The 48,157-nt window shown below is 46.5% G+C and carries 43 protein-coding genes (1 of these 43 running past the window's edge); 16 read left to right on the forward strand and 27 right to left on the reverse strand.

The window, feature by feature from the left end:
- Both GC098_RS14530 and GC098_RS14535 read left to right on the forward strand, forming a co-directional pair.
- Positions 1-596 carry the 3' portion of a carbohydrate ABC transporter permease gene (locus tag GC098_RS14530; RefSeq protein WP_171643859.1) on the forward strand. Its footprint begins 280 nt before the window's first position, so only the last 596 of its 876 coding nucleotides appear in the window; its start codon lies beyond the left edge, outside the window; its stop codon occupies positions 594-596.
- A gap of 157 nt (positions 597-753) precedes the next feature.
- The gene (locus GC098_RS14535; protein WP_171643900.1) at positions 754-1,806 is read left to right on the forward strand and encodes an ATP-binding protein; all 1,053 of its coding nucleotides are present in this window, start codon (positions 754-756) and stop codon (positions 1,804-1,806) included.
- Here the strand turns inward: GC098_RS14535 and aroA are convergent.
- Positions 1,803-3,158: a 3-phosphoshikimate 1-carboxyvinyltransferase gene (gene aroA, locus GC098_RS14540; RefSeq protein WP_246358612.1), complete on the reverse strand. Its 1,356-nt coding sequence runs from the start codon at positions 3,156-3,158 to the stop codon at positions 1,803-1,805. The genes GC098_RS14535 and aroA overlap by 4 nt on opposite strands.
- A 109-nt stretch (positions 3,159-3,267) precedes the next feature.
- On the opposite strand from aroA, the gene GC098_RS14545 reads away from it, so the two are divergent.
- Positions 3,268-4,149, forward strand: coding sequence for a LysR family transcriptional regulator (locus GC098_RS14545; protein WP_171643860.1), 882 nt, complete (start codon positions 3,268-3,270; stop codon positions 4,147-4,149).
- A 47-nt stretch (positions 4,150-4,196) separates the two neighbouring features.
- On the opposite strand, the gene GC098_RS14550 is transcribed toward GC098_RS14545, so the two are convergent.
- The 5 genes from GC098_RS14550 to GC098_RS14570 form a co-directional block, all read right to left on the reverse strand.
- Positions 4,197-4,784, reverse strand: a complete 588-nt coding sequence (locus GC098_RS14550; RefSeq protein ID WP_171643861.1) for a TVP38/TMEM64 family protein — start codon at positions 4,782-4,784, stop codon at positions 4,197-4,199.
- Between the two features lie 542 nt (positions 4,785-5,326).
- Positions 5,327-7,039, reverse strand: a complete 1,713-nt coding sequence (locus GC098_RS14555; protein ID WP_171643862.1) for a glycerol-3-phosphate dehydrogenase/oxidase — start codon at positions 7,037-7,039, stop codon at positions 5,327-5,329.
- 133 nt (positions 7,040-7,172) lie between these two features.
- Positions 7,173-8,681, reverse strand: a complete 1,509-nt coding sequence (glpK, locus tag GC098_RS14560; RefSeq protein WP_171643863.1) for a glycerol kinase GlpK — start codon at positions 8,679-8,681, stop codon at positions 7,173-7,175.
- Between the two features lie 24 nt (positions 8,682-8,705).
- Positions 8,706-9,263, reverse strand: coding sequence for a glycerol-3-phosphate responsive antiterminator (locus GC098_RS14565; protein WP_171643902.1), 558 nt, complete (start codon positions 9,261-9,263; stop codon positions 8,706-8,708).
- A 205-nt stretch (positions 9,264-9,468) separates the two neighbouring features.
- On the reverse strand, positions 9,469-11,472 hold the full coding sequence (locus GC098_RS14570; protein WP_171643903.1) for a GTP-binding protein: 2,004 nt from the start codon (positions 11,470-11,472) through the stop codon (positions 9,469-9,471).
- Between the two features lie 167 nt (positions 11,473-11,639).
- Here GC098_RS14570 and GC098_RS14575 point away from each other — a divergent pair, with 167 nt between their 5' ends.
- Positions 11,640-12,359, forward strand: a complete 720-nt coding sequence (locus GC098_RS14575; RefSeq protein WP_246358613.1) for a DNA-3-methyladenine glycosylase family protein — start codon at positions 11,640-11,642, stop codon at positions 12,357-12,359.
- 335 nt (positions 12,360-12,694) lie between these two features.
- Here the strand turns inward: GC098_RS14575 and GC098_RS14580 are convergent, their stop codons facing one another.
- Both GC098_RS14580 and GC098_RS14585 read right to left on the reverse strand, forming a co-directional pair.
- A complete protein-coding gene (locus GC098_RS14580) occupies positions 12,695-13,264 on the reverse strand; it encodes a TetR/AcrR family transcriptional regulator (RefSeq protein WP_171643864.1) in 570 nt (189 codons plus the stop codon).
- 21 nt (positions 13,265-13,285) lie between these two features.
- Positions 13,286-14,011: an MBL fold metallo-hydrolase gene (locus GC098_RS14585; protein ID WP_171643865.1), complete on the reverse strand. Its 726-nt coding sequence runs from the start codon at positions 14,009-14,011 to the stop codon at positions 13,286-13,288.
- Positions 14,012-14,173: 162 nt separating this feature from the next.
- On the opposite strand from GC098_RS14585, the gene GC098_RS14590 reads away from it, so the two are divergent.
- The 4 genes from GC098_RS14590 to GC098_RS14605 all read left to right on the forward strand — a co-directional run bounded on the left by GC098_RS14590 (position 14,174) and on the right by GC098_RS14605 (position 16,739).
- Positions 14,174-15,250: a M42 family metallopeptidase gene (locus tag GC098_RS14590; RefSeq protein ID WP_171643866.1), complete on the forward strand. Its 1,077-nt coding sequence runs from the start codon at positions 14,174-14,176 to the stop codon at positions 15,248-15,250.
- Positions 15,251-15,472: 222 nt separating this feature from the next.
- The gene (locus GC098_RS14595; protein WP_171643867.1) at positions 15,473-15,910 is read left to right on the forward strand and encodes a GNAT family N-acetyltransferase; all 438 of its coding nucleotides are present in this window, start codon (positions 15,473-15,475) and stop codon (positions 15,908-15,910) included.
- Between the two features lie 37 nt (positions 15,911-15,947).
- Entirely contained in the window at positions 15,948-16,331 is a 384-nt protein-coding gene (locus GC098_RS14600) for a DUF2500 domain-containing protein (protein WP_171643868.1), read from the forward strand.
- 21 nt (positions 16,332-16,352) lie between these two features.
- Complete coding sequence (locus GC098_RS14605; RefSeq protein WP_171643869.1) at positions 16,353-16,739, forward strand: MmcQ/YjbR family DNA-binding protein; 387 nt, start codon at positions 16,353-16,355, stop codon at positions 16,737-16,739.
- Between the two features lie 1,310 nt (positions 16,740-18,049).
- Here the strand turns inward: GC098_RS14605 and GC098_RS14610 are convergent.
- From GC098_RS14610 to GC098_RS14620, 3 genes are all read right to left on the reverse strand, one after another.
- Positions 18,050-19,135, reverse strand: coding sequence for a HAMP domain-containing sensor histidine kinase (locus GC098_RS14610; protein WP_312880126.1), 1,086 nt, complete (start codon positions 19,133-19,135; stop codon positions 18,050-18,052).
- On the reverse strand, positions 19,132-19,809 hold the full coding sequence (locus tag GC098_RS14615) for a response regulator transcription factor (protein ID WP_171643870.1): 678 nt from the start codon (positions 19,807-19,809) through the stop codon (positions 19,132-19,134). The genes GC098_RS14610 and GC098_RS14615 overlap by 4 nt, the downstream gene beginning before the upstream one ends.
- Before the next feature lie 77 nt (positions 19,810-19,886).
- Positions 19,887-21,479 (reverse strand): MDR family MFS transporter, encoded by a 1,593-nt coding sequence (locus tag GC098_RS14620; protein WP_171643871.1) that lies wholly within the window; start codon positions 21,477-21,479, stop codon positions 19,887-19,889.
- 161 nt (positions 21,480-21,640) lie between these two features.
- On the opposite strand from GC098_RS14620, the gene GC098_RS14625 reads away from it, so the two are divergent.
- Genes GC098_RS14625 through GC098_RS14635 form a run of 3 tightly spaced genes read left to right on the forward strand, consistent with a single transcriptional unit; the run spans position 21,641 to position 23,176 of the window.
- Positions 21,641-22,126, forward strand: coding sequence for a hypothetical protein (locus tag GC098_RS14625; RefSeq protein ID WP_171643872.1), 486 nt, complete (start codon positions 21,641-21,643; stop codon positions 22,124-22,126).
- A gap of 21 nt (positions 22,127-22,147) precedes the next feature.
- Complete coding sequence (locus tag GC098_RS14630; protein WP_171643873.1) at positions 22,148-22,672, forward strand: AAA family ATPase; 525 nt, start codon at positions 22,148-22,150, stop codon at positions 22,670-22,672.
- A 27-nt stretch (positions 22,673-22,699) separates the two neighbouring features.
- The gene (locus GC098_RS14635; RefSeq protein WP_312880127.1) at positions 22,700-23,176 is read left to right on the forward strand and encodes a dihydrofolate reductase; all 477 of its coding nucleotides are present in this window, start codon (positions 22,700-22,702) and stop codon (positions 23,174-23,176) included.
- Between the two features lie 2 nt (positions 23,177-23,178).
- Here the strand turns inward: GC098_RS14635 and GC098_RS14640 are convergent, their stop codons facing one another.
- Entirely contained in the window at positions 23,179-23,814 is a 636-nt protein-coding gene (locus GC098_RS14640; protein ID WP_171643875.1) for a DUF2306 domain-containing protein, read from the reverse strand.
- Between the two features lie 138 nt (positions 23,815-23,952).
- Entirely contained in the window at positions 23,953-24,492 is a 540-nt protein-coding gene (locus GC098_RS14645; RefSeq protein ID WP_171643876.1) for a PadR family transcriptional regulator, read from the reverse strand.
- A gap of 118 nt (positions 24,493-24,610) precedes the next feature.
- Between GC098_RS14645 and GC098_RS14650 the strand changes: the two genes are divergently transcribed.
- The gene (locus GC098_RS14650; protein ID WP_246358614.1) at positions 24,611-26,095 is read left to right on the forward strand and encodes a DHA2 family efflux MFS transporter permease subunit; all 1,485 of its coding nucleotides are present in this window, start codon (positions 24,611-24,613) and stop codon (positions 26,093-26,095) included.
- A gap of 185 nt (positions 26,096-26,280) precedes the next feature.
- Entirely contained in the window at positions 26,281-26,724 is a 444-nt protein-coding gene (locus tag GC098_RS14655; RefSeq protein ID WP_171643877.1) for a PepSY-associated TM helix domain-containing protein, read from the forward strand.
- 57 nt (positions 26,725-26,781) lie between these two features.
- Here GC098_RS14655 and GC098_RS14660 read toward each other — a convergent pair whose 3' ends face one another.
- The 6 genes from GC098_RS14660 to GC098_RS14685 form a co-directional block, all read right to left on the reverse strand.
- On the reverse strand, positions 26,782-27,948 hold the full coding sequence (locus tag GC098_RS14660; RefSeq protein ID WP_171643878.1) for an ROK family transcriptional regulator: 1,167 nt from the start codon (positions 27,946-27,948) through the stop codon (positions 26,782-26,784).
- Positions 27,949-28,018: 70 nt separating this feature from the next.
- The gene (locus GC098_RS14665; protein WP_171643879.1) at positions 28,019-28,720 is read right to left on the reverse strand and encodes a copper homeostasis protein CutC; all 702 of its coding nucleotides are present in this window, start codon (positions 28,718-28,720) and stop codon (positions 28,019-28,021) included.
- A gap of 67 nt (positions 28,721-28,787) precedes the next feature.
- A complete protein-coding gene (locus tag GC098_RS14670; RefSeq protein ID WP_171643880.1) occupies positions 28,788-29,627 on the reverse strand; it encodes a carbohydrate ABC transporter permease in 840 nt (279 codons plus the stop codon).
- Complete coding sequence (locus GC098_RS14675) at positions 29,627-30,520, reverse strand: carbohydrate ABC transporter permease (protein ID WP_171643881.1); 894 nt, start codon at positions 30,518-30,520, stop codon at positions 29,627-29,629. Before GC098_RS14675 ends, GC098_RS14670 begins: the two co-directional genes overlap by 1 nt.
- Positions 30,521-30,601: 81 nt before the next feature.
- Positions 30,602-31,951: an ABC transporter substrate-binding protein gene (locus GC098_RS14680; RefSeq protein WP_171643882.1), complete on the reverse strand. Its 1,350-nt coding sequence runs from the start codon at positions 31,949-31,951 to the stop codon at positions 30,602-30,604.
- A gap of 89 nt (positions 31,952-32,040) precedes the next feature.
- Entirely contained in the window at positions 32,041-33,045 is a 1,005-nt protein-coding gene (locus GC098_RS14685; RefSeq protein WP_171643883.1) for an asparaginase, read from the reverse strand.
- 460 nt (positions 33,046-33,505) lie between these two features.
- Between GC098_RS14685 and GC098_RS14690 the strand changes: the two genes are divergently transcribed.
- Positions 33,506-34,489, forward strand: coding sequence for a copper amine oxidase N-terminal domain-containing protein (locus GC098_RS14690; protein ID WP_171643884.1), 984 nt, complete (start codon positions 33,506-33,508; stop codon positions 34,487-34,489).
- Positions 34,490-34,840: 351 nt separating this feature from the next.
- A complete protein-coding gene (locus GC098_RS14695; protein ID WP_171643885.1) occupies positions 34,841-36,241 on the forward strand; it encodes a DUF4832 domain-containing protein in 1,401 nt (466 codons plus the stop codon).
- A gap of 209 nt (positions 36,242-36,450) precedes the next feature.
- On the opposite strand, the gene GC098_RS14700 is transcribed toward GC098_RS14695, so the two are convergent.
- The 8 genes from GC098_RS14700 to GC098_RS14735 form a co-directional block, all read right to left on the reverse strand.
- On the reverse strand, positions 36,451-38,793 hold the full coding sequence (locus tag GC098_RS14700; protein ID WP_171643886.1) for a hypothetical protein: 2,343 nt from the start codon (positions 38,791-38,793) through the stop codon (positions 36,451-36,453).
- A 51-nt stretch (positions 38,794-38,844) separates the two neighbouring features.
- Positions 38,845-40,290 carry a glycosyltransferase family 2 protein gene (locus GC098_RS14705; protein WP_171643887.1) on the reverse strand — a complete coding sequence of 482 codons (1,446 nt, stop codon included), beginning with the start codon at positions 40,288-40,290 and terminating at the stop codon, positions 38,845-38,847.
- Positions 40,283-41,236 (reverse strand): HEAT repeat domain-containing protein, encoded by a 954-nt coding sequence (locus tag GC098_RS14710; RefSeq protein ID WP_171643888.1) that lies wholly within the window; start codon positions 41,234-41,236, stop codon positions 40,283-40,285. Before GC098_RS14710 ends, GC098_RS14705 begins: the two co-directional genes overlap by 8 nt.
- Positions 41,237-41,370: 134 nt before the next feature.
- Positions 41,371-42,723: a response regulator gene (locus tag GC098_RS14715; RefSeq protein WP_171643889.1), complete on the reverse strand. Its 1,353-nt coding sequence runs from the start codon at positions 42,721-42,723 to the stop codon at positions 41,371-41,373.
- Positions 42,724-43,043: 320 nt separating this feature from the next.
- Positions 43,044-43,838, reverse strand: a complete 795-nt coding sequence (locus GC098_RS14720; RefSeq protein WP_047679685.1) for an ABC transporter ATP-binding protein — start codon at positions 43,836-43,838, stop codon at positions 43,044-43,046.
- Complete coding sequence (locus GC098_RS14725; RefSeq protein WP_171643890.1) at positions 43,838-44,752, reverse strand: ABC transporter permease; 915 nt, start codon at positions 44,750-44,752, stop codon at positions 43,838-43,840. The genes GC098_RS14720 and GC098_RS14725 overlap by 1 nt, the downstream gene beginning before the upstream one ends.
- A gap of 70 nt (positions 44,753-44,822) precedes the next feature.
- The gene (locus tag GC098_RS14730) at positions 44,823-45,878 is read right to left on the reverse strand and encodes an ABC transporter substrate-binding protein (RefSeq protein ID WP_171643891.1); all 1,056 of its coding nucleotides are present in this window, start codon (positions 45,876-45,878) and stop codon (positions 44,823-44,825) included.
- Positions 45,879-46,078: 200 nt separating this feature from the next.
- On the reverse strand, positions 46,079-47,065 hold the full coding sequence (locus tag GC098_RS14735) for a Gfo/Idh/MocA family protein (RefSeq protein WP_171643892.1): 987 nt from the start codon (positions 47,063-47,065) through the stop codon (positions 46,079-46,081).
- 203 nt (positions 47,066-47,268) lie between these two features.
- Between GC098_RS14735 and GC098_RS14740 the strand changes: the two genes are divergently transcribed.
- A complete protein-coding gene (locus GC098_RS14740; protein WP_171643893.1) occupies positions 47,269-47,877 on the forward strand; it encodes an FMN-binding negative transcriptional regulator in 609 nt (202 codons plus the stop codon).
- The last annotated feature ends 280 nt before the right edge of the window (positions 47,878-48,157 follow it).

The raw sequence follows: 48,157 nt of genomic DNA on the forward strand, positions 1-48,157 counted from the left end.
TCGGCGCCTACGTATTGTCCAGGCCTAATTTATATTTCAAAAATATCATCATGTTTTTCATCGTCATAACGATGGTATTTCACGGCGGCTTGATTCCGACTTATCTGCTTGTGAACGATCTCGGGATGATGAACACGATGTGGGCGCTTCTCATTCCCGGTGCGATCAATACGTTCAACATGATCATCATGCGTACCTCTTTTCAAGGCATTCCTGTTAGTTTGGAAGAATCCGCGAGAATGGACGGCGCTAGCGATTGGAAGATTCTGTTTCTCATTATCATCCCGCTTTCGATGCCTGTTATTGCTGTCATGATTTTGTGGTACGCGGTAGGACATTGGAATTCCTACTTCAGCGCGCTGGTCTATTTACGGAGCCGTGAAGACTATCCACTCCAGCTCGTACTCCGTGAAATTTTAATTGCAAACAATACCGATTCGATGATGACGGGTGCAGCCAACGATGACAAATATGCAATTGGTGAAACGATTAAATATGCGACGATTATTATCTCGACGTTACCCATTATTTGCCTATATCCTTTCCTGCAAAAGTATTTCGTCAAGGGCGTTATGATTGGGGCGATTAAGGAGTAACAGTAAAACCATTAATATGGAATTTAAAACTATGGGGTTACCATAATTTATGTTATTATTCAGTTACGTAATTACGTAACTAAATAATTTAGATGAGGTGATCCTTTTGACCACAACACGGGATTATGGCACCGAGCTAGATGCGTTGCAGGCACAAATGAATGATCTTCAGCAGCTTGTCAGACAATTGATTCCTAACCAAGATGAGAATAACAAAGTGTTTACTGAGCAAAAGAATTCAGCAGCTGAGCTGGGAAGTGTCTTTTACTCCGGGCAATATCGGGGAGATCAGGCTAGCTTCCGGTGGGAGCCTCAAGAAAAGCATGTCCGTCAGTTAATCCAACTGGACGGCGATAAAGCAGCCAAAATCTTGGGTGCTCTTGCTCATAAGCAGCGACTTGATATTTTAAGATCAGTCTTGCAAGAACCTCTTACCGGACCTGATCTGGTAGAACGACTAAACATGGGGACAACAGGACAACTCTACCATCACATCAAGGCATTAGTAGGAGCAGACCTTCTCGTTCAAGAAGAGAGAGGCGGCAAGTATACCATTCCTGGCCCCCGTGCGCTTCCACTTTTATTGCTGCTTGCGGCGGCTTCTGACCTCATGGATACTAGTGACTATCTAGCTATGACAGAAGCAAGAACGAATGCGCATGCTTATTTGGGCGGAGCACAAGAAGTATATGATCCACACTTACTGCTGTGGGCTGTTGTTGAGAATTGCATTCTGGAGCATCTGCATGGCACCTGCAGCGAGGTTAGCCTCTTTTTGCATGCGGATGGCAGCATCACAGTTGCAGACAATGGACGTGGCATCCCCGTTCAAGCACTTCCTGGTAGTGAACATCCGCGTGTTCAGACTGTTCTTACAGACATGAGCCGACTAAGCTCAAGTGCTACATTCTTAGCACCCGGCAGTGAAAAAGGTATCAGCATGCCCGTCGTCAACGCGCTATCGCTCAAGCTTTCCGTTGAGATCAGACGCGACGGTCGAGTGTTCCAACAGCACTATAAGCATGGGATTCCGCAAAGCGAGCTCCAAACAGTAGGCGTGACCAAGGAAACCGGAACGAGTGTTACCTTCCTGCCAGATCGCGATATTTTCGGCAAATCGTTTGAGCTAAGCATGCTTGAGAAACAAGCCGAGGACTTTGCCGTTTTGTATCCGAAGCTGAATATTCATGTGTGGAGTGATCTTGCTTAAGTAACCTCCACCCCGACACCTAGCTCTCGCCAACGATCAAAAAAGTCTGGGCATGTCTTCGAAACACAGCCCGGATCCGCAATCCTAACGCCATCTACCCTTGCGCCGATCAACGAAAGCGCCATCGCCATTCGATGGTCGTCGTGTGGGTCGAGCAGCGCAGGTTGCGGCTCCCCTGGGTACACCGTTAACCCATCCGCATGTTCCTCCACCTGAATGCCCAGCTTCCCAAGTTCCTCACACATCGCTGCAATGCGGTCGCACTCGTGATGCCTGATATGCGCAGCATCCGTCAATGTAATAGGACCATCCGCGAATGGGGCCAGTGCAGCTAGTGTAAGCGTCTGGTCCGACCAACGCTGCATACTCACCGTGAAGCCGCCTTTAAGACGGTTTGTACCCCTAACTTCAATGTAATTTTCACCATGCGTCACCGAACAGCCCATTTTCTCCAAAACAGACAAAAGCTCAATATCCGGTTGCCGTGTCTGCGCGGAAATCCCCTCAATACGCACACGTCCATTCGTCAGCGCAGCAAGTGCCCAGAAGTAACCGCAAGTTGATACATCGGGTTCCAGCATGAATGTACGTGCTTCGTAAGCGCTCGGCTGAATCGTAATCGCTTGCCCATCCTCATGGACTTCAGGCCTTACACCGAACGCCCACATCATATCCAATGTCATCTCGACGTAGTCTCGCTGCACAATTTGATCGGCGATTCGAATGGTAAGCGTTTCTTTCGCATAAGGAGCTGCGAGCAGCAATCCACTAATAAACTGACTGGAAACCGCACCGGAAACCGTTACTTCTCCTCCGTTAAGACCGTCCGCATGAAGCGTCAGCGGTACACATCCAGGATTGCCCTTATATCGGATATCCGCCCCCAAACTAGATAATGCATTCAATAAAGGCGCAAGTGGTCTTTCTGTCATACGTTTACTGCCATCAAGTGTCCACTCCCCATGACCAACTGCAAGCGCCCCTGGTAAAAACCGTGCAACCGTACCAGCAGCCCCCACGTACAAATCCGCTTTCGCGATAGCCCAATGTCCTTCATTTCCCTTGATAGTAGCCGTATTCCCATCCATATCGATTTCAATTCCAAGCTCTCCAAGCGCTTTCATGCACCAATAGGAATCATCGCTTTGTAAAATACCCTGTAGCCGTGTAGTCCCCTTCGCAAGTGCAGCAATAAGAAGTGCGCGATTGGTGAAGCTTTTGCTGCCCGGTATCGTGATAGTCGCATCTACCGCTCCATGAAGCGGCGACAGCCGTACCTCCTGTCCTTCCAGATGCTGTGACCACGGAGATCTAGCTCTCCGATCTGGTTCGTGCATAGTTGTTTCCTGCATATCATCCACCCTCTCCAATTGTGTGTATCCTGTAAGCCAATTATAATGGGAGGTAAAGGCATAGATGAAATCACCAAATAAGCACCTTCCCATAAAGGAGCTCTATATCATGATCCATTTAGAATGGTACCGAATATTCCTACATGCCGCCAAGGCAGGTAATTTAACCAAAGCTGCCGGGGAGCTTTACATTACCCAACCATCCGTCAGCTATGCAATTAAACAAATGGAACAGGCTTTATCCATGAAGCTTTTTCACCGGCAATCAAAGGGTGTGGAGCTAACAACAGAGGGGAAGCAATTATTGCTTTATGTGGAGCAATCTTTTGCGCTTTTGGAGGCTGGGGAGAAAAAAATGTCCGCACTCAAGCACCTCACAGGAGGCGAACTTCGTGTCGGAGCGAGTGATTCGTTATTCAAGCACTTCTTATTCCCTTACTTGGATACCTTTCATAAACAATATCCCGATGTCCGCATCCGGCTTTCTCACGGCAAAACATCCGAGATTACAGCTCGCGTCAAAGAGGGCAGCATCGATTTCGGACTTATTCATTTGCCAATTGTCGATGATCCTCATCTCGATGTCCAAGCGATTATGACCCTCCAAGACTGCTTCGTGGGCGGTGATGCCTACCGTGATCGAGATGACCACTCACTTTCCGCGCAGGATATCAGCCAATTCCCCTTACTGCTCCTATCTCCCGGAAGCAGCACAAGGCGCTTCATTGAGCAATGGTTTGCTGCCCAGGATGTCACAATCGAAGCCGACATCGAGCTCGGCAGCATTGATCTGCTTATCGAATTTGCAAAACTCGGCTTCGGCGTTGCTTTTGTCCCTCGGTCTTACGTCGTCAAAGAATTGGCTGAAGGTACACTGCATGAGCTGCAGCCTGCCAAAGCCATTCCAGCCCGCAGCATCGGAATCACAACCCGTCGAGATATGACGTCGTCTGTTGCGGCGGCTAAATTTCTTGAGATGCTTTCGTCTTAAAACTGCCAACACATACACGGAGATTTCAGACGACACGTACACCTACACTACATGAAACGCTTCTCTATTTTTTTGCTAATCACAAGTGAGATCGCAATAAATAAGACCACATAGATCAACTCATAAGGATTCTCAATGAATCGCTTCGGGTCGTGGCCAATGAAGCTAACTGACAGCACCATGACCGCTTTTCCCGCCGCAACCGCAACCAAAAAAGAACGAAACCTCATGCCGACCAGCCCGGCAGCCATATTAATCACAACGAAAGGTCCTATCGGAAAAAGACTGAGTATAAACACATAGTTGAAGGCCTGACGGCGTGCCCAAAGGAGACTTTTTTGGACCTTGGGCTTTTGTGCCCAGCGCTCTAGATAAGGATGGCCGGCTACTTTTTGGACGATCGCAAAAGTCACCAAGCACCCACACACAATACCTATCCAAGAGTAAAGAAAACCGAGCCACAGCCCATATACAGCTGCATTTACACTAATAATGACAAGTGTAGGAAGCGGCGGAATGAACGATTTCATGAAAGGTAGAAGAAGACCGGGCAAGGGTCCGAGTGAACGATACTTGTCCAAGATCATCGCCAAATTTTCTTCCGTGAGGTAGGACAAGAGTTCTGTTATTCCCATATGTATGCACACCTACTCGCTTAACAATTAGTTGAAGACAAGGATAAACTTCGAAATAACTAAAAAAAGAACCTTCATAGGCATAATAGCACATGGAGGTTCTTGGTTGCTTATTTTTAAGTGGAAATCACTAAGTTGACACATGAGGGATTCGTCCCGCCAAGCGTATTCCCTTCTACAAACGCCCTCGTCGGCTCTACCTTTGCCTCCAAAGTTGTATTTCGTACAACAATATTTCCTCTTCTCCCCTACCTTAGGCTAAAAAGTTGTATTTCGTACAACAGTTTCAGCTGAAAACACGCGTTTCATCCGAGATGCGGCCAAATTGTTGTACTTTTTGCAACAATGTGCCTAATTCGGCCCGAATTGCTCCAAATTGTTGTACAAAGTGCAACACAACAATACTCGTTCATGGCCAGTAGTGGGCATGGACCGACTCGTGGAGTTAACAATGAATTACTGGCGGGAAAAGTAGCAGTCGAGCATATAGTAGGAATAGCTGGAATAGCTGGAACGCTGGAACACTTGGTGCCGCTGGAGCTTTATGCCTCCAGCGGGTTCACCGCTTCATGGAGCAACTGCTCCAGCTCTGCGGTGTAGGCTGCGGTTTGCGCTTCGTCCCAGCCGAAGCGCTCAGCCATAAAGGCGATCGCAGGCGCCTTCCACTGCTTTGCCCACGCGATGTCGAAGAAGAGGGCGCCCGTGCGGCGGATGAAGAAATCCGCCGGCTTCACGACCATCTCGCGCTCGATCGCGTACACAAGCGCAGCGAGCACGGCGGCGGGCATGCCTCGCTGCGCCGCCTCAGCCCGGTGCTGCTCCAGCAGCTCGAATACGGCGTCCACGTTGGAGCCGTACCTGCGCGCGAGCAGCGCAGCCTCTGCCTCGGTCAGCTTAAGCCGCAGGCCCTGGCTGACCTTGCCCCGCAAGAACGGCGCCAGCTTCGCGGAGCCGCCCACATCGCCGCCGGAGATCGGCAGCGTCCGGGTACGGCTCGGCGGCAGCGCCGCCGAGACCTTGCCCTCCGCCAGCAGCATGGCGGCGATCTTGTCCACGACCGACTCCGCCATTTTGCGGTAGCCGGTCAGCTTGCCCCCGGCCATCGAGATGAGGCCGGAGTCCGACACGAAGATTTCGTCGCGGCGCGAAATCTCAGAAGGATCTTTGCCCTCTTGATGGATCAGAGGGCGCAGCCCGGTCCAGCTCGATTCGACGTCCGCTTCCGTCAAACCGAGGGACGGAAACATCTCGTTCGCGGCGCGAAGCACGTAAGCGCGATCCGCTTCGGTAATACGGGGATTCGCGATATCCCCTTTGTAATTCGTGTCCGTCGTCCCGATGTAGGTTTTGCCTTCTCGCGGAATGGCAAACACCATCCGCCCGTCCGGCGTATCAAAATAAATCGCCTGCCGCAGCGGGAACTTGCTCTGATCGAAGACCAAATGCACCCCTTTGGTCAGGTGCAGCGTCTTGCCATGCTTGGAGCGGTCCATTTCGCGCAGCGTATCGACCCACGGCCCAGCCGCATTAACAATCTTACTCGCGTACAGCGAGTAAGACACCCCACTGCCAGCAATCTGATCAACCACACGTACACCAACCAGCTTGCCATTCTCCATCAGCAGCTCTTCAACCTTAGCGTAATTCACCGCCAAAGCACCCAGCTCAACAGCCTTTTTCATAACCTCAATAGTTAAACGCGCATCATCTGTGCGGTATTCCACATAGTAGCCGCCGCCTTTGAGATCCTTCTTCTTCAAAAGAGGCTCATGAGTGAGGGTTTCCTCAGGGCGAAACATCTTGCGGCGCTCCGATCTTTTGACACCTGCCAAGAAATCATAAACCCGCAGACCCAGTGAGGTGGACAACTTCCCGAATGTGCCCCCTTTATAGAAAGGCAGCAGCATCCACTCCGGGGTCGTCACATGCGGCCCATTTTCATACACAATCGCACGCTCTTTACCGACCTCAGCAACAACCTTCACATCCAACTGTTTGAGATAGCGCAGCCCGCCGTGAACCAGCTTAGTCGAGCGGCTCGACGTCCCCGCAGCGAAGTCTTGCATATCAATCAACGCCGTGCGAAGCCCTCTGCTTTGTGCATCGAGCGCAATGCCTGCTCCTGTAATCCCCCCACCAATTACGATCAGATCAAGCTTTTGCTCTGACATGGCCTGCAGCATTTCTGTTCTTTTTAGTGCATTAAACCCCTGTTGTTGCCCTATTATATTGGTTTGCTTAAATTCCTTCGTCATCTCAATCTCTCCCTCGCGGATATAAAATAAAAAAACCACAACATACCTAACACGTTTACACGTATAGGCCGCTGTGGCTTCTCCTAGTCTCCAACCGAATATTAACTTGTTATAAGTATATCATTGCACACGCTTATTTGAAAGCCATTGCTGCATTTACTGCTTTTTTCCAACCGTCATACAAACTCTTTTGAAGCTCAGTTTCCATTTCCCGTTCAAAAGCCTCATCCACCTGCCACTGAGCCGCAATCTCCGCTTGATCCTTCCAAAAACCTACAGCCAAACCCGCCAGAAAAGCCGCGCCAAGCGCCGTCGTTTCACTAATCACCGGACGCTCAACCGTCACACCCAGCATGTCGCTTTGAAACTGCATAAGGAAGTCGTTCTTCACAGCACCACCATCAACTCGCAGCTTCGTGAGCTGAATGCCGGAATCATCCTCCATCGCTTGCAGCACATCCTTGGTCTGATAAGCGAGTGATTCAAGCGTTGCCCGAATGAAATGCTCCTTCGACGTCCCCCTAGTGAGCCCGAATACCGCGCCCCGAACGTCGCTGTCCCAATATGGCGTACCTAGTCCGACAAACGCTGGTACTACATACACACCATCCGTTGAAGCAACGCGCTTCGCGTACTCTTCACTATCCTTCGCGGATTTAATCATCCGCAGCCCGTCCCGCAGCCACTGAATCGCCGATCCCGCAACGAAAATACTGCCTTCCAGCGCGTACTCCACTTTCCCGTTCAATCCCCAAGCAATGGTGGTCAAGAGTCCGCTGCGCGATGGAATCGCGTGATTGCCCGTATTCATCAACATAAAACATCCAGTGCCATACGTATTTTTGGCCATCCCTTTTTCAAAACAAGCTTGCCCGAACAAAGCCGCCTGCTGATCCCCTGCAGCACCCGCAATTGGTATAGCCGAACCAAAAAAGAAGCTTTCCTGCGTATAACCATACACCTCAGAAGAAGAGCGAACTTCCGGCAGCATTGAAGCTGGTATGCCCAAATGCCCCAGCAGCTCTTCATCCCACTTCAGCTCGTGAATGTTATAGATGAGCGTGCGCGAAGCGTTCGAATAGTCCGTCACATGCGCTTTCCCGCCTGTCAGCTTCCAGATCAGCCACGTATCCATCGTCCCAAAAAGCAAATCCCCACGTTCCGCCTTCTCTCTGGCACCGTCAACGTGATCGAGAATCCACTTGATTTTGGTCCCCGAAAAATACGCATCAATAAGCAGCCCCGTACGCTTCCGAAAAAGGTCACTTAGCCCCTGCGCTTTCAGCGCTTCACAAATATCTGCCGTCTGCCTCGACTGCCACACAATCGCATGATACACAGGCATCCCTGTGTGCCGATCCCAGACAACCGCTGTTTCCCGTTGGTTTGTGATGCCAATTCCCGCGATCTCCGCAGGCTGCACCCCGGACTCCGATAGAACCGCAGCAATGACGCCCTGAATCGACAGCCAAATTTCGTTAGCATCATGCTCCACCCAACCCGGCTTAGGAAAATACTGCTTAAATTCCTTCTGGGCTGTATGCACAATACTCCCTTTTTGATTAAATAAAATAGCTCTAGAGCTTGTTGTTCCCTGATCGAGGGAAAGGATATAAGAAGGTTTTGTCCCCGTAATTGCCATTGCATTGCCTCCAAATGTTCAGGATCATTGATGATAATGCTGCCACAGCTCCGTATTCGATGTAGTGACTGCCGTTGCTCCAGCTCCTAGCGCAAGCTCCACATCCTCCACTGTGCGAATGAGTCCTCCTGCAAAAATAGGAATACCTGAACGCTCCTTCACTTCCGTGATAATGTGCGGAATAATACCGGGAAGCACCTCAATGAAATCTGGTTTCGTCCTTTCCAAAAGCGTGTAGCTTTTATCCAAGGCACTGCTATCTAGGAGAAAAAGCCGCTGAATGGCGATCAAGCCATTCTGCTTCGTCTTCATAATCACATTCCCACGTGTCGAAATGATACCGGCAGGACGAATACTCTGACACAGAAATTCCGCTGCATAATCGTCGTTTTTGAGCCCTTCTATTAAATCAGCGTGCAGCAGCAGCTTCTTTCCGTTTGCTTTGCCCAGATCCACGATGCTTTTCAACTGCCCAATATGACAATCCAACAGAACAATATACGTATAGTTAGACTTAAATAGCTTCTCAAGGTCTCTCATTTTGCGAATGGCCGGTAAAATACACTGCTCTTCCAAAGACATAACCATCGCCCCCGTTTCTTTAAAATGAACATCTGTGCCTATCCCAGAATGAACGGAATTGACAGCAAAAAACTCACCAAGTATTGCCAATGATATTCAATGGGCAATCCAAGTGAGTCTCCTGTGCTCCGTCACATGTTATTAACTTACCTTCATTGTACTGAGGCGAGTACATCATGTCAATGACAATGATCATCCAGTTAACTTAGGTCGATAATGCCTTACGCACAGCTAAAATATACTTCGACTGATCCAGCGGATTGACTCCACGCCGCCTACGCTCCGCATGAACGTCCGGCGGACTTGGCTGATAGCCTGCGAAAGAGGAAGTTATCACACCTCGTCCGCCTGACATTGCACTCAGCTTCACTGGATATTCCAGTGACGTAGCCACGGGCAGACGACCCTCGACTACGAATCTGCCTCCTGTAATTTGCGGCGGATCAAAAGCCGCTCTCATCTGCACAAGGTCGCTGAGCACCTTGCCTCCGAACTCTTCAGGCACGGTAATGCGAACTTGCAGCATCGGTTCGAGCAGCGTCGTGCCCGTCTGCGCAAGGCCTTGCATGATGCCCATCGGCGTAGCGACAGCGAAGTCAAGCGGGTGAGTGTGCCACACATGATGCTCGCCATAGGTGAGCGTCACCTTCAAATCGGTGACTTCCCAACCGAGCAGCCCTTGCTGGAGCGCTTCCGGCACGCGGCGCGCAACCTCGTTCTGGTACTGCACGAGCAGATGCTCGCCGCGTACCAGCGACTCATACACGAGCCCGCTGCCCGGCGCCCCAGGCTCGATGCGAAAGCATAAGATCGCCCAGCACGGCTTGGGCATCGTATAGGCAATGAAGCCTTCGCCCACTTGCGAAGGTGTTTCTTTGTAGATCACGGAAGGTTGGTCGAACCTTACTTGGAGACCAAAGCGCGAGCTCAAGAGACTCGTGAGAATCTCGAGCTGAATCGCACCCATGACTTTCACATGCAGCTCGCGCTCCTCCTGGAGCCACTGCAGATCGAGCAGCGGATCCTCGTCCGTCAGTTCCTGCAGCGCTGCGACGAGCGCCGGATACTGCGCCTCACTCTCGGCGTGAACCTGCACAGTCAAGAGCGGAATCGCCATCTGCGGCGCAGGCGGCACACTATCTGCCCGGCCCAGCACATCGCCGATCCGCACCTGCGTCAGGCCGCAGACGGCTGCAATGTCGCCTGCCGTGACAAACCCGATATCTTCGGCTTTACGGCCGTCGATTTTGCGAATCTGGGTCACCTTCTCCTCCACGCCCTGCGTGACATTGACGACGGTGTCCCGGTTGCGGATCGCCCCCTCGTAGAGGCGGACGTACGCCATTCTCCCCATGGTCTTGTCCCGCTCGACCTTGAACACCACGGCCGAAAGCGGCTGCTCCGCAGAACCACTCGGCCCAGGCAAATAATCAAGGATCGCTTCCATCAGCTCCTTGATACCCAGCCCCTTGCTGGAGGCGCCCACCAGCAAAGGAAAAGCCTCCCCCTGCCACGCATACCGCTGCAGGGTTGCCTTCAACTCGCGCGCCTCGACGGGCGCGCCTTCAATGTAGCTCGTGAGCATCCGCTCGTCGAGCTCCGATAACTTCTCCACCGCGGATGCCAAGTCGAATCCGCGCACCCCATCCGCGGCGTCCGCATCCGCCGCATCCAACACGTTCACCGCACCGCGGAACGTGTCCTCTCGACCAAGCGGTGCATAGATCGGCACCGCCATCTCCGTGAGCTGCTTGTGAATATCGCGCAGCACGCGCTCGGGGTCCGCGCCAACGCGGTCCATTTTATTCATATACAGCAAAGTTGGTATCTTGAGAGATTGCAGGGTGTGCCAGATCATTTCCGTCTGCGACTGAACGCCTTCTACCGCTGAAACAATAAGAATAGCCCCGTCCATTACCCGAAGTGAACGCTCCACCTCTGACAAGAAATCGATGTGCCCCGGCGTATCTACAAGATTGATCAACGTATCCTTCCATGAAAAAGAGGTCGTCGCGCTGCGAACCGAAATCCCCCGCTCTCTTTCCACATCCATAGAATCGGTCTGTGCCGTCCCGTTATCTACACTACCAAGCGCACGAATTCGCCCGCTATGATAAAGAATATGCTCTGTCGTCGTCGTCTTACCCGCATCCACATGCGCAAAAATGCCCACATTTCTTCTGGATATTGTTCGATTATCATCCCTCATCAAAGCTCGGTTCTCCTTCTATCCCTATCTTGCTTTCATTATACTAAAAGTGCGTACAATTGGATAAGTTTGCATATTACCAACAGGTTTTTTTACAAATTTAACTAGGCTGGATTGCCTAATGACCATTATGATGGAAATACTGAACCTAAGGAGGTTTTCTCGCCATGGAAACTACGGAATTTGAGGAATCAAACCAGTCTATCCAACCTGAGGTAACTACAATATTATTGAATAAAATGCATCCTGCGATAATTGCCTTTTCCCAAGCAGACAGCAAGCTGGCTAGTCTCATTGAACTGATCGGTGATCTTACACTCACACCCAGCTACAAGCCCTTTGAGTCGCTCGTAATGTCGATTATTTCCCAACAGCTCTCGGCAAAAGCCGCTGCAACGATTAAAGCCAGAGTGAAGCTCGTTATACCGAACATCACGCCTGAGCTTGTGCTCGCTGCGGAAGAGGAGGCCATCAGGCAATGCGGGGTCTCCTATCCCAAAATCCGCTACATCCGGGACCTCAGCACAAAGGTGATAACCGGCGAGGTGGCACTCGACAATCTACAAGATTTAGATAACACAGAGCTGCTCAAACAGCTCACAAGTGTCAAAGGCATCGGCGCCTGGACGGCGGAAATGTTCCTCATTTTCACATTAGGCAGACCCGATGTCATGTCCATTGGCGATGCCGGCCTCCAACGTGCGGCCAAATGGCTGCATACCCTTGCCGATCGCAAGGATGGTAACTACTTAGGCGAAGTTGCGCCGAACTGGGCGCCTTATCGCAGCTTTGCCTCGTTATATTTATGGCGTGCGATTGATATGGGGTTTGTGGATTCTGGCCTACAGGTGGAATCTTGCGCGAAACCAAACTTGGAGCAAGGATAAACGACTAAAGCCGTCCTTTTGGACGAGCTTGTTTGTGTCAAAGTTGATTCTAAGCAAGTTACGCCCAAAACCACATTCTCGGCCGAATGATGTTGTAGAAACTACAACATTAGAAGCCACGATAGCCCATCTATCTTCACAAAATTGCTTAACGACTCAAAATCGAATTTTGGAGTTATGCCCACCTGTCCTGCCTTACCCCCTATTTCAGACCAATACTTCCTAACTCACTCGAACCCTGAACGCGCGTTGTATCGCCGCCTTATGGCGGCGGTCAAACCCCACACGATAAATCCAAAAAAGCGCAAGAAGCCATCCGGCCCTCGCGCTTATGCTCATTTCACCGCTATTCGTAATCCTCTTAAATACGTTTTAAGCAAACGTCGTAGACTCTCGTCTCTTTCCAGCTCCATTCGGAAGCCGTTTCTATGCTCGAGTGAGGCAAAGCCATGCACCATGCTCCGAAATCCGCGTACCACGTGCAGTGCATCTTCTTCACTGAGTCCATATGGCTCTAAAATGCGCAGCAAGAAAAGCACAACTTGGCTTCCTGCCTCTTTCAACTCAGGATCCTCGTAGTCAGGCAATGAGGAGATTGCCTCGTATAATCCTGGCTGCTTCCTAGCGAACATGACATAGGCGAAGCCTGCCGCCAGCAGCGCGTCATCTTCGGCTTTGCCAATAACAGCCTCGACCATCGCTTCTTTAATGAGTACGAGGCCGCGTCGTGAAAGCTGCTTTCTGAGATCAGGCAAGCCTTTGATATGATTGTATAGTGACGGTGTTTTTACGTTCAATTTAGCAGCTAATGCGGCTAGTGTCAGCTGCTCAACACCTTGTAAATCGGCCATTTCAATTGCTGCTTGAAGTACAGTCTCTGCGTCTAACCCCTGTCTGTATGCCACGAAAGTTCCTCTTCTCTGTCTCTAAATTATTGCTGCATTTGTATGAAACTTTTTAGCTGCTTCTTCCAAAATACGATCCATGGTTGGGATCGGCTGCTCAATCATCCGTCCGTGTCCGACGGCCAGAAGGCTTGGCTCTAGCTGTCTCAGCTTGCGTGCGCTCGCAAGCGACACGTCTTTACTCCACGTCGCCATCGCTGGGAACGGAAACCAGAATTTCATAACGCCCGAGACCGCTGCACCGCCACGAACTTGAAAAGCGTCCCCAGCAATCAATGCCCGACTGCGCACATCTAGGAAAGCCATCATCCCTGGCGTATGCCCAGGAGCTGATACAGCTTGCAGCGATCCTACACGGTCGCCATCCTCAAGCAGTACATCCGGCTTCGTCTGTACAGACTTAGGAACATCTCCCTTAATCGGCGAATTCGGTTCGCCAGCTTCTAATTCTTTGCTACCCGCCAGCAGCTTGGCATCTCTTCTTGAGATATAGACCTTAACATTCGGCAGCGCCTTTTTCAAACCGTCAAGTGCTCCAATATGGTCTCCATGTGCATGGGTAAGGACGATGCGAGTGAGCGGTTTTCCAATCTGTTCTACTGCTTGAAGAATACCTTTGACACTGAAAGGCATCGCCGCATCAATAAGCGTTAATTCATTCTCTTCCTCCACCAAATAACAATTCACCGGAAAAAATCTCGGCATAAAAGCTAGTTGATACAAAGAACCGATACGTGTAATTTTCATAATAACGCCTCCCGTTTACTATTTATATTAGTATAATAACTAATGTCATTAGTTTTGTAAAGAGGGGAATTGCCTTAAATCCATTTTTTTCTCCATTATGGTAAAATAAAATAGATCTCATATTTGTACTAAAGCCTATTTCGATAAAGCGAGGAACCCCACATGAATACAGAAACGTTAGAGCTTTTTCGGACACTGACTGAAATGCAAGCAGCGCCCGGTTTTGAACGAGAAATCCGCAAGTATGTTCGCGGTGAATTGGAAAAATATACAGACGAGTTCGTTCAGGATGGACTCGGCAGCTTATTCGGTATCCTGCGTGGCGACGACACAGGCCCTAAGATCATGGTGGCCGGTCATTTCGACGAGGTCGGCTTCATCGTGAGCGGCATCACGGAACATGGCACCATCAAGTTCCAGCCGCTCGGCGGCTGGTTCAGTCAAGTACTGCCCGCGCAGCGCGTGCAAATTATGACGGATCAAGGGCCGATCATCGGCGTAATCGGCTCAGTTCCCGTGCACTTGCTGGACGAAGCGGCACGCAGCAAGCCCGCAGACATCAAGACGATGTATGTTGACATCGGCGCTGAAGATAAAGCCGATGCTCAGCGCATCGGCGTTCGTCTCGGGCAGCAGATTGTTCCCATCTGCCCGTTCACACCCCTGGCCAATCCGAAGCGGATTATGGCCAAGGCTTGGGACAATCGCTACGGCGTCGGCCTGGCGATTGAGCTGATGAAGGAGCTTCACGGCGGGCCGAAGCTCCCGAATGTCCTGTACGCCGGTGCGACCGTACAGGAAGAGGTCGGCCTGCGCGGCGCACGGACGGCTGCGAATCTCATCCAGCCGGACTTGTTCTACGCGCTGGATGCCAGCGCCGCCGGGGATATGACCGGCGACCGCAATGCCTTTGGGCAGCTAGGGCGCGGGGCGCTGCTGCGTATCTTTGATCCCACGATGATCACCCACCGTGGGATGGTCGAGTTCATTCTTGATACGGCGGAGACGCATAAGATTCCGTATCAGTACTTCATCTCGGCGGGCGGGACAGACGCCGGACAGGTGCACGTGCAAGGCAGCGGCATTCCCTCTGCCGTCATCGGTGTTTGCGCGCGCTACATTCATACATCCGCGTCCATTCTTCACGTGGATGATTATGCCGCCGCGAAGGAACTGCTGATCAAGCTCGTGCAAGCGAGCGATCGCACAACATTGAATACGATCCACGCTCAAGCGTAATCTTATTCTTTTTAAGCTTTCCTATAAGATTCAGTACGAAAAGTGGTTGAGCAGAATGTATTTCCTGCTCAACTGCTTTTTTGTTTTGGTTTCTCTCTACTTTCCATTGCACATCGTAGATGAAGTACGATTGAAAAGGAGATTTTTAAGCAAATATAGAACTTATGTTCCAATATATGGTATAATTAGCAGAATCATTGGATTATAGAAAGAAGGACGACTATGACGTATACCATTCGTGAGGCTACATCCCAAGATACCAAACAAATTAGCAGCTTTGTTTCTGAGCGTACCGGCAAGGCCATTTCACCTTTACACATTGAAAATAGGCTGCATTTTATGCGTGAGAACCCGGATGAATCACTTTATGTGTATGAGGAGAAGAATCAAATTCTCGGTACATTAGGCTTCCGTATTCGCCATGGCTCCGATATGATTTTGAAATTCAGTGAAATCTCCGTCATTTCTGTAGATGAAACGAAGAACCGTCAAGCAGCCGCAGATAAATTAAAAAGCTATGCCGAGCAGCTAACCAGTAAACATGCCTGCTCTGGTATGTGGTGGATCACTGGATCAGAGAAGAACGATGAGTCACGGGCCACCAATGAGCCATTAGGCTTTCATGAGACGGGTTACCGATTCGTTAAACGATTTCTCTAGAAAATCGGGAATATGTTTACACTAAGGAGTGAAAGACATGTCATCTGGATTTAACATGGGGCCTTTTCCTGGTGGAAATGGCGGAGATCTTTTTCTAATTATCTTTACGTCTGTACTCGTTCTTATCATTGGCACTTTTATCATTTTGATTATTAAATCACTTATGGCATGGTCATCCAATAATGCCTCCCCCATCCAAAGCCTGGACTGTAAGGTCGTGGCCAAAAGAATGCATGTCAGCGGTGGTTCTGGAGATTCAAGTGCAAGTACAAGTTATTATGCCACCTTTGAATTTGAAGATCGAAGAAGGCTCGAGTTAAGGGTGGGGAGGGAGCAGTTTGGTTATATCGTAGAGGGGGACCAGGGAACACTAACGTACCAAGGCACAAGGTTCAAGGAATTCTCTCGTCCTCTTTTATAAAATTAATAAGGAGTGCTTCGTATGACACATCAGTTTGTAAGCATCAAAGGCTTAGAATTGGTCGCCAAGGTAAGGGTTTTCTGCATGGAACTGCCTGAAGTAGAAGAAAAAGTGGATGGCTTCGGACATATCACCTTCCGCGTGAAAGATAAACCCTTCGTGATGATGGGCGAGAAGGATGGTCAACCATCTACAGCTATCAAAACGAACCTGACAACACAAGAGTTCCTCCTTCATCAAGAGGGTACACCCTACCACAAAACGCCCTACATTGGACAGCATGGCTGGATTTCAATTCTAGATACAGACAAGGTCCCTTGGAAGGAAATCGAGGACCTGATGATGGAAGGATATGCCCGGACGGCTCCGAAAAAGCTTCTCAGCCAGCTGCAAGCAACTCGGAAATAGCTGCATGTTTCGGTTGGCTTCTTGCCATTAACCCCTGTTTTCGGGGCAAGTTACACAGAGTTGCCTCTCCAAGTAGTCTAGTATCTAAACCTCAGTCAATCATTCGATGATTTTCATCATTAAAGTGATGATATTGAGCAGTCCCCCATACCCCGACTTTAACAATGAAAAGCACGCTTACGACAGGAGATTTCTCATACAAGCCATGTAGATAGTAATATAACGATGTTTTTCATCGTTATATTGATGATACGGAGCAGTATCCCGACTTTAACGATGAAAAACACCCTTATGAGCAGAAGAGTTCACATTAGAGTGCAGAGTAGATAGGAATGTCGTCAGTTGGATCGTGCTGCGGTTGGAAGAAAAGGTTATGGAGATAGCGTGGTAGAGAGTGAAAATCACACTACATGCATTTTGTGCATCTAAATTTACGAGTTGAACGTTTGTTGGAGGAATTTACTGCAAAATGTACAGGTAATTTCTCCTGATTGGGTCCAAAAGGGCAATTTCATAGAAATTTGATGCAGGAAATGCAGCAAATTGAAACACAAAGCCTAACTAAAGCGAAATTAACTGCATGTTATACATCAAATGGTGTTCGAGCAGTCCAAAGAGTGTCGCGTGCTAGAGGAGTCTAGTTGATACCTCACACTCAAGAGGAAGGTTGATTGTGTTGAACACTTCCCGCTAGCAATGGAAATCGGCATCAAACCAGCATAGCCTCACTCGCCCCAGAAGCAGTTCACTCGCGACAATCACGCTCACAAATCGAGTTCCACCCCGAGATTGCAAGTTCACTTAGCGCTCACAAACAAGAAATCAGGATTTAGCCTAAAAACAAAGTATACGGAAGGAATTCAACGAATAACCTAAATTTGTCGGCTAAAATCAGATTTTATCGAATAATCTGAATATTTACAATATTTTAATAATGGGCTATTATAAGAGCAGGCCCACTTGAAGGACAAGCCGCACAGACGGTACGGCACCCTGATAGGAGCCAGGATATTCTCAACTTAGGAAGGGGATAGTCCAATGGACCACGTTAGCGAAACATGCCCACTTTTACTTCAAACGACGGAAGAAAAGGTGCGGGAACGGTTTTTCGTTCATCGGGCATGTGGGAATCCAACACGGTAAATGTGAATAGCGTTTATTCGAGGAAAGGATCCGTTCGTAAGTAATGTCGTAATTTGCAACGTTAGTTGATTGATTGGAGTTGTGTAGGTACAATTGAATACCATTATTGATCCTTAGGGACCTCCGGTTATCATAGATAAGCGGGGGTCTCTATTTGCGTTCACTCCTTACTTTGGCAGCGGTAGTCGAACTGTAAATGTGGTCTTCTCTTCCGGCGCACTGACTACGGAAATAGTTCCCTGATGCATTTCGGTAATTTTCTTCACGATAGACAGGCCAAGTCCATTACCGCCAGACGTTCGATTTCTGGATTTATCTGCTTTATAAAAACGTTCAAAAATATGCGCTCGATCCTCCTCCGAAATGCCCGCCCCATTATTTGATATTCGGATAATCCCTTCTTCCCCGCTGCTTGTGAGATGAACGCCGATCGTTCCGCCATTAGGCGTGAATTTGATAGCGTTATGAATCAGATTGGTCCATACCTGGCTCAGCAGGTCTTCGTCAGCAATTAGTGTAATCTCCTCTAGTTCAACATCCATCTCTATGTCTTTATCCACCCACTGTGGTTCGCAGGCCAGAATATGATTGCGTATTTGCTTATCCAGCCGGTAACTTTTCGGCTCAAATGGGTGGTGCTGCGATTCTAACGAAGATAGCTTCAGTAAGTTATCGCTAAGCTTGGATAGCCGAGTACTCTCAGCTTCAATGATTTCTAGATAATGCTTTCGCTCCTCAGCTGTAATCTGGTCATTCTGTAGAGCGCGGGAGAAGCCGCTAATCGAGGTCAGTGGCGACTGAATTTCGTGGGATACGTTGGAGATGAATTCCTGCCTCATTTTCTCTAACTGCCCTAATTCAACGGCCATGTTGTTGATTGAATCCACCAGCTCCACGAAAGGACCACCATGTGGATTATTATCGACGGACACGTTGAAATCCCCTCTAGACATACTTTGAATCGCCTGAACCATCGTTTTAAAGAAGAGCATTTGCTTACTGCGGAAAAACCTGCCTAGGAAGGCCATGGTTATTCCCCAAAGAAACATGCCGCCGAGCGAATTGATCAATTGGACAACGACCGCTGAAGGGCGCTTGTTGATAGACGCAAATAGCCATTCTGTCCCGTAAAAGGCTGCCAACCAATAAAGAATAATAAGCACAAAAATGCTTACAGCAGACAAAAAGCCGCGTACCCGCTGAGCTTTTGTCATTTTGCTCTTTACTAACCTCTTTCGCTTCTTCATTCTCATGTTCGCAGCACCTCCATCCGATAACCTAACCCACGGATTGTTGCGATCCGAAAAGCGTGCCGCTCCTCAGGAAAGCGCTCGCGAAGCCGATTAATGTGCACATCTACGGTGCGTTCGTTACCTTCGTAATCGAAGCCCCAAATCTGCTCGATCAACTGGTCACGCGAGAAGGTTTTGCCTGGATAGCTCGCCAACTTATAGAGCAGCTCGAATTCTTTGAGCGGTAAGGTGACGCTCTCGGAGCCTACGGTTACTTCGTAGGTTTTGCGGTTCATGCTCAGGTCTCCGACCTGAACCGTTTGGGAAGAAGCAATTTTGTAACGCTTCAGCAGCGCCTTCACTCGCATCGCCAGCTCCACAGGCTCGAACGGCTTGACGAGGTAATCGTCGGTGCCCAGCTCGAAGCCTTTGACCTTCTGCGAGGTTTCGCCTTTGGCGGTGAGCATAAGCAGAGGGATATCGTAATGCTCCCTCAGCTCTTTGCACAGCTCCCACCCGTCCATATTCGGCATCATGATATCCATGATCACCATGTCGACTTGGACGGTTTCGAGTTGTTTTAGCGCATCTGCGCCGTCAGAGGCTTCGATGACATCGAAGCCTTCTTTCAGCATGAAGACGCGGACGAGCTCGCGTATATAAGGATCATCATCTACGATCATAATGGGTGCCATAGTGTAGCCTCACTTTTTAAGTCTTGTATCCTTTTATTAAATCTTTATTTCTTTCTAGCATACAACAGCAAACGGGTTTAGACGAATTCAGATTGCTGCAGCACCGAGTCTTTATTCGGACGTACATCGTTGTCGATGGGCTTTGTCTCTTGCGGCAGCATCCTTGCCTTACCTAAGAAGAATGTGATGATAACTCCGGCAAAAACAATGAGACTCCCTGCCAAGAATATACCGCTCAAACCATGAACAAACACTTGCTGCAGCTCTGCCAAAATGTCGGCAGGCAGCTTCAATCGCGCATTCGCATCCAGCAGCAGCTGTGGATTGGCGAATTGTTTGAGCTGCTCCGCAGGGATCTGGCGGAACTTTTCGCCCATACCGGAAAGGCCTTCTGCCATCCGATTCGTCATCATGACTCCCATGATGCTCACCCCCACCGTTGCCCCGATGGAACGGAAAAATTGTACTAGCGATGTTACAATACCGCGACTAGTCGGCCCAGCTTCACCTTGCACCGCAATGTTTAGCGTTGGCATAATAAGACCCATTCCTAGCCCAGCCACGATCATATAGAGGATGATGAGGAGCTTGGATGTACCTGCATCCATGGTTGACATGAAGGTGAATCCGATACCTATGAGAATCATCCCTGTACCTATTAAGGTGCGATAGGAAACTTTGCTCGACATCCTTCCGCCAATAATGGCTGATGCCACAACGGATAACATAAGAGGCGTCAAGATATAACCAGCAATCGAAGGGCTGACGCCAATGACGCCTTGAACGAATAAAGGAATGTACGTAATTGCACCAAACATGCCTACGCTCATCAAAACGGCAATCATGCTGGTGACGGAAATGACTTTATTTTTGAACAAATGCAGGGGGATCATTGGCTCTTTGGCTTTGGTTTCAATCCAGAGGAATAGCCCCAGAAGAATGGCACTCGCTGAGAAAAGACCGATAATTTGTGGAGAGCCCCACGCATAATGTAGGCTTCCCGATGCCTCCGGATCGCCCCCAAGCACCAGACCGAGCAAACCTGAAACAATAGCTCCACTTAATGTGAGTGCACCCAACCAATCTATGGAGCGTTTCTCATTGGTACGGCTTTCTTTAAGCGTTGAACCGATAATCACCATTGCTGCGATACCAAACGGAAGATTCACATAGAAAATCCAGTTCCAGTTCAAATGTTCCACGATAAAACCGCCGATAGCTGGCCCAATTATACTAGACAAAGCCATGACACCGCCGAACAATCCTTGCATTTTTCCACGTTTCTCTACGGGCATAATATCGCCAATAATCGTCATCGCAATCGGCATTAATGCACCCGCGCCAATACCTTGCAGTCCACGGTAGATGATTAGCTCCGTCATGTTCGTCGCCAGACCGCATAGCGCAGAGCCTATTACGAAAATACCAATCCCTACGAGGTAAATACGTTTCCTACCATATAGGTCCGCCAATTTCCCAAAGATGGGCATACTAGTCGTCGAGGTTAACATGTAGATAGAGAACACCCAGCTATACATCGCAATCCCGCCCAAATCTCGAATAACGGTTGGCATCGCCGTCGAGATGATCGTCTGATCTAGGGCTCCAAGCAGCATCCCGAGCATTAGTCCTACTATAATCCACACTACTTTCTTTGGTTCACTACTCATTGCTATCGCTCCTTTGCCATTTCCTTCGAATGAAATTAGCATAAGGGACATTTATAAACTGAATTTAAACCAAAGAGGGCAATTTAATATGTAAAGGCTTTTATTGGAAAAAATTTTGTGATACATTTTGGGAAAAGGAACTGTTTGGGGGTACATACTATATGGCCAATCATACATATGAAGATTTCAAAACGCTTCCCACCGTCGAAGCAGAAAATGCGTTTCAGAATGAAGTCCTCTCCGAGGGATACTCCGGGTTTCGCCGACTGCTAGATGGCATGACGGAGGCCATCAAAACAGCCGGGGATTCCGACATCGAAGGCATTGAGATGACCATCGCCAAAGCAAGCCGTCTGTTCCCTGAGCCTGTTATCTTCAGCCCCTCGTGGGAATGCATTTGGCCTGAACTTAATGCTACCTTAGCAGCGAAAAAGCATGTCTTATCTTCCATATCTCCAACAGACCGCAAAGGCGAGTGGCAGGTTATTATGGATAACCCTCAAGTCGTACAAGAGGTTGTTTGCTACCCCGGTCTGGAATTTCATGACGCCGCCTATCTGTACGCCTACTTCCGGCCTCAGCTGGAAAAGTCCGAGTATATCCGGCTGCAGAAGATCCAAACGGTCATTCAGGAGGTTGGCAGTTGATCTAACATAAGGAGAGATACCATGATTATCATGATTAATGGAGCTTTCGGAGCAGGAAAGACGACAACCGCAAATGGGCTGCTCCCTTTCATCCCAAACAGCATGATTTTTGACCCGGAAGAGATCGGTTATTTGCTTAGAAAGCTAGTTACTGTAGAGGATCGACTCGTCCATGAGCGAACAGATGATTTTCAAGATATGGAGCTGTGGAAGGTTCTCACGGTCAAGGCTGCTGCGGAGTTGAAATCGACGTACAACAAGCATCTCATTGTGCCGATGACCATTTATAAACGCCAAAATTTCGACTATATCTATGATGGATTCAAAGATGTGGACAAGGATCTCTTTCATTTCTGCCTTAGCGCTTCCGCGGAAACACTGCATAGACGTTTAACCAAACGTGGTGATGAGCCGGGGGGATGGCAATTTCAGCAAGTGGACAAGTGTGTAGCCGCGTTAAAGGACCCTGTTTTTGAGGATCATATTATGACGGATGAATTGGAAACGGAAGATATCCTTCGCATTATTTTAAAGAAAATATCCTAACCGAACTTCAAAATGGGGGTTATCTCAGTGGTCGTTTCATTAATAGCAGCAGCATCAATCAACGGTGTGATAGGTATGGATGAGATTATTCCATGGCACATACCAGGTGAGCAAAAGCGTTTCAAGGAGCTGACTCTCGGAAAATCCATCATTATGGGGAGAAAAACGTATGAGTCCATTGGCAAGCCATTGCCTCAAAGGAAGACCGTTATCATTTCAAGAACTCAGCAAATCACGGAAACGAATTGTATAACGGTAAAATCGCTGAATGAAGCTTATGCGCTACTGAAAGACGAGGAAGAAATTTTCATCGCTGGCGGTGGAGAAATTTATAAAGAAGCGCTGCCCTCTGCCGATAAATTATATCTTACGGTTGTTGAGCAAGAAATCGAAGGTAATATTTATTTCCCTGAATTCGAAAAGGATGCATTCGACCTGACCTATCATCAGAAAATGGATGGCACCATTCCGTATACTTACTACACCTATGAAAGAAAAAAGTGAATCTATTTACCTTTCCGAGGTTTTAACAGGAACCATTCCACAACAATGAGATTGATAAGCAAACCGATCCAGATGTTTATTTCTAAAATATCAGCGACCATTTGCTCACGACCGCCCGCGGGAAGATGGAACCCCATTTTAGCGATATACAGCAAAATACAGATCGGGACAATCAGCCTTGCCGATGTGGCGACGAGTGTAATGGCGTAGCTGCGAATCATCCAGACACGATGCTCGTCAAATTGCCTTTGTACAGCGTAGCGGAAGCCTTTCCAGGTAAATAGCCATAGTAAACTCAGCGCTAGAAATGCCATGGCCTTCGTAAAGCTTTCGATATACAAGGTCATAACGAGTCCCAAGAGACCGCCCAGCATAACGCTGACGACATATACGCGTCCCAAAGCCCGATGCCATGCCGGATAGTTGGTGCGGAAGCGCTTGTGAAATTGAAATAAACCACTAACGAGCGCAACGAACGCGAATCCAATATGCAGAACAAGTACGGTATAGTGTAGGGAAAATGCCGTATTTAGCTTGACTCGGCTGTCGGCCGGATTCAAAGTGACGTAGGGAAATACCGCGGCAATCGCCACCCCTACGATGATGATCATAAAGAAAATTCCTAGCTTTTTACTCATATACAGCCCCCGTTTATATTCATCACTCCTTCTGCTATCTTACCATATATAGGGATCTTTGGTCGTAGACCAAAGTCTCTCCTCTCTAGTCTAAAACCCTGCTAAATGAATCCTTAAATAAATCTTAACTCGTTACATTTATTTCAGTTTAGTCTTCATCCATTCGCACCAGACCAAGTCTGCGTCTATTTTTAGCGTTGCTTTCTGAATCAGCACATAGAGCCCGAATAACGGATCATGGATCTCCAGTTCCTCGAGCGGTTTAACACTATCTTGTTTAATTCGTTCAAAAGATTGTGCAAACTTCTCTTTCTTCTTCTGGTAGTATACCTCACGCTCATGAAGTACTTTCAGCGCTTGTTCCTTGTTTACAAGGCCAATGCAGAATACCTTCAGAGCCAACTCGTCCCTTACGACGGGCTCATCTGTAGGCTGCGCAATCCATTGCTGGAGTGCTTCCCTGCCATTATCCGTTAAGGAATACACCTTTTTATCCGGTTTATCCGACTGAGGAACATGCACAAATTCAACGTACCCCTTCTGTTCTAATTGAGCAAGGAGAGGGTAGATTTGACTATGTTTCGCTTGCCAAAATGGCTGAATATTTTGCGTTAGTTCATAGCCCGTTCGGGAATTTCTGGTTAAAAGGCTTAGTAAGCCATATGAAAGGGTATTCATAGCCACTCCTTTGTTATGTCATTATTGACATATACGTTCATTTGGTAGTATGATAATTTTCATTCAAATTATAGAGAATACTACAGATAAGATCAATGGATAGAGTGGAGGTATTACTTTGAGCAAGGATGAACTACAGCAAGTGCGTTTCTGGCCGATCATGATTGCTATTTTCTTCGGGTCGTTCGTTGCGATCCTGAGTATGAGTACAATTAATATTGCGATACCGATTTTAAGTGATCATTTTCATACTGATTTAAGCAAAATTCAATGGACGATTACAGGCTTCATGCTTGCTAGCGGTACGATCGCCCCAATTACAGGCTATTTGGGTGAGCGGTTCAGCTATAAGCTTCTGTATGCCACGGCACTCGCGGGCTTTACAGTGTTTTCCTTTTTATGCGCGATCGCTTGGGACGCTCCTTCTCTCATTGCCTTCCGCATTGCGCAAGGCGCCTTCAGCGGACTCATCATGCCGGCGACCATGACCATTGTGTACCAAGTGATACCGCGGGATAAACAGCCGATTGCGATTTCCCTTTGGTCCTTGTCTGCCATGATGGCTCCTGCTATTGGGCCTACCTTGGCCGGATGGCTTTTGCAAAATTGGAGCTGGCATTGGTTGTTCCTCATGAACGTACCTGTCGGCGTCATTGCCATTGTTCTCGTATTTAAGTTGATTCCTTACTATCGTCTTTCTGTACCGAAAAAGTTTGATCTACTTGGCTTATTAACAGTCATCGTGAGCAGTCTTTCCTTACTCGTCGCCTTCTCTCAAGGTCATGCATGGGGATGGACGTCAGGTAAAGTCATTGGATTGTTTGCAACAGGTATTCTCGTTCTTCTGCTCTTCATCTGGAGAGAACTGCGCGTAGAAACACCGTTGCTGAATATTCGCGTATTATCTAATTCACGTTATACACTAACACTAATTATTTCTAGTATTGTCACGATTAGTTTGTACTCAGGCACTTTTTTGACTCCTATATTCCTGCAAAATATTCAACACGTGACGCCGCTTGATACAGGCTTAATCCTGCTTCCTGCCTCACTTGTGATGGCATTAAGCATGCCGATTGTGGGTAAACTATATAGTATTGTAGGTCCGCGTATTCTCATTTTCATCGGTATTTCCTTAATTGCTATTGGAACATTAACACTTAGCTGGTTAAGTGTCGATGTATCTCGCGGTTATATCGTGTTCTGGATGATCGTTCGGAACCTCGGGATCGCCTTTGCCACTATGCCATCGAGTAATGCTGGGATGGAGCAAATTCCGAGAACATTGTCCGGTCATGCGACCTCGATCAGCAACTGGGTGCGTAATGTGTTCGGCTCCTTTGCGATTGCCCTATTCACTTCTGTCCTTTCAACTCAAACGGCCACGCATGCCAAAGATTTGGCCAGCAGCGGCTTGAAGGATAAGGTACAAATCGGGATGCAGTCATTCACGATGAGTGTGAATGATGTTTACTTACTAGCCACGTTCATCGTGCTAGCCGCGCTGCCGCTCAGCTTGTTCATTGGCAAACAGACTTCGCCAACAGAGAAGACAACTGCTGCTCCGACTCCAGTCGTTGTTCAACCCAAACCAGCTGAATAAGAAGGCCCGTGGCCGACACAGGCTGCCTAGTAACATATTGAAAAACCTACTGTATGCAACATGCATCAGTAGGTTTTTTTGCGCTATCTATACTCAGCAATCCCTCAGCTAGGCCTCAGAATCATTTCAGGATAAGCCCCTATACTTACACCTATACCAACAAATTTGGAAAAGGTGGGTTTCACATGAAAAGAACACGTCAACTGCATTTATGGATTGGCTTGATTTGCTCGGTTTTTATTTTGATCCAATCGATTACGGGGCTTCTCTTATCCGAGAAGTGGCTGACCGGCTCGGCAGAAACAGAAATGCGGCCTCCTGGGGCCATATCTCAAACCTCCAATTCGATGACTCCATCTGTAGCGAGTGATCAAGGAACAGCTGGAGCTACGCAGGGAAATAGACCTGCATTTAACGGCCCCGGCCCCGGTCAGGATGGAGCTAACAGTCTGACAGGGTTCATCAAGGGACTTCATGAGGGAAAAATCGGGAGTACGAATGTGAAATGGCTTGTCGATTTAGCAGCGCTTAGTATGATCTTCCTCACGATTACGGGCATTATTTTATCGATCAAAACGCTTCGTGCACAAGGAATTCAAAGGAAGAAGCGCCGGGTTTTAGAAGCCTAAAAAAAGCGTTACGGACGTGGGGCTGCCGCCTCAAACGTTCGTAACGCTTTTATTTCATCAAGATTTATCGACGTAGTTATTCATCACTAACATGGCTGCGCCTACAACGATCGATTTGCTCTTCAACTCGGAAGTCAGGATTTTAAACGTGTCACGGAAAGGTTCCCATACCACCTGCCCACACTGTTCTTCGATTAAAGGCACAATCTCACTGTAGTTTTCCACCAAATCACCACACAAAATGACGGCATCGGGATTGTACATGCAGACGATATTGTTAATGGTTATGCCAATGTAAAGCGAAGTTCTGGAAATAATATCTTGGGCCCAGTTCTCTTCGTTTTGTGCAGCTGCAAACAGCTGCTGAATATCGGCGGTCTCCTTGATTCGGTTTGCTTCATGCAAAATAGCCGACTCGTCGATATACGTTTGCAGACATCCTCTTTTGCCACATTCACACATGTTGCCATTCGGATCCAGCGTTGTATGTCCTAACTCCCCTGCACTGTTTGACCCCCCACGAAAAATGTCGCCATCAATGATCAAAGAGGAGCCGACTCCGGTGCCCAACTCAATCAATGCTGTCTTTCTCGATCCTTGCGCGGAGCCTAGTAAATACTCAGCAAGGATTTTCACTTTCAAGTCATTGTCAATGACCGTAAGAATATGCAGCTTGTCCTGGATGAACTGGGCCAAAGGGATATTTCTCCAACCCAACGTTGACGAATATTGGACGATTCCCCGTTCATGGTCGATCACACCGGGCACGCCGATGCCGATGCCAATGATTTTAGACTTGTCGAGATTTTTATTAGCAATAATCAAGTTAATCGTTTCGGAGATGACGGCGGCCGTAGCTTCATGGGTTGTTTGCAGAGCGACATGCTCAACTCGTTCCTCATGGAGAAGTTCGCCGCTGAACTCCATAACTCCGAACTTAATCGCCTTTTTACCGATGTCCACTCCAATGGTATAAACCGCCTGAGGATCGATATCTAACATAATCGCCTTACGTCCAACACCTACTGAGGTTAACGCGGTTTCCCTCACCAATCCTTGTTCACATAACTCACCTACGATACGCCCAACGGATGTAGGACTCAATTTGGTGATTTTGGTGATTTCCGCACGGGAGATGGGCCGACTCTTTTTAATGATTTCCAAAATCATCTGCTTATTGTGCAGTCTGATAACATCTTGGTCATGCTTCTCAATTTTTTTCATTTACTTGGATACCTCTTCTTTATTCCACCCATGTTAATAAATCTAATGTTAACCATCCTATACACCGCAGTCAACCATTAGCAACATGATCCCTACCTATATTTTTAATATCTTTAATTTTTTCCGTATCGATCTCATTTAGCGGATTATTATCCACTCGTACCCCTCTGCCGAAATGAATCTCTTTAACACCAGTTGATTGAAGGAAGGAGGGGATTGCACTTACCGTCAATCCACTTCCAGCTAAGATTTGCAGGTGAGAATGTTCCGTTTGTTTAACAAGCCGGCTTATTTCTTCTTGCGCATCAAACACGTTTGGCTTTCCCCCAGATGTGAGCACCCGATTAATTTGGCTATAAGATAAAAGTTCCTCTAGAGCCTTCTCCAGATTACTTACTTCGTCAAATGCACGATGAAAAGTCACAGATAATCCTTCTGCCTCAAATAATAATCGTCGCAGCGTCTCGTGATCAATCCTACGGTCTGAGGTAAGCGCCCCAAGTACAATGCCATGAGCGCCAATCTGTTTCACAGTCTGTATATCTTTCACCATAACGCCCAGATCTCTCTGGTCATAGCAAAAAGATTGGCTATGCGGGCGAATCATCACTTGAACAGGGATATTCGTGCTATGCACAACCTCATCAATTAAGCCGTAACTAGGCGTTAGCCCACCCTCTAGAATCCCTGTTATGAGTTCGATACGATCCGCGCCGCTCTGCTCGGCCAATAAAGCATCCCTCACTGTAGTTGCAATCACTTCCAACAGCATAATTCTCCTCCTAATATAGGGATCTTTGAGCGTAGCTCAAAGTCTCTCCGCTCACCAAGTGAAGTCGTTATCCTTTGACTGCGCCCTCTGTAAGCCCTGATACAATGTATTTTTGGGCAAAAGCGAACATAATCACAACCGGAATCAAGGATAAAATACCCGCTGCGCTCATTTGACCCCAGTTAATATCAAATTTTTGCACAAAACTGCTTAGTCCTACAGGGACTGTTTTGGTGCTTTCGCTATTCGTAAACATAACCCCGAAAAATAAATCATTCCACGCTCCTGTAAATGCGAATACAAGGGTAGCAACAATTCCCGGCCGCATTATGGGCAGAATAATCTTGGTCATCGTTTGAAATTTATTACACCCGTCAATAAGAGCCGCTTCCTCAAGAGAGACGGGAATTCTTTGAAAGAAACTGGACATCGTCAGTAAGCAAAAAGGAATGTTCATGGCCGTATAAGTAATAATCAACGAAGGCAGTTTATTTAACAAGTGTATTTGGCTGAATGTAATGAAGAGCGGAACTAGAATGACCATCACAGGAATCATCTGAGTAGCTAAAAAGGATATTAGAAATAACTTTTTGCCTCGAAATGAATATCTGGCCATACTATAGCCACCAAGAATGGATACAAACAACACCAGGATTGAACTACTTATACTTACAATAAAGCTGTTCATAAAATATTGCGGAAAGTTAGAATTCTGGAATGTGTCTATATAGTTCGAAAACGTTAAATTTTGGGGCCAAAGCGTTAGCTTCCCACTATAAATTTCCTGTCTATCCTTTAGAGAAGTGACTAACATCCAATAAAAAGGAAACAAAGCACCGATTAAGAACAATGTTAACGCAATGACTCGTGAAACTGTCGGGGTTACATTCCGAACATAGGAGACCATTAGAAATCACCTGCATCATCATATTTAGTCGATTTCAAGAAAATTAACGTATAAAGAATAAGAATCACTAGCATCATAATTCCCAAAGCGGAGGCTTGCCCGTAGTCCGTCGTATAAAAGATTTTATTAAATATATAGGAAGGCAAGTTATGAGAAGTATTCGCTGGACCCCCATTGGTCATGATGTAGATCAAATCGGCTGAATTGAATACCCAAATCACTCGGAGCAGCAAGGTAATAATAATCGTCGGTTTGATATAAGGAATCGTAACCTTAAACAGCTTGGTCATTCGGCCTGCCCCATCAATATCAGCAGATTCATAGATGTCTTTAGGTACGTTTTGTAGAGCAGCAAGAATCATAATCCCGAAAAAAGGCACTCCATACCAAACCATAGCAGCGATGACTGGGAAAATAGAGACATGTGGAATAGCCAAAAAGGGGATGCCTTTTTCCAGAATTCCGAGTTTCACCAATAAGTAATTAATAAGCCCATTCTGTTCATTAAACAACCATTTAAAAATCATCCCGATTAAAAAAGCAGACACGGCCCAAGGCAGAAAAACAATAGATTGGTAGATGTTTTTTCCTTTAAACTGCTTATTTAGCGCTAGTGCTAAAATAAATCCAAGAACGAATTGCAAGCCTACCGTTAAGATGACCCAAAGTACAGAATTACCTAATATTTGAGGGAGATTCTTATCTGCCAGCAAAGATCTGAAATTTTCAAAACCTGAAAAGTGGATATTACCCGGTTCAAATAAGACATAATGCATAAAAGCAAGCTTAAGTCCTGATAGTAAAGGATAAGCAAAAAAAGCTAGAATAATTAGAACAGCAGGAGTAATTAATAAATAGGGCTCGAATGATTTCCATCGAATTGCTTTTAGCATGCTTTCTCTCCCCGCCTTTTCAATACTTCAGAATAGATAACCGGGGATTCATTCGTGTCCCCGGTTATCTGCCTTCTTTTTTTATGGATTTTCCTTCATATAAGCTTGTTGTTCTTTGGTTAGAAAATCTGCAAGATGTTTAACAGTATCCTCGAGCGATTGCGCTTTTGTCAAATATTTTTGCGTCTCTTCCACTGCGAACGTTCCCGTGAATTGACCAAGCTTCGTTAAATGGCTCGGAGGGCCTGCAAACACAATGTTGGAATCCGCCATGGAACCCGCATACCCAGCAATAGGACCTTTGCTGAAGAACGGATCTTTCAGGTTGTCTTTGTAAATAGGAATCGTAGAGTTTTTAATGCTGTACGCTAGGTTATTCTCAGGAGAGCTTAAGAATTCGATTAGCTTCCAGGAAGCCTCTTTATTTTGTGATTTGGAAGACATAGCGTAAGCGGCTGTGTAACCCCAGAAAATGTAACGTTTTCCGTCATCGGCTTTAGGCATTGGAACAACATTCCAGGTGCCTTCTTTCATATTTTTCTGAGCTGAAATAATAACTTCAGGTGTTTGATTTAAAATAGCCGTTTGACCGTTTAAGAATCCTTGAACCATTTCGTTGAAGCCCCAATTGACAGACTCTTTAGGAGCATTTCCGTTTAAGTAAACATCATAAAATTTCTTAAAGGCCGCAGCGCCTTCAGGTTTATACAAAATCGATTTGCCATCCTTATCAAACCAACTGTCGGAGTGGACCGCCGCCATTACATATTCCATTGCTCGAATAACGCCGTTAGCCCCTCCCCTAAAGGAAATACCGTACCTGTTTTTCGCAGAGTCTGTAAATTTTTGCGCTAGATTAAAGTAATCATCCCATGTCGCGATGGTTTCGGGCATATTCAGTTCTTTAAACCAATCGCTTCTGATAAACAAGCCCTGCAGCAAGAATCCATCTGGAATCGCATAGACATTACCTTTGTATTTATTTCTCGCTTGTTTGGTTGCTTCCGTCAAATTATTTAATTGATCCCATTTGTCATAAAAGGGCTGCAGGTTCTCGATATATCCAGCTGAAGCCATGGCTACTAAGGAAGTATCATCAATACTCAATACGTCGGGAAGAATGCCAGCTGCACCCATGGTCATCCATTTCTTATTCGCATCATCCCAAGGGACAGACGTATATTCAACTTCGATATTCGGGTTTTTCTCTTGGAATTTCTTCAAAAGCCCCTGCATAAGCGCTGTTCTTTCCGGGCTTGGAAGCGGATCGAGATACGAGATTTTTGCTTTCTTGCCTGTGGCTTCTTTGGCTCCTGCAGCTCCAGTGGCTTTTGCCGCTTCATTCTGTCCGCCATTTGTAGAGCAGCCTGCTAAGGCAAAAGTAAGTACAAGACTGGTGCATAAGGCTAGAATCGTAGCTTTTTTCTTCATTTTATAACCCCTCCTGTAATATGATCTATGTTATAAAATCTTGCTGAAGATAGTTTCCTCAACATAATTTAGTAACTAAGCCTGGGTTTCTATATGGATTCTAAGGTAAACACTGCTTTGTTCGTTCCGATAATTTTCTTATTATCGTTCGTAATGTCAGTTGGCGTGAGTTGATACATACGATCAATCGTCTCTTGGTTGCTATAACCAATCTGCTCAAGGATGGATGCCGTAATGATAGGCCACTCGTCCTCAGAACCATCCATTACTTTAAGCGCGAAACCTAGCTTTTCTTTTTTCAATCCAAAGCAGTACACGCCTTTAGCTCCGCCCTTAGCAACAATATTGGGATCCATAAGTAGGCTTGAGCAAATTCGATCTGAACCGGCAATCATCTCATAATGCTCGTTCATAAGAGCGGTTATTCGAATCACAGCGGATCGAATTTCAAGATCTTCAATCACCTCTGGACAGGCTAGCTTCAGGAAGGCAGTCGCTAAATGCTTAAGAGGAATAGCGAACACCGGAAAACCGCAACCGTCTGTACCTATATGGATGTGTTCTCTTGGACACTCAGATAAGTAAGCGAGCGTGTCTACGATCTCGATTTGAGCCGGATGATCAGGTTCAAAGTAGCCTTCGGTCGGATATCCCATTGTTTTGCACAAAGCAAGAATGCCAAGATGCTTTCCAGAACAATTATGATAAATTGAACGTTTAGGCTTCTGCGCTCTAAGCATGGCTTCTGAAGCAGGCACACTTAAGGGGTACGTGGGGTGACATACAAGTGCTTCCTCTCCCACTCCAATCTTGGTAAGCATGGATTCCAAAGCTTCAACATGGAAGGTCTCCGCACGATGGGACCCGATCATAATAGCCGTTTCTTTATCCGAAAGCCCAAACTTTCTATCCGCGCCATGCTTAATGACAGGAATAGCTTGAAATGGTTTTCCGGATGACCTTAAATAGGTTAATGATTCTACATCTCCTACTGCGTACTTAACAGCACCCGAGATGGAGACTCCGCAAATATGCCCGCTATGCACGCATTCCAACGCACCTCCACGATACTCTTCAACTAATGTTTTATCCATTTCGTTTCCCCTCTTTTGCGTTTAATTTCATGGTCTAATGTTGTTATGAGGCCAATTATTCCACAGATGTTATTAACTGTCGAAATATAACAATGAAATGATAATATTTCCAGATAAAATTGACTGATAACACGGTATTTATCTTTTATTTATTCCAGTGATGTTAATAATTAAATATTAACAACTCGCCTATCTGTTGTCAAACATTTTTTGTATTTTTGTTAAGTAAACTAACAGGTAGCGCTTTCGTAGTGAAGTTTCACAGAATAAGAGACAAATTCAAAATCAGTTGATGTTAACTAAGTTGACTCTATCGATGATTCCTGCGGTTGGAATCCATAGTCTGTACGTACTATTGTGAAATTGATTTAAATCAACTAGGATTCTTGCTATATTAGAAGTAGAAATCCGGTGTAACCTTTTACCACCGTTTCAATTTTACTTCGAAGAGGATGAGAACATGCGGTGGATTCCCTTTATTGCATCTCTACCTATCATTTTCCTGCTAGGGGCTGACTCCCCTTCAGAAACACGCAATCCAGATATAGAATTACTGCAATTCCGTTCACAAATTACTTCAAACATGGAGCCTATTAACGCCTCTCTTCAGGGTGCAGACCAATTTGAGGTCGCTTGGAGATTGCAGGACTCTTCTCCTCAAAAGCTATTCATCGCTAATGACAGCACGGCCTATTACCAGTCCGATGGTCAGTGGAAATCTGTCATTCCAAGCGGAGAACGGCTGTCGGTTAAGCAAAGCGCCAAGCTCCCTGATGCCGTGAAACCACAGATTTCGCTGAATTTGAAAGTAACCGAGCGCAGCTTGACCCTGATCGAAGATCAAAAAGTACTATGGACCTACTCACTTCCTGAGACCAATCAGATTCGTCCAAGCTCTCTCCAATATGATGCTGTCGAGCATATATACTTTCAGGATAACAACGGCAGTTGGTATTCGCTTGACCGCAACGGGAAAGAGCGCTACAAGCTGCTTCTGCAGGCTCAGGACACCCAGCTTACATGCAAGGCGGCACCTTCAGGAGACGCTTTTTGTACATCACCAAGCCTCGGTATTCTTGCCGTTCGCGAAAAAATAAACGCCCCTCGCCTCATCATAGATGGCAAGGAGCGCTTTTTCCCACAACGTCCAGAGATTATTAACAATCGCACATTCGTTCCACTTCGTTCGATCTTCGAGGCTATGAATGCAAAGGTTGTCTGGAATCAGGAGACTCTAACTGTAACAGCAATAAAAGGAAATCGAACAATCAGCCTGACTCTGGATAGCGAGAAGGCTCTGTTAAACGGCAAGAAGATTCAACTGGATGCTCCTCCGGTCCTCTATCAGGGAAGCATGTACGTACCGCTGCGCTTCGTTGGAGAGGCGCTTGGCGCGACCGTGATATGGGAGGATGCGACTCGAACCATTCAGATTATTAGGTAACTACACATCCGTGGCAGAAGCCCTATAAAGTTATTGTGCATAGTCTCCTGTACGCAACTCTCCTATGGATTCGTCTGTATGACGAATACTCAATAGGTAGGGCTGTTCACTTATTTTACGTCTGGACAAAAAGAGAAGAACTGCCCCCACAGTGAGAGAGCCTGGCAGTTAAACCGGGTAGAGCTTTGCACCAGTCACAATACCCACCGAAATTCCCAGAACATGTATACGATTTCTAGCGGATCTTTCACTGCAGTTCGGAACCGTACGAAACGCTGCCAGTATCTGCATTGTAACGTCATTCTCTGTCTGATACTATTTCAAAGATAGATCATGAAGGAGGTATATCTCATGAATTTCCGTCTTCATCGTGTGCTTATTGCTTTTAGCCTTGTTCTGGGGATATTGTGCGTATTCGGCTACCGAAAACTTATGGCAACGGAAGTTATACACCGAGTATCTTACTTTCCTTCGGAAACGGATCAAGTTCTGAATAATCCCTTTATGGGGCTTGTTATAGATGCAAGAGATAATGAAGCCAAGCAGCCCTTTCGGCTAGCTTATGCAAATTTGACATGGGCTGATCTGGAACCGGAAAAAGGGAGGTATGCATTTGATGCGATTGAAAAAAAATTTCAATTTGCACTATGGAAGGAAAAGGGTGTATCCCTTATTCTCAGAGTGGTTCTCGATTACCCAAGTCATACACCGCATAAAGATATTCCGGACTGGTTATTTAAAGAAATCGGCGAAAAGGGGGTTCAGTACGATTCTGGCTATGGGAAGGGATTTAGCCCCGACTATAATAATCTTGCTCTGATCGAAAACCACGAACGTCTGATCCAAGCTTTAGGAAACCGCTATAACAACGATTCGCAAATTGCTTTTATCGAGCTGGGCAGCGTTGGACACTGGGGCGAGTGGCATACCAATAACGAAGGAAACACACCAATCGAATTTCCCAAAGAGGATGTTTCCGATCAATACGTCCAGCATTATTTGCATTATTTCGACCAAAAACGACTGATGATGAGAAGGCCTCATGAAATCGCATTGAAGCATGGGCTCGGGTTGTTTAATGATGCTTTTGGCTCACACAAGTCAACGATTGACGGGTTTCTGCAATGGTACACCTACGGATATAAGTCTTGGCTTACTCAAAATAATCAGCCAGCCATGCCGGATTTCTGGAAATTGGCGCCCGGCGGCGGAGAGTTTGCGTCTGGTGGAAATTACTTCAATGACGCTCGTATTGAGGAAACCCTGTTACAGTCGAAGCTGACGCATGTAAGCTGGCTCGGCCCCAGCGCTCCTTCTCAAGAGCCATTCGGCGGCAGCCTTCAGCCGAATATTGACCGATTTGTGAAAACCATTGGTTATCGGTTTGTCATTGCAAAGGAATCTCACGAAAGGGATATTCATACGGGAAACTCGCTGCATGTCAAACTTAACATGATCAACAGAGGAGTAGCCCCCTTTTACTTTGCTTGGCCCTTGGAGCTTTCCCTAACTGATGAACAGGGAGTCATCGTCTCCCAAATGCGGTCAACCATAGATATTCGCGAATGGCTTCCAGGAGAAAGGGATGTAACGGGCACATTGCCAATTCCTAAGAACCTTGCGCCTGGAAACTATAAGGTAAACGCTGCGATCCTCAACCCGCAAACTGGCAAACCAGAAGTAGACTTCGCTAACGACGGCAGGAGAAGTGATGGTCGTTATTCGCTTGGAAGTGTTAGGGTGCTTGATTAAATGTATTCATTGAAAATATTCGGCAAACTGTACGGGATCCTATATGCAAAAAATTTCATAAATGCGCAAAAAAGCGGCTGTACTGCCCTTGAACTAGAATAATTGTAAGGTTGGGTTTGACTGTTGCCATACGGCTGCTCCAACGCACCCTCAGGATTCACGCGTGTTGAATTCTCACCCCCAGACTCATTCAGGTTTTAATTCCGAAACTAATGGTTTATAGCGATATTCCCATAAAGGTCTTTCATTATGTAGTAAGATTTCTTTAATCTTTCATGATACTGAGGCTTATCCCAGTCTTCCCATTGATACCGATACATATCGGAGGAATGGATCTTTCTTTCTATTGCATTCGGATAAGTGGATGTGATCACAAGCCCTCCAGGACCCTCTTTTTGTTGTGCTCCATCCGTTTTATAGGTTACAATCGCCATCTTCATTTCTTTTATGGTTTCTGACGCTGACGGTCCTTTTTCCCAGATGTCCCCGGTAATCTCGTGTTTGCTTGGATCTCTAAAATTAAGTAATTGCCAAGGAATCCTCAATTCCAATACACGATCCTTAAAATTTAGAGCTACATCCGTTAACGAATTAAAGTTCGAATGATTCGGGTTTCCGTCCCCTGTTCTCAGCACCCCTGTTTCGTAGCTTTCCAATGGTAAATCAATCGTCCTCCCGTTTACATTGGGGATCGTCAAGGGTCTGTTTAGAACTAACTGCATCGTATGGAAAATGCCATTATCCTTATTCTTAGCATAGTCCAACTTAGGCATCATATTTAACGTATGTCCGTAGGTAAAATAATTCGTATCATAGTAGCTGTCTACCCAGATTCTTGATGATTTATCTCCCTTCAGGTCAATAACAAAGTCAATCCCCTCTTCAGTAGAGAGGTCGGAACCACCTGGAATCCGATGTTGGCCTTGATCAGGAATTGTATTGAGCAAGAGCATCGTATTCACTTTTGACCATTCTAACGGCTTGCCGTTGTCCATGTAATTCAAGCGAAAGTAAACATAGCTTTCATCACTAGTGACGAAAAATTGCTTCAAGCGTGCCTGCTCATCATCTTGATTACCTGAGGTGCTTGTGGAGGAATCGGCCACTTTTATCGGATTGATTTTACGGAAATCCCAGTCGCTAGTCTCACCGTCCACATAAATCGGCTTATCAGCTGGGCCTGCATCAAAACTAAGCAGCCCGAAACGCTGCTCTCCGGTCTGTACATTGGACCAGAAAGGACGGCGGTCGCTATTATCCAGTTCCGTAGTATTCCAAGTTCGCTTAAACCATTCATCCTGCCAGCTAAAGAGAAGTCCCCCAGCCAAGCCTTCACGGGTCATATCCTCAAATAATTTCGCGTCAATATTCCCTTGTTCCGTCTCATCATGATTCCCTTGATTCCATCCACTTATATTTCGATGGGCCATCCCTCGGGAAGAAGGCACGCCAAATTCAGCAACCAGAACGGGAATTTGATGATTTTGTTTCAGGTCCTTTAAATATCCGGCGTAACTATTCTTCTCACCGCGAAAATCGATGTAATTTGTATATTTAGGTTCATAATTAAGAAAATCGGGGTAATAGGGATACACGTGATAGGATGCGAAATATCCCCCTTTATAACTCGGATTTTCTTTAATGAGATTCGGGTTTATGACAGCCATATCTTCTGTTTCCAAAGGTTCCGTGGGGTGTTTCATCAAATCGGTTGTTACCCAGTTAGTGAAGCTGATTGGTCTTTGCCACTGATAACGATCTGATTCATAGACGGCGATTGACTCCATTTTATCCGCGAGCCAGATCTCAAAAGGTTGTGCATTTTCTGTCCTAAAATATTTTCCGTTATAATTCTCCATGCCCTTATGCTTGTTGTTAGTGGAGTCGACTACTGTCGGGTCCCACTCAACACCCAAGATCCAGCCTACGACATAAGGGGAGACATCTGCTTTGTATGCACCGGCGGCATGCCCCGCCCTTTCAGGCAGATTGATTTGTCCATGAATGACATCCACTACATTCTGCATTTCTTTCTTAAAGTCATCCGCTGTATGACCGATAAATACATCCTTCGTCGCAACCATATCCTCTTCATCGACCCATATGCCATGAAACAAATAAATGGGATGGCTCGCTTTCGAATTGTACTCTAGCAAAGCCTCGTAAAATGCTGGTGGATGCAAGGTGTAAATCCTTATGGAATTTACATTCATATCCCCCATTTGTTTGAACCATCGCAAGTAATCAGCCTTGGCAATCCCCATTTCCCCAGGGAATAATCCCGGTTTGGTAGCCCCTAAATTCACACCTTTAATCAGCATATCCTGCCACTCGCCATTATGGTTAATCTGTATGTAGGAACCCCCGACTTTAGCGGGGACTTTAACTCCATCTATGGTTACTGGTGTTATCGTCGATACTGGCGGAACAGATGTTTCCGGTGTCATAGGCGCTGCATCTTTATCTCCTCGCTGCACAATATAAGCAAGAACCCCCAGCACAAGAACCAACAATATGACTACCAGTGCATTTCTTCCTTTAAACAACCCCATACCTAAACTTCCCCCTACTTTCTCTTTCGATCGTTCAACAAGCCCAGATATCTATGATGAAACGCCCTTTCGCTTCATCTCGCCCCAACTCTGTTTTTTCCCCATTATCGCTGACATGAGTGCTTTTACCCGCCAATATGTCATAATCGGCCGATACCAAAACGCCTCCGACAAAGCAAAGAAAAATAAGCGATTGAGTTCGGATACCCGCTTATGTTTTCCTAGCCTCCACTCCTCAAGAAGCACGGAGCCCATGGACAGGAATGACCCGTACATAACCATGAACAGAAGTAAAGCCAACGAATATTGAATATTGACTTCCCCCAAGATCCAACCGATTAATACGACAAGATAACCTATCATTTCAATGATAGGACCGAATAATTCTACAAAAAGGAAATACGGAATGGCGATTAATCCAATTCTCCCATATTTTGGATTGAAAGCCATTTTTCGGTGAGTCCACAAGCTTTCGAATAACCCCCGGTGCCACCTTACCCGCTGGTTTCTCAATATTTTTATTTCCTCAGGCGCTTCGGTATAACACACTGGATCCGCGACGTATTCAATTTTGGCTCCCCATTTATTCTCGATGTTCATTCTGTGAAGACGAACAACAAGCTCCATATCCTCGCCAATTGTTCCCAGCTTATAGCCGCCCGCTTGAATGACTCTTGCTGTTTTGAATACCCCGAATGCGCCGGAAATGATGAGAAGGAGATTATTTTTGCTCAATCCGATTCTCCCCATAAGGAAAGCGCGCATATATTCGATTGTTTGCATAATGACCCAAGGATTCCTGGACAGCCTTATTTCCTTCATCTGCCCATGAACGATTGTGCTTCCGTTCGCAATCAGCACATTGCCTCCCGCAGCGAGAATTTCCTGTTCGGTATTTTCTATGATCGGCTTCATAATCTTGAGGAAAGAATCCGGTTCCAATACGGTATCTCCGTCAATAGAAGCAAAATACGGATATTTAGAAAGATTAATACCCGCGTTCAACGCATCCGACTTTCCGCCATTCGCTTTGTCAACAAGCAATAATTGAGGATAAATTTCCGACTTATAGACCGCTTTGATCGGTTTGGTTTCGATTCCGTTGCGTTTTTGAAATACTTTATCTTTCAAGGGTACCATTTTAAACCGTTCAATCATTTTTTGCAGAGTTTGGTCCTTAGATCCATCATTGACCACAATGACCTCATATTCGGGATAGTCCAATCGTCCGCTTCCTGTGACTAGTGACAGCACAGTACCGATAATTCCCATCTCTTCATTGTAAGCCGGAACCAGAACTGATAAGGGGGGAGTGAACGCAGATTTTTTGACTTTCTTATAAGGCTCCACATTATGAAGGCCACGTTCTCGCTTTAACCGATCGAAAGCCAGAAAGAAAAGGATAAAATAAAACAAACAAACGAATACAAGATAAAAAAAGATCACTAGATTCACGATCTGGAAGAGAAAAACAGCAAGATCCCAATAATTATTCATAATCTATGCTCCTCTCTAACCATTCCTTAGCAATGTTTCTGGCATAACTGTCAGGGTGTGTCGTGGTAATAGAGAGAAGGATATCTCTTCCATTCTTGTATTTTCGAATGGCTTTAGCAGCCTCTGATCTTATGACATAGCTTCTATCGCTGATGAACTGCTCTAGGTACTGCAAAAAACGTTCTGTTTTGATATTCCCCATGAGCCTGACATACATCAGTTTTTCCCCCGTGTACTGCGGGCTCTGCCATTCTCCCCTTTGGGACTGCTCATCAATAATCTGCGTAATTACGTCAGGAGAGCTAATATAACCAAGGCTCGCAATTGTTTTGGTTGCCCGCACCCTCTTCTCCTGATCGGTTGCATTCAACAAGCTTTCCAACAATTCTTGAAGTTTCAACGAGCGGAAATTTTTATCTCTAAGTACATCTATCATACTTAACTGCCATTCATAAGGGAGATCATAAAAAATATCTACATAGCTCTCGAAATTATCTGTAGTAATAACCAGGCTAATCATCTCGTTTAACAGAAAAGGAGGAAGCCCCTTCGATTCCTTGAACAGGTCCTGAAGATGGACGTATCCGAAATCGGCCAAAAGGAGATAAATCTGATATCTCTCTTCCGATGAACACTTCTTGCTCTTGAGCAGCTTCAATAAGTCGTCCTGCATCCTATCAATCTTAAAAAGATCGATGAAATACAGCGTATTCATTCGGGTACTCCATTTGGAATGAAAAAGCCTTTTTCTGTACCACGGAACAAAATATTCCTCGACAAACGGTTTTACCGGATTAAAACTAGGCTCGATTTTGAAATTACTCAGATAATCGCCGAAAAAGTCTTCAAGGGCTTCAAACTGATAAAGTTCAATTGGGCGACACCGACGGCTTATTAAGGAATAATTCCTCTTCCCAGCGACAAAGTATTCTTGGAGCTCGTTCATGATCTGTTCCAGCCATGCCTTTTTCCGTTTCTGAAACAGGTTGGTCCTTATTTTTCTCAAAACCAAATATATATAAACAAAGCATAGCAGCAGAAAGAAAACGACCGTGAGTACCATGACAGTGAAGAGATTAATCATCGCGTCCCCCGGATTAATCGTCTTATTCGGGCGCGCAGCTCTTTAATGCTGAATGGCTTGACCATATAATCATTGGCGCCTCTTTGAATCGCCATTGAGATTTCCTCTTCGGAATCCCTGCTGGTTAACATCATGCACAAATACCTGCGTCGGTCGTATTGCGTGCGGATCTTCTGCAGAACCTCCAAACCATCCATCTTAGGCATGATTCTGTCAATAATGAGAAGAAATCGTTCATTCTGGCGATGCCAAGGGTCGTTGAAAAATTCCTCTCCGTCCGGATACGCTCTAATCTCTACCTCAAAATCTTGATCCGCGATATCCTCTAATTGATGCTTCAACATTTCACGAATTAACCTGTCGTCATCAATAATTCCGACTTTCAGCTTCCTCAATGTGATGGAGGTGAAAGTCGCCGTCCCGTCCATAACCCACGCTTTCCTGTCGGCAACAGCCTTATCCTTCGGAAAAGGCATCAGTGTTAAACATTGTTCTATGGTCTGTAAGGGATCCATAAAGTCCAACACCCTGGCCGAGAAGGTACCGCTGATCTCTCCTGCTGTTGTCTGGAAACGGAGCTGAGCAAATCTTTCGATCAACCGGTACATTAATTTCATGGCGTCTTCTTTGACTGTTTTCGGAAGAACGAGAACAAATCCTTCTCTATGAAATCGATATAAGGAATCCGCAGGTCGGATGCTATTTTGGATAAATTCCCCTAGTTCCTTCACCAACTGATGTCCTATAGCATAGCCATACGTTTCCTGAACGATAGGGAGATCATCCACCTGTACATAGACCATTGCGAACGGCTCATGGGAGCGTTTCAAATCATTAAGTTGATGCTCGACTTCTTGTTGAAGATTATTGTAATTATTTATTCCGGTCATCGGATCAATAAGAATCTGATCTAAGATTCGGTTTCGTTTCCTCAAGTTTCTGATCACCCTTGTGACTAATTCAACGGGTTCAACGCGGGAACCTATAACATCATCTGCCAAGGCCATACATGCGTAACGCAGCTTCAAATCTTCCTTATCCAAAGATATCAGGATCGGAACATGGTTATCTTGACACAGTTGAACGAATCCATTTAATACATGAACGCCATCATCTGCTATAAGGCTTGCGTTAATAATGACATAATCAGGGTATAACTGATAGAAGAGTTCCGCTGCTTTCGGCTGGTTATCCGATTCGAAAATAACCATCCCGTTTTCTTTCTCCAGATGTTCTTTGTAAAAGGAAAGAAATTCTGGGTCATCATTAAGAACTAGTAAAAGAGGCTGGTTTTCAAATGTTGAATGACTACGGTCTTTTGCTTCATAATTTAGGTTGACATCATTCATGTTTCATTGACTCCTTGACTGGCTCATAATTTTCTCCTAAATACGAAGTACTGTACGATAAATTTATGCCTACAAATTTGGAAAGCGGTAAATTTCTCCGACGCTGCTACTCGTTCACGGTCAACCCGAACGTAGTCCTTTAGAACTATTATAACCTATAGAAATGTCGAAAAATAGTGAATTTTGCATAAGTCTCGCAAAAAAATGACGTTAAAGAAATTTGCTGTGCTGCAAGTTCCTTCCACCAGTATGATTCGATTTTTCATAAAAAAAGCCTTCGGCTCAGGGAATCCATCCCTTTAGCCGAAGGCTTTCTTACTTTAACCCAGCACCACGCGGTCATCCGACAGCTTGTTGCCGCTGATGTGCTCGAACTCACCGAGCAGCTGCTCCACGGTGAGGTCCTTCTTCCGTTCCTCGCTCACATCAAGGATGATGCGGCCTTTATCCATCATGATCAGGCGGTTGCCGAGACGAATCGCCTGCTCCATGTTGTGCGTGACCATCAAGGTGGTCAGCTTCATTTCGCGCACGATGTCCTCGGTCAATCGTGTGATGAGCTCCGCACGCGAAGGGTCCAGCGCGGCGGTGTGCTCATCAAGCAGCAGAATCTGCGGCTTGGTGAACGTCGCCATCAGCAAGCTGAGGGCTTGACGCTCTCCGCCGGAGAGCAGGCCCACCTTCGCGCGCAGACGGCCCTCCAGGCCGATGCCGAGGCGCTGCAGCTGTTCCAGGAACAGCGCGCGCTTGCGCGCGGTGACGCCGAAGCTTAGCCCGCGCTTCTTGCCGCGGGCATACGCCATGGCGAGATTCTCCTCGATGGTCATTCGAGGAGCGGTCCCCGCCATGGGGTCTTGAAAGACGCGGCCAACCCAGCGGCTGCGCTCGTATTCCGGCAGGTGGTGGATGACCTCGCCGCCGATACGCACTTCGCCGGCATCCGGCGTCATGACGCCGGAGATGATGTTCATCAGCGTCGATTTACCGGCGCCGTTACTGCCGATGACCGTGACGAAGTCACCGGGCTTGAGGTTCAAGTTAATACCGATTAGCGCGATTTTTTCATCCGCTGAACCGGGGTTAAATAGCTTAGAAACGTTCGAGAGCTGAAGCATTAACGATCACCTCCCTTGTTCATTTTCACAGCAAGGGCGATGAGTTCAGCCGAACGCCTTTTCGCTGTTGCTTTTTGCTTAATAGCTCGCTGCACGGAAGGAAGAACGAGCGCGACAATAACGATAATCGCGGTAATAAGCTTCAAGTCTGATGCTTTTAGCCATTCGACTCGCAGGGCCAATGCGACAACTATACGGTACACGATGGAACCGAGTACAGCAGCCAATGTCGCTTGAAATACCGTCCGAGCACCAAAAATCGCTTCCCCAATAATAACGGAAGCCAGTCCAATGACGATCATCCCGATCCCCATCGAGATGTCAGCGAAGCCCGACTGCTGCGCGATGAGAGCTCCAGATAGTGCTACTAATCCGTTGGATAAGCTAACGCCTAAAATAGTGGTTCTGTCTGTGTTCGCTCCGAAGCTGCGAATCATTCGCGCATTATCACCCGTCGCTCGCAGAGCAAGTCCCAAATCCGTATGCAGGAACGCATCCAGCAGCAATTTGAACACGATGACAATAATAAGCACAACCGTAATCGGCGACATCGAAGTGAATATCGTATCGACATTGAGAAGTGAAATGTTAGGCTTGCCCATAATGCGCATATTAATGGAATACAAGGCAATCATCATAAGAATCCCTGATAAAAGCCCATTAATTTTACCCTTCGTATGGAGCAGTCCTGTACAAGCTCCAGCCACAAGCCCGGCTGCAAAAGCAGCCAAACAAGCTAGCAGCGGCGAATAGCCATTAGCAATCATGATAGCTGCAACAGCTCCGCCTGTTGTAAAACTCCCGTCTACCGTTAGATCTGGGAAATCGAGGATGCGGAACGTGATATAAACACCAAGCGCCATCAGCGCATAGAGAAGACCTAGCTCGACGGCACCATTCATTGAATCCATCATGTGAATAACCTCCTACTTTGAAAAAAAGGGGTGAACGAAAGCGACGTTCACCCCTTTTGTGTCTTAATCCTTACTGAATGATGTTTTTCTCTTTATCTTTTACTGCATTTTTCATAGCGTCTGTAACATCAATTCCTTGAGCTTTTGCTGCCTTCAGGTTTAAGATCAGATCCATTTTTTCAGGAACAGTCACTTTCATGTCTGCTGGTTTTTTACCATTCTTGAGAATGTCGACAGCCATTTGGCCAACTTGGTAGCCATGGTCATAATATTTGAAGCCTACTGTTGCAAAAGCACCCTTTTCCACCGTATCGCGGTCACTGGAGAAGAAAGGAATGTGTTTATCATTTGCAATTTGAATGATTCCATCCACACCGCTAACGACCGTGTTATCAAGCGTAATCAAGAAAGCATCCGCGCGCCCAACGAGGGATTGTGCAGCTTGTTTTACTTCAGACGTATTGGTAACTGGCGCTTTAATGAGCTTAATGCCGTGTTTCGTTAAGGTTTGTTCTGCATTTTTGGCCATGATAACAGCGTTAGGCTCACCTTCGTTAATAACAAGACCAACTGTTTTCACTTTAGGCATGTTCGCAGCAACGAAATCCATTAATTGCGCTACGGCCATTGGGTTCGTGTCTGAAGCTCCGGAAACATTACCGCCCGGCTTATCCACATTGCTAACAATTTTAGCTGCAAGCGGGTCTGTAACAGCTGCGAATAGAATTGGAGATTTCTTCACTTGCTGTACCAGAGCTTGTGCGGATGGTGTTGCGATACCAAGTACCAAATCGTAGTCGGCGGAAGCAATTTTTTGAGCAATGGATAAGTTATTCGGTTGATCGCCTTGCGCATTGTTGAAATCAACTTTCAAGTTGGTACCTTCCACGATACCGCCATCTTTAAGCGCTGCAAGGAAACCTTGACGTGTTGCATCCAGAGACGGATGTTCGACAATTTGTGAAATCGCGACTTTATAAGACTTTTGCGCGGCTGCCGTTGCTGCCGGAGTTGCTGAAGCCGCAGCGCTTGCTGCTGGAGCCGGAGCTGCCTTCTGCCCACAACCTGCTACGACCATAAGAGCTGCTGATAATACGAATGATACGAGTGCTTTCTTTTTCAACATAATTACCCCTCTCTAAGTTCCCATTTATCGCTTGGACTCATTGCTCACTCACCACTTTAACGCTTTCGCGGGACAAAGTTTGAGGATAGGAAATACCCAAGACTCCATATTAATTAACCATAGTTTAAAGCGCTTACGGGTTTCCGTCAATTGTTTTATCCGTATCAATATGTTTTCTGCCAACATCTGGAGTAGATTGCTCAGGACTGCTGTGGAGAATAAAAGTCACGAAGCAATTCATCCATCACCCGATTCGTTCGCGCCGCAGTCCGACCGGTACTAGGGCTTTTACCAATACCCCGCAGCTCGTCAACCACCGATTGAATAAGAGGCTGCTGCACATGAGCAGGATACGGAATGGCATACTCCTCGATCTGACCATCTGCCATCTCCAAGCGAATATCATCGCTAAACGTTGAAAACGCGATTTTACCAAGACTCCCCGTAATTTCAGTTACGTCACTGCGCTTGAATGCATTGAAACTCCAAATCCCAGCACCCATAACACCAGACTCAAATGCATAGGTCGTTGTTACGATATCTTCGACTTGATACTGCCCCGACTGATTTCTGGCAAAACCCTTCACTTCGCCAATTGGGCCAAGTAAATAATCAAGAACATCAAGCGTATGACTCGCCAAATCAACGAACAAACCGCCTCCGGAAAGCTCCGGCCGTATCCGCCACGGCTGCTCCTGTCCATCATCTTCCCTCATGGTTTGGAGGAAAGTCGTCTGCACAAATCGGACCTCACCAATGATACCGCTGTCAATCAATCTCTTAATCTCAACAAATTTCGGCAAGCCTCTGCGATAATAGGCCACGAATAAAGGCACCTTTGCTTCTTCACAGGCAGCTATCATTTCCAAACATTCCGCATGATTCCTCGCCATCGGCTTTTCCACATAGACAGGCTTCCCCGCCCGTGCTGCCAGCAGCGCATATTCTCGATGAAAACCTGGAGGTGTAGCGACATAGATCGCATTGACATCCGGATCATTGACCAGCGCTTCCGCATCATCGTACCATGCAGCAACTCCGTGCCTTTTGGCATAATCCTCAGCCAGCGCTCCATTTCTTCGCATCACAGCGACAAGTTCGGAACCCTCCGCCTTTTGTAAGGCAGGCCCGCTCTTGACCTCAGTCACATCCCCACAACCAATAATACCCCATCGTACCTTATCCATCTATCCAAACCTCCCAACAGGTCACAGAGAAAACAAGATTTTATCCTACATATTCGACATGAGATCGCCTCCTCCTTGTGGCCTTTTCTTATAAATGCAGCTGGCAGCGTCATTGGTCTAATCAATTTATGAAAAATTGGCACTTCTTCTATGCCACCTGAATGGCTATAATTTAATGAAAAACTAATTAGGAAGGTGAATAGATGTACATTCCATCCCACTTTGAAATAAAAGATGACTTGATTAGCTACGATATTATCGAGCAAAATGGCTTTGCCACACTGATTTCTCAGCATCAAGGCGGTCCATTCGCAACACACATCCCCTTATCATTGGATAAAAATAAAGAATACTTATTTGGACATTTTGCACGCCCTAATCCGCAATGGAAGGATATCGAAAAGCAGGAGGTCTTAGCGATTTTCCATGGTCCGCATTGCTATATCTCTCCCTCTTGGTATGAAACACCCACTACAGTTCCCACTTGGAATTATGTAGCTGTTCATGTATATGGCCAGGTCGAGCTTATAGACGACGTTCAAGAAGTGATGAATTCGTTAACTGATTTGGTTTTGAAATATGAAGAACCGGGCAGTTCCTATCAATTAGACCAAGTAGATGCTAGTTACATTGCGGGTTTGAGCAAAGGTATTCAAGGGTTTAGAATCAAAATTACTCGCATCGAAGGTAAGGCAAAATTGAGTCAAAACCATCCAGCAGAACGACAAGAGCTTGTTATTCAGCGGTTAGAAAATAGGACTGGGGAAGATGAACGTAAGATTGCCTCTCTTATGAGAGATAATCTATCTTAGAGCTTGACCTTCTCTCCTTTTATCGTGAACAGATGAATAAATCAGGACTCCTTACTCTCAGTGTATTGGTGTTGTAGAAAATACAACAATTGCTGCCCATATCCCGCCTCTCTCGCTTCAATGTTGTAAAATCCACAACAATTAGGACCCCGTACAGGCGTTTTTGCCACAAATAGGTCAGATCTGTTGTACAAACTGCAACAACAGCTTGCAAAATAGCCATTGAGGGTGGGAATTATTGTAGAAAATACAACACTAGCTACATCCAAGCTAGCTACAC

Source organism: Paenibacillus phytorum, assembly GCF_013141715.1.
Taxonomy (GTDB): domain Bacteria; phylum Bacillota; class Bacilli; order Paenibacillales; family NBRC-103111; genus Paenibacillus_E; species Paenibacillus_E phytorum.

What these genes read in the sequence shown, in the direction of transcription:
- GC098_RS14535 (WP_171643900.1), top strand. Translation starts at nt 754, where the DNA reads ATGAATGATCTTCAGCAGCTTGTCAGACAATTGATTCCTAACCAAGAT.
- aroA (WP_246358612.1), bottom strand. Translation starts at nt 3,158, where the DNA reads ATGCAGGAAACAACTATGCACGAACCAGATCGGAGAGCTAGATCTCCG.
- GC098_RS14545 (WP_171643860.1), top strand. Translation starts at nt 3,268, where the DNA reads ATGATCCATTTAGAATGGTACCGAATATTCCTACATGCCGCCAAGGCA.
- GC098_RS14550 (WP_171643861.1), bottom strand. Translation starts at nt 4,784, where the DNA reads ATGGGAATAACAGAACTCTTGTCCTACCTCACGGAAGAAAATTTGGCG.
- GC098_RS14555 (WP_171643862.1), bottom strand. Translation starts at nt 7,039, where the DNA reads ATGACGAAGGAATTTAAGCAAACCAATATAATAGGGCAACAACAGGGG.
- glpK (WP_171643863.1), bottom strand. Translation starts at nt 8,681, where the DNA reads ATGGCAATTACGGGGACAAAACCTTCTTATATCCTTTCCCTCGATCAG.
- GC098_RS14565 (WP_171643902.1), bottom strand. Translation starts at nt 9,263, where the DNA reads ATGTCTTTGGAAGAGCAGTGTATTTTACCGGCCATTCGCAAAATGAGA.
- GC098_RS14570 (WP_171643903.1), bottom strand. Translation starts at nt 11,472, where the DNA reads ATGAGGGATGATAATCGAACAATATCCAGAAGAAATGTGGGCATTTTT.
- GC098_RS14575 (WP_246358613.1), top strand. Translation starts at nt 11,640, where the DNA reads ATGGAAACTACGGAATTTGAGGAATCAAACCAGTCTATCCAACCTGAG.
- GC098_RS14585 (WP_171643865.1), bottom strand. Translation starts at nt 14,011, where the DNA reads ATGAAAATTACACGTATCGGTTCTTTGTATCAACTAGCTTTTATGCCG.
- GC098_RS14590 (WP_171643866.1), top strand. Translation starts at nt 14,174, where the DNA reads ATGAATACAGAAACGTTAGAGCTTTTTCGGACACTGACTGAAATGCAA.
- GC098_RS14595 (WP_171643867.1), top strand. Translation starts at nt 15,473, where the DNA reads ATGACGTATACCATTCGTGAGGCTACATCCCAAGATACCAAACAAATT.
- GC098_RS14600 (WP_171643868.1), top strand. Translation starts at nt 15,948, where the DNA reads ATGTCATCTGGATTTAACATGGGGCCTTTTCCTGGTGGAAATGGCGGA.
- GC098_RS14605 (WP_171643869.1), top strand. Translation starts at nt 16,353, where the DNA reads ATGACACATCAGTTTGTAAGCATCAAAGGCTTAGAATTGGTCGCCAAG.
- GC098_RS14610 (WP_312880126.1), bottom strand. Translation starts at nt 19,135, where the DNA reads ATGAGAATGAAGAAGCGAAAGAGGTTAGTAAAGAGCAAAATGACAAAA.
- GC098_RS14615 (WP_171643870.1), bottom strand. Translation starts at nt 19,809, where the DNA reads ATGGCACCCATTATGATCGTAGATGATGATCCTTATATACGCGAGCTC.
- GC098_RS14620 (WP_171643871.1), bottom strand. Translation starts at nt 21,479, where the DNA reads ATGAGTAGTGAACCAAAGAAAGTAGTGTGGATTATAGTAGGACTAATG.
- GC098_RS14625 (WP_171643872.1), top strand. Translation starts at nt 21,641, where the DNA reads ATGGCCAATCATACATATGAAGATTTCAAAACGCTTCCCACCGTCGAA.
- GC098_RS14630 (WP_171643873.1), top strand. Translation starts at nt 22,148, where the DNA reads ATGATTATCATGATTAATGGAGCTTTCGGAGCAGGAAAGACGACAACC.
- GC098_RS14640 (WP_171643875.1), bottom strand. Translation starts at nt 23,814, where the DNA reads ATGAGTAAAAAGCTAGGAATTTTCTTTATGATCATCATCGTAGGGGTG.
- GC098_RS14645 (WP_171643876.1), bottom strand. Translation starts at nt 24,492, where the DNA reads ATGAATACCCTTTCATATGGCTTACTAAGCCTTTTAACCAGAAATTCC.
- GC098_RS14655 (WP_171643877.1), top strand. Translation starts at nt 26,281, where the DNA reads ATGAAAAGAACACGTCAACTGCATTTATGGATTGGCTTGATTTGCTCG.
- GC098_RS14660 (WP_171643878.1), bottom strand. Translation starts at nt 27,948, where the DNA reads ATGAAAAAAATTGAGAAGCATGACCAAGATGTTATCAGACTGCACAAT.
- GC098_RS14665 (WP_171643879.1), bottom strand. Translation starts at nt 28,720, where the DNA reads ATGCTGTTGGAAGTGATTGCAACTACAGTGAGGGATGCTTTATTGGCC.
- GC098_RS14670 (WP_171643880.1), bottom strand. Translation starts at nt 29,627, where the DNA reads ATGGTCTCCTATGTTCGGAATGTAACCCCGACAGTTTCACGAGTCATT.
- GC098_RS14675 (WP_171643881.1), bottom strand. Translation starts at nt 30,520, where the DNA reads ATGCTAAAAGCAATTCGATGGAAATCATTCGAGCCCTATTTATTAATT.
- GC098_RS14680 (WP_171643882.1), bottom strand. Translation starts at nt 31,951, where the DNA reads ATGAAGAAAAAAGCTACGATTCTAGCCTTATGCACCAGTCTTGTACTT.
- GC098_RS14685 (WP_171643883.1), bottom strand. Translation starts at nt 33,045, where the DNA reads ATGGATAAAACATTAGTTGAAGAGTATCGTGGAGGTGCGTTGGAATGC.
- GC098_RS14690 (WP_171643884.1), top strand. Translation starts at nt 33,506, where the DNA reads ATGCGGTGGATTCCCTTTATTGCATCTCTACCTATCATTTTCCTGCTA.
- GC098_RS14695 (WP_171643885.1), top strand. Translation starts at nt 34,841, where the DNA reads ATGAATTTCCGTCTTCATCGTGTGCTTATTGCTTTTAGCCTTGTTCTG.
- GC098_RS14700 (WP_171643886.1), bottom strand. Translation starts at nt 38,793, where the DNA reads ATGGGGTTGTTTAAAGGAAGAAATGCACTGGTAGTCATATTGTTGGTT.
- GC098_RS14705 (WP_171643887.1), bottom strand. Translation starts at nt 40,290, where the DNA reads ATGAATAATTATTGGGATCTTGCTGTTTTTCTCTTCCAGATCGTGAAT.
- GC098_RS14710 (WP_171643888.1), bottom strand. Translation starts at nt 41,236, where the DNA reads ATGAACGAGCTCCAAGAATACTTTGTCGCTGGGAAGAGGAATTATTCC.
- GC098_RS14715 (WP_171643889.1), bottom strand. Translation starts at nt 42,723, where the DNA reads ATGAATGATGTCAACCTAAATTATGAAGCAAAAGACCGTAGTCATTCA.
- GC098_RS14720 (WP_047679685.1), bottom strand. Translation starts at nt 43,838, where the DNA reads ATGCTTCAGCTCTCGAACGTTTCTAAGCTATTTAACCCCGGTTCAGCG.
- GC098_RS14725 (WP_171643890.1), bottom strand. Translation starts at nt 44,752, where the DNA reads ATGATGGATTCAATGAATGGTGCCGTCGAGCTAGGTCTTCTCTATGCG.
- GC098_RS14730 (WP_171643891.1), bottom strand. Translation starts at nt 45,878, where the DNA reads ATGTTGAAAAAGAAAGCACTCGTATCATTCGTATTATCAGCAGCTCTT.
- GC098_RS14735 (WP_171643892.1), bottom strand. Translation starts at nt 47,065, where the DNA reads ATGGATAAGGTACGATGGGGTATTATTGGTTGTGGGGATGTGACTGAG.
- GC098_RS14740 (WP_171643893.1), top strand. Translation starts at nt 47,269, where the DNA reads ATGTACATTCCATCCCACTTTGAAATAAAAGATGACTTGATTAGCTAC.